At 38.8% G+C, this 57,671-nt stretch carries 53 protein-coding genes (2 of these 53 cut by a window edge); all 53 read right to left on the reverse strand.

The features are described 5' to 3' along the window. Positions 1-422, reverse strand: the 5' portion of a protein-coding gene (locus AB1401_02845) for a flippase (GenBank protein MEW6614396.1). 877 nt of this gene lie to the left of the window's left edge; only the first 422 of its 1,299 coding nucleotides appear in the window; its start codon is at positions 420-422; its stop codon lies beyond the left edge, outside the window. A 140-nt stretch (positions 423-562) separates the two neighbouring features. Beyond that, positions 563-3,748: a carbamoyl-phosphate synthase (glutamine-hydrolyzing) large subunit gene (gene carB / locus AB1401_02850; protein MEW6614397.1), complete on the reverse strand. Its 3,186-nt coding sequence runs from the start codon at positions 3,746-3,748 to the stop codon at positions 563-565. Beyond that, positions 3,741-4,808, reverse strand: a complete 1,068-nt coding sequence (gene carA / locus AB1401_02855; protein MEW6614398.1) for a glutamine-hydrolyzing carbamoyl-phosphate synthase small subunit — start codon at positions 4,806-4,808, stop codon at positions 3,741-3,743. The genes carB and carA overlap by 8 nt, the downstream gene beginning before the upstream one ends. Before the next feature lie 297 nt (positions 4,809-5,105). Beyond that, on the reverse strand, positions 5,106-7,004 hold the full coding sequence (asnB, locus tag AB1401_02860) for an asparagine synthase (glutamine-hydrolyzing) (GenBank protein MEW6614399.1): 1,899 nt from the start codon (positions 7,002-7,004) through the stop codon (positions 5,106-5,108). A gap of 9 nt (positions 7,005-7,013) precedes the next feature. Next, complete coding sequence (rfbD, locus tag AB1401_02865) at positions 7,014-7,868, reverse strand: dTDP-4-dehydrorhamnose reductase (GenBank protein ID MEW6614400.1); 855 nt, start codon at positions 7,866-7,868, stop codon at positions 7,014-7,016. Between the two features lie 12 nt (positions 7,869-7,880). Beyond that, positions 7,881-8,951 (reverse strand): glycosyltransferase family 4 protein, encoded by a 1,071-nt coding sequence (locus tag AB1401_02870; GenBank protein ID MEW6614401.1) that lies wholly within the window; start codon positions 8,949-8,951, stop codon positions 7,881-7,883. A 19-nt stretch (positions 8,952-8,970) separates the two neighbouring features. Next, the gene (locus tag AB1401_02875; protein MEW6614402.1) at positions 8,971-10,272 is read right to left on the reverse strand and encodes an FAD-dependent oxidoreductase; all 1,302 of its coding nucleotides are present in this window, start codon (positions 10,270-10,272) and stop codon (positions 8,971-8,973) included. Between the two features lie 34 nt (positions 10,273-10,306). Then, on the reverse strand, positions 10,307-11,500 hold the full coding sequence (locus tag AB1401_02880; protein ID MEW6614403.1) for a glycosyltransferase: 1,194 nt from the start codon (positions 11,498-11,500) through the stop codon (positions 10,307-10,309). 37 nt (positions 11,501-11,537) lie between these two features. Next, positions 11,538-12,845, reverse strand: coding sequence for a hypothetical protein (locus AB1401_02885; GenBank protein ID MEW6614404.1), 1,308 nt, complete (start codon positions 12,843-12,845; stop codon positions 11,538-11,540). A gap of 56 nt (positions 12,846-12,901) precedes the next feature. Beyond that, positions 12,902-13,651 carry a class I SAM-dependent methyltransferase gene (locus AB1401_02890; protein ID MEW6614405.1) on the reverse strand — a complete coding sequence of 250 codons (750 nt, stop codon included), beginning with the start codon at positions 13,649-13,651 and terminating at the stop codon, positions 12,902-12,904. After that, positions 13,648-14,751 carry a DegT/DnrJ/EryC1/StrS family aminotransferase gene (locus AB1401_02895; GenBank protein MEW6614406.1) on the reverse strand — a complete coding sequence of 368 codons (1,104 nt, stop codon included), beginning with the start codon at positions 14,749-14,751 and terminating at the stop codon, positions 13,648-13,650. Before AB1401_02895 ends, AB1401_02890 begins: the two co-directional genes overlap by 4 nt. Positions 14,752-14,754: 3 nt before the next feature. After that, on the reverse strand, positions 14,755-15,714 hold the full coding sequence (locus AB1401_02900; protein ID MEW6614407.1) for a Gfo/Idh/MocA family oxidoreductase: 960 nt from the start codon (positions 15,712-15,714) through the stop codon (positions 14,755-14,757). Positions 15,715-15,795: 81 nt separating this feature from the next. After that, a complete protein-coding gene (locus AB1401_02905; GenBank protein MEW6614408.1) occupies positions 15,796-17,253 on the reverse strand; it encodes an NDP-hexose 2,3-dehydratase family protein in 1,458 nt (485 codons plus the stop codon). A 65-nt stretch (positions 17,254-17,318) separates the two neighbouring features. Next, the gene (locus AB1401_02910; protein ID MEW6614409.1) at positions 17,319-17,729 is read right to left on the reverse strand and encodes an FdtA/QdtA family cupin domain-containing protein; all 411 of its coding nucleotides are present in this window, start codon (positions 17,727-17,729) and stop codon (positions 17,319-17,321) included. A gap of 21 nt (positions 17,730-17,750) precedes the next feature. Next, positions 17,751-18,524, reverse strand: coding sequence for a glycosyltransferase family 2 protein (locus AB1401_02915; GenBank protein MEW6614410.1), 774 nt, complete (start codon positions 18,522-18,524; stop codon positions 17,751-17,753). Continuing rightward, on the reverse strand, positions 18,517-20,310 hold the full coding sequence (locus AB1401_02920; protein MEW6614411.1) for a hypothetical protein: 1,794 nt from the start codon (positions 20,308-20,310) through the stop codon (positions 18,517-18,519). The genes AB1401_02915 and AB1401_02920 overlap by 8 nt, the downstream gene beginning before the upstream one ends. Positions 20,311-20,330: 20 nt before the next feature. Beyond that, positions 20,331-21,893, reverse strand: coding sequence for a glycosyltransferase family 39 protein (locus tag AB1401_02925; protein MEW6614412.1), 1,563 nt, complete (start codon positions 21,891-21,893; stop codon positions 20,331-20,333). After that, positions 21,874-22,695: a glycosyltransferase gene (locus AB1401_02930; GenBank protein MEW6614413.1), complete on the reverse strand. Its 822-nt coding sequence runs from the start codon at positions 22,693-22,695 to the stop codon at positions 21,874-21,876. Before AB1401_02930 ends, AB1401_02925 begins: the two co-directional genes overlap by 20 nt. 38 nt (positions 22,696-22,733) lie before the next feature. After that, positions 22,734-23,717 (reverse strand): GDP-mannose 4,6-dehydratase, encoded by a 984-nt coding sequence (locus AB1401_02935; GenBank protein MEW6614414.1) that lies wholly within the window; start codon positions 23,715-23,717, stop codon positions 22,734-22,736. 32 nt (positions 23,718-23,749) lie between these two features. After that, positions 23,750-24,412 (reverse strand): HAD-IA family hydrolase, encoded by a 663-nt coding sequence (locus AB1401_02940; protein MEW6614415.1) that lies wholly within the window; start codon positions 24,410-24,412, stop codon positions 23,750-23,752. Continuing rightward, positions 24,409-25,320 (reverse strand): NAD(P)-dependent oxidoreductase, encoded by a 912-nt coding sequence (locus AB1401_02945; protein MEW6614416.1) that lies wholly within the window; start codon positions 25,318-25,320, stop codon positions 24,409-24,411. Before AB1401_02945 ends, AB1401_02940 begins: the two co-directional genes overlap by 4 nt. Further along, positions 25,321-26,229, reverse strand: coding sequence for a phosphoglycerate dehydrogenase (locus AB1401_02950; protein ID MEW6614417.1), 909 nt, complete (start codon positions 26,227-26,229; stop codon positions 25,321-25,323). A 5-nt stretch (positions 26,230-26,234) separates the two neighbouring features. Next, positions 26,235-28,205, reverse strand: a complete 1,971-nt coding sequence (locus AB1401_02955) for a hypothetical protein (GenBank protein MEW6614418.1) — start codon at positions 28,203-28,205, stop codon at positions 26,235-26,237. A 37-nt stretch (positions 28,206-28,242) separates the two neighbouring features. Further along, the gene (locus AB1401_02960) at positions 28,243-29,235 is read right to left on the reverse strand and encodes a class I SAM-dependent methyltransferase (GenBank protein MEW6614419.1); all 993 of its coding nucleotides are present in this window, start codon (positions 29,233-29,235) and stop codon (positions 28,243-28,245) included. 18 nt (positions 29,236-29,253) lie between these two features. Continuing rightward, positions 29,254-30,015: a 3-deoxy-manno-octulosonate cytidylyltransferase gene (kdsB, locus tag AB1401_02965; GenBank protein ID MEW6614420.1), complete on the reverse strand. Its 762-nt coding sequence runs from the start codon at positions 30,013-30,015 to the stop codon at positions 29,254-29,256. Next, complete coding sequence (locus AB1401_02970; GenBank protein MEW6614421.1) at positions 30,012-30,950, reverse strand: NAD-dependent epimerase/dehydratase family protein; 939 nt, start codon at positions 30,948-30,950, stop codon at positions 30,012-30,014. Before AB1401_02970 ends, kdsB (AB1401_02965) begins: the two co-directional genes overlap by 4 nt. Further along, positions 30,947-31,726 carry a 3-deoxy-manno-octulosonate cytidylyltransferase gene (gene kdsB / locus AB1401_02975; protein MEW6614422.1) on the reverse strand — a complete coding sequence of 260 codons (780 nt, stop codon included), beginning with the start codon at positions 31,724-31,726 and terminating at the stop codon, positions 30,947-30,949. Before kdsB (AB1401_02975) ends, AB1401_02970 begins: the two co-directional genes overlap by 4 nt. Further along, entirely contained in the window at positions 31,723-32,511 is a 789-nt protein-coding gene (locus AB1401_02980) for an aldolase/citrate lyase family protein (GenBank protein ID MEW6614423.1), read from the reverse strand. The genes kdsB (AB1401_02975) and AB1401_02980 overlap by 4 nt, the downstream gene beginning before the upstream one ends. Before the next feature lie 102 nt (positions 32,512-32,613). Next, complete coding sequence (locus tag AB1401_02985; protein ID MEW6614424.1) at positions 32,614-33,747, reverse strand: glycosyltransferase; 1,134 nt, start codon at positions 33,745-33,747, stop codon at positions 32,614-32,616. Positions 33,748-33,775: 28 nt separating this feature from the next. Further along, entirely contained in the window at positions 33,776-34,270 is a 495-nt protein-coding gene (locus tag AB1401_02990) for a hypothetical protein (protein ID MEW6614425.1), read from the reverse strand. 6 nt (positions 34,271-34,276) lie between these two features. Next, positions 34,277-35,206 (reverse strand): glycosyltransferase, encoded by a 930-nt coding sequence (locus AB1401_02995; protein MEW6614426.1) that lies wholly within the window; start codon positions 35,204-35,206, stop codon positions 34,277-34,279. Between the two features lie 21 nt (positions 35,207-35,227). Next, on the reverse strand, positions 35,228-36,181 hold the full coding sequence (locus AB1401_03000; GenBank protein MEW6614427.1) for an SDR family oxidoreductase: 954 nt from the start codon (positions 36,179-36,181) through the stop codon (positions 35,228-35,230). Beyond that, positions 36,178-36,627 (reverse strand): dTDP-4-dehydrorhamnose 3,5-epimerase family protein, encoded by a 450-nt coding sequence (locus AB1401_03005; GenBank protein MEW6614428.1) that lies wholly within the window; start codon positions 36,625-36,627, stop codon positions 36,178-36,180. Before AB1401_03005 ends, AB1401_03000 begins: the two co-directional genes overlap by 4 nt. Before the next feature lie 123 nt (positions 36,628-36,750). Further along, positions 36,751-37,725, reverse strand: coding sequence for a GDP-mannose 4,6-dehydratase (locus AB1401_03010; GenBank protein ID MEW6614429.1), 975 nt, complete (start codon positions 37,723-37,725; stop codon positions 36,751-36,753). 44 nt (positions 37,726-37,769) lie between these two features. Continuing rightward, positions 37,770-38,543: a glucose-1-phosphate cytidylyltransferase gene (gene rfbF, locus AB1401_03015; protein ID MEW6614430.1), complete on the reverse strand. Its 774-nt coding sequence runs from the start codon at positions 38,541-38,543 to the stop codon at positions 37,770-37,772. Between the two features lie 122 nt (positions 38,544-38,665). Next, positions 38,666-39,511, reverse strand: a complete 846-nt coding sequence (locus tag AB1401_03020; protein ID MEW6614431.1) for an FkbM family methyltransferase — start codon at positions 39,509-39,511, stop codon at positions 38,666-38,668. A gap of 121 nt (positions 39,512-39,632) precedes the next feature. After that, entirely contained in the window at positions 39,633-41,411 is a 1,779-nt protein-coding gene (locus tag AB1401_03025) for an ABC transporter ATP-binding protein (protein ID MEW6614432.1), read from the reverse strand. 2 nt (positions 41,412-41,413) lie between these two features. Next, complete coding sequence (locus AB1401_03030) at positions 41,414-43,216, reverse strand: radical SAM protein (GenBank protein ID MEW6614433.1); 1,803 nt, start codon at positions 43,214-43,216, stop codon at positions 41,414-41,416. Then, a complete protein-coding gene (locus AB1401_03035) occupies positions 43,209-44,444 on the reverse strand; it encodes a hypothetical protein (protein ID MEW6614434.1) in 1,236 nt (411 codons plus the stop codon). Before AB1401_03035 ends, AB1401_03030 begins: the two co-directional genes overlap by 8 nt. Beyond that, complete coding sequence (locus AB1401_03040; GenBank protein ID MEW6614435.1) at positions 44,435-45,265, reverse strand: SDR family oxidoreductase; 831 nt, start codon at positions 45,263-45,265, stop codon at positions 44,435-44,437. Before AB1401_03040 ends, AB1401_03035 begins: the two co-directional genes overlap by 10 nt. A 10-nt stretch (positions 45,266-45,275) precedes the next feature. Continuing rightward, on the reverse strand, positions 45,276-46,091 hold the full coding sequence (locus tag AB1401_03045) for an AAC(3) family N-acetyltransferase (protein MEW6614436.1): 816 nt from the start codon (positions 46,089-46,091) through the stop codon (positions 45,276-45,278). A 25-nt stretch (positions 46,092-46,116) separates the two neighbouring features. After that, a complete protein-coding gene (locus AB1401_03050) occupies positions 46,117-47,508 on the reverse strand; it encodes an aspartate aminotransferase family protein (GenBank protein MEW6614437.1) in 1,392 nt (463 codons plus the stop codon). A gap of 99 nt (positions 47,509-47,607) precedes the next feature. Further along, positions 47,608-48,402 (reverse strand): acylneuraminate cytidylyltransferase family protein, encoded by a 795-nt coding sequence (locus AB1401_03055; GenBank protein ID MEW6614438.1) that lies wholly within the window; start codon positions 48,400-48,402, stop codon positions 47,608-47,610. An 18-nt stretch (positions 48,403-48,420) separates the two neighbouring features. Continuing rightward, positions 48,421-49,755: an aminotransferase class III-fold pyridoxal phosphate-dependent enzyme gene (locus AB1401_03060; protein MEW6614439.1), complete on the reverse strand. Its 1,335-nt coding sequence runs from the start codon at positions 49,753-49,755 to the stop codon at positions 48,421-48,423. An 86-nt stretch (positions 49,756-49,841) separates the two neighbouring features. Continuing rightward, positions 49,842-50,687: a TIM barrel protein gene (locus AB1401_03065; protein MEW6614440.1), complete on the reverse strand. Its 846-nt coding sequence runs from the start codon at positions 50,685-50,687 to the stop codon at positions 49,842-49,844. Further along, positions 50,684-51,538 (reverse strand): class I SAM-dependent methyltransferase, encoded by an 855-nt coding sequence (locus AB1401_03070; GenBank protein MEW6614441.1) that lies wholly within the window; start codon positions 51,536-51,538, stop codon positions 50,684-50,686. The genes AB1401_03065 and AB1401_03070 overlap by 4 nt, the downstream gene beginning before the upstream one ends. 9 nt (positions 51,539-51,547) lie before the next feature. Next, positions 51,548-52,396: an N-acetylneuraminate synthase family protein gene (locus tag AB1401_03075; GenBank protein ID MEW6614442.1), complete on the reverse strand. Its 849-nt coding sequence runs from the start codon at positions 52,394-52,396 to the stop codon at positions 51,548-51,550. Positions 52,397-52,537: 141 nt separating this feature from the next. Beyond that, on the reverse strand, positions 52,538-53,005 hold the full coding sequence (locus AB1401_03080; protein ID MEW6614443.1) for an HAD hydrolase family protein: 468 nt from the start codon (positions 53,003-53,005) through the stop codon (positions 52,538-52,540). 56 nt (positions 53,006-53,061) lie between these two features. Next, positions 53,062-53,601 carry an acyltransferase gene (locus AB1401_03085; protein ID MEW6614444.1) on the reverse strand — a complete coding sequence of 180 codons (540 nt, stop codon included), beginning with the start codon at positions 53,599-53,601 and terminating at the stop codon, positions 53,062-53,064. Positions 53,602-53,625: 24 nt separating this feature from the next. Then, positions 53,626-54,597: an NAD(P)-dependent oxidoreductase gene (locus AB1401_03090; protein MEW6614445.1), complete on the reverse strand. Its 972-nt coding sequence runs from the start codon at positions 54,595-54,597 to the stop codon at positions 53,626-53,628. 23 nt (positions 54,598-54,620) lie between these two features. Next, positions 54,621-55,346, reverse strand: a complete 726-nt coding sequence (locus tag AB1401_03095; protein MEW6614446.1) for an acylneuraminate cytidylyltransferase family protein — start codon at positions 55,344-55,346, stop codon at positions 54,621-54,623. Beyond that, complete coding sequence (locus AB1401_03100) at positions 55,343-56,320, reverse strand: NAD(P)-dependent oxidoreductase (protein ID MEW6614447.1); 978 nt, start codon at positions 56,318-56,320, stop codon at positions 55,343-55,345. Before AB1401_03100 ends, AB1401_03095 begins: the two co-directional genes overlap by 4 nt. 97 nt (positions 56,321-56,417) lie before the next feature. Further along, on the reverse strand, positions 56,418-57,671 hold the 3' portion of the coding sequence (locus AB1401_03105; protein MEW6614448.1) for a radical SAM protein. The gene runs 135 nt beyond the window's last position; the window shows 1,254 of its 1,389 coding nt (coding positions 136-1,389); its start codon lies off the right edge, out of view — the gene reads right to left on this strand; its stop codon occupies positions 56,418-56,420.

Here is a 57,671-nt window from a genome sequence, read left to right on the forward strand (position 1 = left end):
TTAACCCGGAATAGAGACCGGAAGAAATACACAAATGAATCAAGAATTACAGACAACCCAAGGATTGAAATGATCCAGAATTTTTCAATGCCAAAAGAAAATCTCCAGCCCAACAAAATAATTATTGAATAGAATACCAGGCTTACAAAAATTTTAAGTGTAACAATATTGTTGATATATTTTTCAAAGAGATTCTTTTTTGAGACTACATCCCTTATAAAAAGTTCTGAAAAACCAAAATCAGAGAGAAATATAAACACCCACACAAAAGATAGTCCATAGGAAATTTGCCCAAAACCCTGTGCGCCTAAAAACCGTGCTATCCATATCATCATAATTAACATAATGAGTTTGTAGACAACCTGTGCGGCAATGAGGCTCGAAAAGTTCTTGGTAATTCTGTATGTTATATTTTTATTCATCACTGGTTTTAGAGATATTAACGCAGAACTGTAAAGGGGAAACCTCTTTCATTTATAACTGGTTATTCAATACCTACCAATTGACCAGCTTAATTATCACTTTAATCCATATAGGGCACACTCTGATTAGAGGCTTATTGTTAGTATTCATCCCAGCTTTTTATTTCCAGACTTTCCAAATTTTTATTGGCCAGAGTTTCTGCAAAGCGATTGGCTAATTGTATGTTCGTTATAAGGCTGACCCCAAAATCAACCGCTTTCCTCCTTATTATGTAGTCGTTAGTAAGTTCTTCCTCTTGTGTATTTTTCGGTATGTTAATAACCAAGTCTATTTTACCATCTTCGATATGAGAAACTACGTTTGGACTCTTTTCTTCCAGAGGCCAGAAAAGTGTGGTGGTTTCTATACCGTGTTTTTTCAGAAAATCGGCTGTTCCTCTTGTGGCGTATAGTGTCATACCTAAATTGCTCAGTAACTTTGCGCTGGAAAGAAATTCCACCTTGTTTTGCAAAGGACCTGTGGAGAGCAAAACACTTTTTATGGGGAATTTAAAACCAACGGAGATTAATGACTTCAAAAATGCCCCCTCAAAGTCTTCGCCTATACAACCAACTTCTCCAGTTGAAGCCATTTCGACTCCGGTAACGGGATCTGCACCATGAAGCCTTGTGAAGGAAAACTGTGGGGCTTTGACTCCACAGTATTCGAGTCCAAAAAAAGAATTTGCTTTCTTTTCAACAGGATAATCCATAATAACTTTTGTAGCGGTTTCTATCAGATTCGTCTTATAAACTTTGGAAACAAATGGGAAGCTTCGTGATGCCCGCAGGTTACACTCGATAACACTGACTTTATTTCCCTTTGCAATAAATTGTATATTAAAAGGTCCTTTAATCTCAAGTTTGTTTGCTATTTTTGAAGTATAGTCCTTAATTTGTCTGATAGTTTCTAAAAAAGTCCTCTGAGGTGGCGTTACCAGGGTAGCGTCACCTGAATGAACCCCAGCATTTTCCACATGTTCTGATATCATAGACACTATTATTTCTCCATTTTTAGCTACAGCGTCTATATCAATTTCCTTTGCATCTTCAATAAATTTACTGACCACGATAGGGTGTTCTTTGGAAACGACTACCGCCCTTTTCAGTATATCGATCAGTTCTTTATCGTTTAGGGCAACACCCATTGCGGCACCACTCAAAACGTAGGAGGGACGTACCAAAACCGGGTACTCTATTTTGGAGGCAAAATTTATAGCATCTTCTCTGGATGAGAGTTCTTTCCAGACTGGTTGCTCAATATTAATTGAATCCAGCAGGCTTGAAAATTTTTCCCTGTCTTCTGCCTTATCTATGGAAAATGGATGGGTGCCAAGAATCTTTACTTCACTTTCGAAAAGCTTCATAGCCAGGCTGTTAGGAATCTGTCCACCCATAGATACTATTATACCGATGGGTTTTTCTTTTTCATAAACACCAACAATGGTTTCGAGATTCAATTCATCAAAATACAGGCGATCACATTCGTCATAATCTGTACTTACCGTTTCCGGATTATAATTGATCATAATAGTGTTAAATCCAAGCTGTTTCAATACCCTGACTGTATTTACACAGCACCAGTCAAATTCCACTGAACTTCCAATCCGATAAGCACCGGAACCCAGCACGATAACAGAATTTTTCTCAGTGAAATCAACATCATCTTCAATTCCATTATATGTAAGATACAGATAATTTGTTTTCGCTGGATATTCCGCTGCTAAGGTATCAATTTGTTTTATACATGGGATGATACCGTAGCCCCTCCGTATCAACCGAACCTGCTCCTCGCTTGATTCCAGATATTTGCTGATTTGTAAATCAGAGAATCCTGCCTGTTTAGCCATTTTAAGGATAAAACTGGGGCATTGTCTGTCCCTGAATTTCTTTAACTCATCGGCTATTTCGACTATCCTTTTGATTTTGTATAAGAACCACTTATTTATATGGGTCATTTCATAAATCTGGTCAATTGTGAATCCATCTGTAATAGCTGAAGGGATAGCAAAAATTCTCTCATCCGTTGGCTTGATTAGTTCTTCTGAAACGTCTTCAAATTTTATGTTTTCATTCCCGACCAGACCAAGGACATCAATTTCTAACATGCGGATTGCTTTTTGTAATGCTTCTTCAAAGGTACGCCCAATTGCCATCACCTCGCCAACGGATTTCATTCCTGTACCGATGTGTTTAAACACATTTTTGAACTTTTTTAAATCCCATCGTGGTATTTTTACCACAACATAATCTAATGCCGGCTCAAAACATGCGAAAGTGGTATGCGTGATCGAGTTTTTCAATTCAGCCAGGCTAAATCCTAAACTCAACTTAGCTGCAATTAAAGCTAAAGGGTATCCTGTTGCCTTTGATGCCAGAGCTGAACTTCTTGAGAGGCGGGCATTTACCTCAATTACGCGGTAATCATCTGATTTGGGATCTACTGCGAACTGTATATTGCATTCGCCAACTATTCCCAGGTGTCTTATAACTTTAATGGAAACTTCACGCAGCTTATGATATTCATAATTATTTAAAGTTTGACTCGGAGCTACAACAATACTTTCGCCGGTGTGAATACCTAAAGGATCAAAATTTTCCATATTACAGACACATATGCAATTATTATAGTAATCTCTCATTACCTCATATTCTATTTCTTTCCAGCCTTCCAGATATTCTTCAATCAGGATTTGTTTTGTATATGAGAAGGCTTTTGCAGACAGATGTTGAACTTCTTCTTCGTTATAACAGATACCAGATCCCAGCCCTCCTAAAGCATATGCCATTCTTATTACAACTGGAAAACCTATATCTCTGGTAACTTGAATCGCCTCTTCTACACTGCTCGCGGTCTTACCAACAGGGAACTTCACATTTATCTCATCCAGTTTTTTTGCAAAAATGTGTCTGTTCTCTGTGGACTCGATTGCCTCTATCGGGGTTCCAAGAACCCTGACATTGTATTTTTTAAAAATACCTTTTTCGTTGAGTTTAAGACCACAATTTAAGGAGGTCTGTCCCCCAAAGCCTAAAATGATTCCGTCTGGTTTTTCTTTTTGTATAACTTTCTCAACAAAATACTCGTTCACGGGTAAAAAGTATACCTTGTCTGCCAGACCATCAGAGGTTTGGACAGTTGCTATGTTCGGATTGATTAATATTGTATATATTCCTTCCCCTTTCATCGCTTTAATAGCTTGACTGCCTGAGTAATCAAATTCGCCTGCCTGACCTATTTGCAATGCAGAACTTCCCAGAATAAGAACCTTGTCGAACCTATCCATCAAGTATTCCTATGAACTGGTCAAAAATAAAAGAGGTATCCGTTGGTCCTGGAGATGCCTCTGGATGGAACTGTACACCATAAAAGGGCTTGGCTATATGTCGGATACCTTCATTAGTCCCGTCATTCAAATTAGAGTACCATGGAACCCATCCTTGTTGAAGTGACTCAGCACTAACGGCATAACCATGGTTTTGCGACGTAGTGTAGCAATGTTTACTGCCAACCTCAAGGCAGGGCTGATTTTGGCTTCGATGACCAAATTTTAGTTTGTAAGTATCAGCTCCTGCGGCAAGAGCTAAAATTTGATTTCCAAGACAAATACCAAGGATGGGCAAATTACGTTCTATTATTTTTCTGACATTGTAAATAGTTTGTTTGTACATCTCCGGATCACCAGGCCCATTAGAAACCAAAAGCCCATCGAATTTTTCATTGGACACATCATAATCCCATGGCACACGCAGAATAGAAACCCCTCTGTTGAGAAGAGAACGAATAATACCATTCTTGCATCCGCAATCTAAAAGAGCGATCCTCTTTTTACGCCCTGCCTCATAAAATACTGGATCTTTAATACTAACAAAGACAGCGAGGTTTTCCTTGTTAGGATTATAAAAACCGGGGTCGTTATCCATGTAAATGATTTTGCCAAGCATAGCCCCCCTGTCTCTCAATTTTTTTGTCAGAGATCTTGTGTCAACCCCATATATACCCGGAATCTCCTGGCTTTTAAGCCAGTCATCCAGACTTTGCTCTGCGCTCCGGTGGTCATTATTCAGTGAGTATTCAGAAACAATTAGCCCCTGTACCTTAGCGTTATCAGATTCATAGAAGTTCAATATCCCATCTCGTCTGCTGAAATCTGGCATCCCATAATTTCCTATCAAAGGATAGGTGAACACCAGTATCTGTCCTTTGTAGGAAGGGTCGGTCAGAGATTCAGGGTATCCGACCATCCCTGTATTAAAAACTACCTCGCCGGCAACTGACTTTTGATGCCCAAAAGGGTATCCATAATAAACCGAACCGTCCTCAAGTATGAGTTTGCTTACAGACATATTTATAATGACTTACTTAGTTCGAGAGCTTTGCAAAAGTACCCCTTTTCGCTTCAGCATACATTTTTTGACCCATCTAAGCTCGCTTCATTGAAAATTCAGAAACTCCCCACCTCTGGCGGGTCAACCATGTGAATTTTCTACATTACGCTCGCCAAGGTGGGTTCCCCAAAAAATCTATGAATTCGCTCTCAGAGGACTTTTTCAAAGCTCTCGGCAGGTTGTGTAAAGGTCTCAGTTCATCGCGAAAAATTTCAGGATGGACTACTAAGAGGTTTGTTTAGAAGTTCCCTGTAATCAGAAACTGTCTCTGTCAATAAACTCTCTATGCCAGAGTTCCAGCATAAGCAATGTCCACAGATGATAGCTGTAATCTTCTTTCCCACCGATGTGAGAATGAACCAACTCCCTGACCCTTTCAGGCTTAAAGTAACCTCTCTTCAGGCAAGTATTCGACAGGAGGTTTTCAGACAAAAAATCCTTCAGATCTTCCCTGAACCACTTGGCAATTGGTACGCCAAAGCCCATTTTCGTCCGGTGCAGGTTTTCAGAAGGAAGTTGACTGTTGAAAGCCTTTTTTAGAAGATACTTGGATTGCCGTCCATGCAGTTTGAAATTGGAAGGAAGTCGGGCTACAAATTCCATGAGGACATGATCCAGGAAAGGGGATCGCGCCTCCAGTGAGTTTGCCATACTGGTTATATCTACTTTAACCAGAAGGTCATAAGGTAAATAGGTATGGGTATCAGTATTGAGAAGGGTATCAACTGGGTCGAGATAATCATGATTGTTAAAAAACGGTGCAAGTAGATCGATGGAAGAAACTTTTCCCAGTGTATTCTTAAACTCTTCAGAATATAAACCCGTCTTGTCCCTCTCTCTAAAGACACTTATCCACCGAAAATACCGCTCAATTGGAGATAAAGATATCCCTTGAAAAAACCTTTTAATCCTTCTGAGTTTACTTTTTGGGTTAATCGAATCTGGGGAAAGTATCTCTATTGGATATGCCAGCATCTTCTTGAAGAAGTCAGGCAGGTTGTCCAGATATGATGATAATTTAAACCCAAAGTATCTATCATAGCCGGCAAAAAGTTCATCGCCTCCATCACCATTAAGGGCTACAGTGATGTGTTCTCGTGTAATCTTTGAAAGATAGTAAGTCGGGATAGCTGAAGAATCCGCATATGGTTCTCCATAGTGCCTGATCAGAGTAGGAAGGATATCCAGGGCTTTAGGTTTTACAATAAATTCATGATGGTCGGTTCCATACAGTCTTGAAACCCTTCTTGCATATCTTAGCTCATCGAAATCCTGCTCTTCAAAACCGATAGAAAAGGTTTTTACAGGGCCATTTGTAAATTCACTCATTAGGGCTACCACAGTACTTGAATCTATGCCTCCGCTTAAAAATGCCCCCAATGGTACCTCACTTATTAAACGAATCTTAACCGATTCTCTTAATAACTCCATGAGCGTCTCAATAGCGTCTTCTTCTGATATCTGTAGCTTTGGATAGTAATGTAATTGCCAGTATGGCTGAACCTGAATAGTATCTCCATCGTAAGTCAGAGAGTGTCCCGGAGGAACCTTAAAAATACCTTTAAATATTGTCAGGGGAGCGGGGATATATGTGTAGCTGAGAAAATAATTTATTGCCTCAGTATCTATTTCTCTACCGAGTCCTCTGTGTTTTAAAAGGGACTGGATTTCAGATGCGAAAAGGAGGGTTCCATTGGAAAGACGTGTGTATACCAAAGGCTTTTTACCTACTCTGTCTCTAGCCATAAAGAGTTTCTTTTCATTTTTATCCCATAAAGCAAAGGCAAACATTCCCCTGAAATGCTTAACACAGTGTGAACCAAAACTCTCATAGGCATGGACAACAACCTCAGTGTCACTACTGCTTTCGAAGTGATGTCCCATGGTCTCTAATTCTTTACGAAGTTCCAGGAAATTATAGATTTCTCCATTCAGTATTACCCAGACAGACTGGTCTTCATTGCATAGGGGCTGCTGACCGGTTTTGACATCAATAATGGAAAGTCTGCGATGACCAAAGGCAATACCTGATTCTAAATCAACAAAATACCCTTCCTCATCCGGTCCCCGATGAGAAAGAGTGTTCGTCATATCTTTTAAAGAGTGTAAGTCAACACCGCTATTAGGATTGTAGATGCCTACTATTCCGCACATTCTTGTATCTTACTTATCGTCAAAACTGAGAAGATATTCTTTTAAAGCATCCTTCCAATGGCTCATGTGGTTCCATCCTAAGAGGTCTAATTTCATGTTCCGCATGGCTTCAGAGTGAGCTCTTGGGGCAGGTAATGGAAAGTGGGCAGAATTAACGGGGGTTATTTTTATGTCAGTATTTAGAATTTTTGCCATTTCACAGGCTATCTCATACCTGCTGCAAGTACCTTTATTGGTCATATGAAATAACCCATAATAATCTGTTTTTAGCAGCTCCCTGATTCCTGTAACCAGTTCTTTCGCATAGGTTGGACTTCCAATTTTATCATAAACGATTTTTAGTTCTTTTTCTGTGTTCATCAATTTTTTAATTTTGGCTACGAACTTTTTATCCTTTTCTTTTCCCCCTATCATCCAGCCAGCACGAACGATAAAGTATTTTCGCAAAAATTTTTCCACTACCTCTTCACCCTTCAATTTTGTTATGCCATAAACATTAGCTGGGTTTGGCGGGTCAAATTCAGTAAAGGGGCCTGCCTTGCCATCGGCACCAAAAACCCCTGCAGTGCTGATATATACCATAATGATATCCTTTTCATGGCAAGCTAAGGCTACATTCTGGGTTCCCAATACATTGATTTTGAAAGCGTAATCAGGGTCCTTTTCACATAAATCCACATCGGTTTCTGCTGCCAGATGTATTACATGAGTATAATCATTTTCGGAAATCTGTTTTTTTACCGCATGATAATCACCGATATCCAGTGTATCAATATCTGTAAAGACTAACTCTTCATCAAATGTAGCTTTTATTTCATGAAAATAGCTGCCTACCATACCATTTGAGCCAGTTAATAAAATCATTCATCTACCTCCTTAAACTAATTGTGTGATAACTCGATGGAAGAGAGGGGCATTATGGTTCAGGGAAAATCTTTCTTCAACTGTTTTTCTGCCGGCATTGCCAATCTTAACCCGTAATTCTGGGTTTTCAAAAAGTCTGGATAGTTTTTCAAACCATTCTTCCTCTTTTGATGCCAAAAAACCATTCACGCCATCTTGAACAATGTCTATATTTCCACCAACCCTCGAAACAACAGCAGGTACGCCAACCGACATATATTGAATTGTCTTAAAAGGGGTTTTTGCCTTTGAACGCTCGTCATCCGGGAGTGGATATATCCCTATGTCCAGTTTCTGAAAGTCATCAACCTCCTCTTCTAACGTCCATTCTTTGTTAATTATATTTACCCCGGGTATCCTGAAGTCTTTTCCAGCACCGATTATCTTCAAGTAAAAATCATACTTTTTAGCTAGCGAGATAAAGACTTTTGTAAGTGGCTCAAGACAATATGATGTAGTATGACTCCCAATCCAGCCTACAATAGGTTTCTTATTGTGAAAGCTGAAATCCTTTAATTTAAATTTCTCGGTGTCAATAGATGTTGGAATAACCGTAACATTATTATTATAGGGATAAACAAGGTCTCTCATATATTTATTACAAACAATTATATGACTGCTTAACCCCAGAATTTGGTAAAATTTATGGGGACATTTCAAATAGTTTATGAATTTATTATTGGTTGTGAAATTTGGTAAATAAATTGCATCCTCAAAATCGTATATAATCGGTTTGTTTAGCTTTGAAAAAAACCACTCTAATATAGCCGGGCCAAATGGAAATGATTCTATATGTACAAAAACTACATCGTATTCGTTGCCTTTGATTACATCCAAACATCTTCTTAACGAAGCCAAGAAAAAATACAAACATTTTTTTGTTAGATTGCCTCTTTTGTAAAGAATCTTAAAGAAATCGGACGAAATAAATGGTTGAAGAGAATAATCAATCCCTTTTCCCTTAAGGTAAGGCAGATATTGCTCCACTCTGTATCTGTTGCTGGGGCCTTCAGTAGGATAAGGAACAATGAATAATACGTTCATGAGTTTCCTTAAGAATAGTTTAACCTTTAATTCTATTCTGCTCTTTTATATGATCTATGGCTCTCTTGCCGTCTAAAATTGAATCGTCCATCCAATAGTATTCCCAGCTGCCATATCTACCCGCTGTATAGATATTGTTATCCATCAAAAATTTCTTGATTATAGATGAATTCTTGCTCCGATTGTGGTCATATATGATGTATCCATACTTTATATCACGAGTATCTATTAACTCTATTTTATCATTACGTTTTAGGACCTTAGCTTTAATTAAGTCTTTTATCACCCTGTCCACTATTGTACCTTTATCAAGTTCTTTAAACTGTGAATATGAAATTTCAGACGTAATCGAGCTTTTCCCTTCTGGGACTGAGTTTTCAAGGAAATTCTTTGGGAAACTTATCCGAAAAAAAGAATAATCTCCCTGGGGATAATAAATCCAATGGGCATCATTTAAATTAGGATTCTTAATCCCCAAATTAACGCAAAAAATTGAATTGTATCTCAAGCCTTGTGAGGCATTGACTACCTCCCCGGGTAAATCATGTATTATTTTCACTAATTCTGGAAGTGGTGTAGTAGAGATTAACTTGTCGTACCTTTTTTTGAAGCCATCACTAAACGTGATTTCCTTTTTCTGAATGTCTACTCCAATAGCCTCTTTATTTAAAAATATCTCTGAATTAATGGAGTAAAATGCATCTGGAATAGTGCATATCCCGTTTTTTTTGGGATATCTGAACGTCCAATTTGGACCGAAACCTTTCTTCTGGTCGCTTAATGCACCTTCCAGAACCTCTTCCAACTCTGGTCTGGGAATTCTTGAATCTGGCCAATCGGCTGTCATCTCCTTTGGGGGAATAGTCCAGAATTTTTCACTATAAGGTATCAAGAAGTGCTCAGCAATCCCTTTACCAAAAGTTGCATATATCCAGTCTTCGTAATTGTCATAATTAATACTGTCTTTGTTGTACACATCGATGAATCCGAGAAGACAATCTTTAACCACTTTAATCGGTAACCCGTAAGTGTTTGCCTGAAAGGGATATCTCGTCAGTGTATTATAAGAATATATCCAGGCTCGCCTGCGCTGAACAAGTAGGGGCGCATTTAAATTCTTGATCAAAAGGTTTAAAACATAATCGTTCTTTGTATGTAGGACGTGAATGCCAAGATCAAAGGTATAACCTTTGATCTTCGGTGACCTACATGTGCCGCCGACCTCTTTCTCCTTTTCATATATTGTACCGCCACCGTGGTAAGCAGCACTTAAACCTGTCAAACCAGCTCCTAAAATAACTATATTCATATTTTCTGACAACGTTTTTCTCCTCTTGCCGATGCTTTGGGAACACCTACACCTGTAATCTCTGATAGATTTTCCAGTACTCTTCTGTCCCCATCTCAAGGGAAAAGTACCTTTGGGCTACTTTTCTACATCTTTCCTGAAGGGAATTGCCCTCTCTGAGCAGCTCTTTCAGAGCTTCAATGGCCCGAGCGTAGGACTTTTCAGTATACTCATCTATCACTACCCCCACTCGTTCCTTCTGGACAATTTGGTCACAATCACCGATTCCAGAGTTTATAACCACTGGAACTCCACAGGAGAGGCTCTCTCCAAACTTAATGGGACAGCAACCGACCCCGGAAAGAGGACGATGATAGAAAATCAAAGAAATAGTAGATTGTTTCAGTATAGTTGGAACTTCCGGGTGAACAACTGAAGTAATGAGGTAGTTATTTGATTCAATACTATAATCTGAGAGAGTCTCTGAGATAAGAGGTAAATCATTGTTGGTTATAGCCAAGAAAAATGCATTGGGTATCTCCTCTCTGAGTAAACTGTAGAAATGAACTATTTCGTCGAAACGGTAAAAGGTACCTACACTGCCCAGATAAGTAACGATGAAACGCCCCTGTGGTATATTCAAATTCGAATTATCACTCGGACATGGTTTAAAGTGTTCCATGTCCACGCAGCAGGGGATTACAGATGCATGATTATGTTTGAATTTCTCCTCAAGGGTCTTTCTTGCTTTCTTTGTCAGAACAACGATCTCGTCAGATCCACAAATAAAAATCCTCTCCATGTATTTGGTTAATCTGTAGAGCGTACCCTCCGGGAACCATGCTTTTGCGTCTGCCTTTTCATCTGCCCAGAACCCTCTCATATCAAAAATGAAACTAACTTTAGTTAATTTCTTTATAAGCAGGGCTATCAAACCTGTGATATACCCCCTGGCATGGATGATTTTAATACCATCACGCCAGGTGATAAATAGCCCTACCAACAGTCCCTGTATTATATCAAAAGATGTTGCAGCAACAATGGGTTTCTTGTGATAACGGAGTGGAATCCATTTTATACCTTTAGTTATAAGATCGCTTTGAATGGTTGCAGCATATGTTGACATCAATTTATCCTTCTTTTCAAAACTTATCAGGGTTATTGAGGCTCCCTTTGTTATCAATCCAGACAAATATGGAATAACCTGTGATTGACCTACTGGATCAAGAATTCCATCGTATGATATGTAGAGGACATTCATTGTGTTGCTATGACCTTTCTAAAAATTTAATTTTGCTTTAAACAGGAAGGTTTTTCTCATAATTTTCTGGTTTTCTGAAAATACCGATAGAGATGAAAATGAAGATGAGATAGAGTACTGCTGATTTGTGTCTAAAAAGTGTCCCGCTGTTACCTTCAACATAACCTAACATAAGCATGATAAAAACCATAAAGAAGATTAGAGGAAAAGTTTCGCTGAATTTGTTCTTCCAGCAATAAGAAATCCCTTTAAGGAAAAGGGGAAACATGAGATAGAATATTAACATTTCAGGTAGGGCTATAATTTGGGCAGCTGAACCTATTTGCCAGGGAAAAGGTGAAAACCAGGCGTAGATTGATGCTATAGGCAAAAAAAGTAACGCATCCATTGGAGTCGATATATTGAACCCAGGCATAATAGCCAAATTTCCATACGCCTTAGCCTCTCTACCTACGGCGATAAATTTTAGTATCGTTGTTTCCCCTGTCATCCTTATCATCAGAGGCTCTAGAAGATTAGAAAAATATATTACACTGATTGATGCTGCTGTAAACCCAATAGCCATAAAAAGAAGTAGGATCGTTTTTCTACAGGTGCCGCCTAGTAGAGTGATTAACGCAAGAAAGAAAGTTAAGAGAAGACTGGGGATAAAGAGAGGACTTAACTTATACAAAACATAGAGAGGAAAAATACTGAGTAAAAAATAGAACATATTAAACTTACGTATGGTTTTGAGCCATAGAAAAAATACAAAACATAACATCAAATTGATTATCGGCTCTTTAAAATTCTGAGTCGACCAGAAGATTACCGATGGAAAAAATCCTCCAAATGTGGCGCATAGTATAGCTGCTTTTTTGTCAAGTAATTGTTTGGTTATTGAGTAAAGAAAGATGATGACTAAAGCACCTAAAAAGGAATTAATGAAAAATAGACTCAAGGGGCTTCTGCCAGTCATCTGGTAAACTCTGGCAACCCAAAAATGATAGCTGGTTAAAGTCCAGCCAAGGTTACTCTCTCTTAGATAGAAGAATGGATCTACCTCAAACCCTGCGTTATGACGCTGGGCAATATACCACCCGTTTAAATCATAACCCACTCCGTCATTGTTAAGTAAATATCCTTCAACCCCGGTATTTCCGTAAGAATAGGATAAAAGGAATAACAAAGTACTGAGAAAAACTCTGATAGCAAAAGCTATAATGAAAAGAGAGAAAATAGTTTTAAAGTCATGAGGCTCCATCAAAATGGTAACAAAAAGAGCGATAACAATACCAAAAAGAAGAATGACGAAAGGTGCTACGTCCTCTCTGGGTACCCAGACAAAGCTAATTCCCCCTAACAAGAAAACTCCAATGATAAAATATAACTTGGCAGAGTATGAATTAAGATTGTAATTTCTCATGGTTTCCTGGCTAAACAGAATAGGGAACTTCCCACCGGAAGATCAAAATAGTTGATAATTCTGTTTTCAAATTGAGAAATGAAATTTAAAAAACCATTCAGCCAGAAAGGTAGAGATTTCAAATCGGACTGAGTAGACTCATGTTTTCTCAACCGATCAGTCAACCTTTTTATGGAGATGATTGGGAATAAAATCATATGACGATAGCTACATTTTACTATTTCAAAACCGGATATTTGTATTTTTTTGCACAGCTTAATCCTGGTATAACGCTCTCTTGTCCAGATTACCCTATCGTGGTGACCTCTCAGGAATTCAAAAGCCGGCAAATTTAAAATCAAGAGACCTCCTTTCTTAGTAACCCTGTACATTTCTTTTAGTGATTTTTCGTCGTCATTCACATTCATGTGATAGAGAACATCCAGAGAAATAAGTATATCTACCGACTCATTATCCAGAGGTATATGTTCTACTGAGGCTTGTAAAAAGTGAGTATTTTCTCTGTGTTGGCAATGAATTAAAGCTAAAGGAGATAAATCTGCACCAATAAGGGTCCAAAGAGGGTATATCTTTTGCAGAGCATTGAGTAGCCCACCTGTACCGGATCCCGCGTCTAAAAGAATTATTGGCGTGTTATCATAAGGATGAATACGTTTCAGTGTATCGATAACCAATCTGTGTAGAGATTTATACCACCAATGAGAATTTTCAAGTTGAGCGATAGTTTTATATTCTTCCGGATTCATAAGTTATTTAATATTTCCTGGAGGGCAGTAATAACAGTTTGTTGTTCATTATCAGTTAAAGAAGGATACATTGGTAGAGAAAAAATTTCTCTGGAGGCTGTTTCTGTATGGGGTAAATCCCCCTCTTTGTAGCCTAAAAATTGATAACCTGTCATGGTGTGAATAGGCCATTGGTAACTTATATTGACGAGAATATCCCTTGTTTGCAGTTCAGATATAATTTTATCTCTTCTCGTATGACGGCATACGTATAAATAATAAACGTGTTTATTTCCCTGCATCGTTTTTGGTAAAGAGAGACTGGCTGGCAAAAGATTATCATATTGTCGGGCAAGAATTATCCTCCGGCTAATGTAATCATCAAGATGAGCCAGTTTACGCAGAAGAATCTCAGCATGAAGTTCGTCAAGTCTTGAATTATGACCATGCTCTACCGAATAATAAGTCTTTTCCATACCATAAAAACGCAGCCTCTTCAGCTTTACGTAAAGGCTTTCATCATCTGTTATTACCATTCCCCCATCTCCGTATCCCCCTAAAACCTTGGTGGGATAAAATGAGAAAGCTGCGAGGTCAGACATTGAACCTGCCTTTTCCCCATTAAAAGCTGCTCCGTGACTCTGGGCACAGTCCTCTACAACTCTCAATTCGTGCCTATTGGCTACCCTCCTTAAATCGTCCATGTTAACACATTGACCATAGAGATGAACAGGTAATATACATTTTGTTTTTTCTGTAATTGCATTTTCAAGTAATGAAGTATCCATGAGATATGTTCCTGGGTCTATATCAACAAAACGGGGTGCTGCGCCAGTAGAGACAATGGCAGAAACAGTCGGGACTGCTGTATTTGCTACCGTGATTACCTCATCTCCTGGACCTATTCCCAATGCTTTAAGCCCTAGGAAGAGGGCGTCTGTGCCACTATTGACACCTACTCCAAATTTAACTCCGCAGTACCTTGCGAATTTTTCTTCAAATTTCCTTACACTCTCTCCAAGAATTAAGTACCCTGATTTTAATACCTTTTCAATTGCAGCATGAATTTCTTCTTTTTCTTTTTCATATTCTTTTAGATAATCCCAAACCTTTATTGTCATATTTTACCCTTTAAAAGCGATTAAACGCAATCTGTGTAATACTGATGCGTCCGACAGTAAATCTTCAACGAACTTTCTAGAGTCTCCTTTTTGAATGCCTTCTATTACTTTTTGTAAAAAAAGGGAAAAACTATCAGCCTTGGGAGTCTTAAGAGAAGTGTTTTTATTATGCTGTTTTATGTGGATTTCGTTCTCCATTTCAGCTGGAATTGTATAGACGCGATCTATATCGATTGATACATCAGTCCCTAAGATATTAAGGTGGTTGCTGTATTCTGTATTGAAACCAAAATGGCCTATCATGGCTCTACCTTCTGAATAAATTGCGAGCATACTAAAAGACGTGTCTATATCATCGTTTCCGCTTCGAGTGCATACCCGGCAAAAAAATTCTTTTGGTTCATCATTAAAAAACAACCTTCCGGTTGCGACAGCGTAGGGACCAAGATCCCAAAGAGCACCACCTCCTGATTCCCTTTTATATCTGAAATCATCATGGTTTAAGGGTGGAAAAGAAAAGGTTGCCGTTAACTTGGTTGGTTCACTATTTATGCTGGAAAAGACATTTTTAACTGCTTGAATTTGAGGATGGTATGCAAATACGGTTGCTTCTGCCAAACATAGATTGTATTTTTGTGAGAAGTCTGCTAACCTTTTTGTGTCATCAATAGAGGTGAAAGATGGTTTATCAACAATTACGTGAAATCCCCTCTTAAGTGCTTTTTCCGCCCATTCTGCATGAGCACTGTTAACTATTGAAATGTAAACTAAATTTGCCTTGCTTTTAGACAGAGCCTTGTCGTAGTTGTCGAATATTTCACCTTTAAATTTATCAGGCAAGGATATTTTTAAAGCAGATGTGCGTGAAGCGATATCTATAGAGGTTACGGAAGATAGTTTCAGTAACGCAGGTAAAACTCGTTTTTGAACAATTCTGGAATATCCAATAAATAGTAGATGCATTTTACGACCTCAACATACTATTTTAATTGAAGTTATTATCTTTTATTGTTTGATTGTGAGGCAATGATAGACTGATTTATTTCATAATAAACTTAAACAAGAAAGCAGGCCTCTGGCTTCAATATTGAAGAAGTTGTATTTTGTGAATTCCATTATTTGGCCAAGTGTCATCCACATATAATTTTCAGGAATTTCCAATAAATCAGAAGGTTCTAGCTCAAGTACCATATATTTATTTTGAAAATGGTAAAAACGTCCACCTTCCTCAGATTGAACAGCAGAATATTTTATATGCCTGGATGAAGCATTCATAAATATATCTAAAAAAGGTGGTCTGGTAGGCTGTTGGATTCTATCTTCTGCACCGGAACATGACACAGTGGGAGCCATTTCAACGATATCGAAATTCCCGGGTTCCACTTTAGCCTGAACTAAAAAATGGAGTATGCCATTTATTTTTTTGGTGATAAAGCCTACGATACCATAAGAAGTGTGTTTCAATAAAGGTTGTGTCCATCTGTAAACTTCACGGCTTCCTGCCTTTACCGAAACTGCGATAACAGAGAAAAACTTGTTTTTATCATGAACAATTTCTCTTTCAGTACGTATCCAACCAGAAACATCCTTTAAAGGAATATGTTCAATCTTTAACTCATATCTTGTTTTTAATTCTGTGAACCAGCTGATTATTTCATCTGAACTGTGGCAGACATGTTTCCTGTCAATCATTGAAATAAATAAATCCCTGGGAAATCCGTCAAGCCTTTGGTTGAATAATTCTATCTGATCATGCTCCTTTGAAGGCAGTGATTCATAATAACGTTCCAGATTTTCATCAATAAATGGGAGGCAGGATAAAACCGATCTGGCATCCATGTTTACAAGATTGTCGATGGTTAAAAGCTTCTTAAGCTGGCATAATGTTAACCAGCAAAAATCATCGTGCAATTGAATGTCTTTATTCACTTCCACAATCATATTGCGGTTTCTTTTTCGAAGAAAGCGGGAACCCTGTTCAGTCTGTAACTGGTCGATTAAAAATTTTGATTTTGTTCTGTCAAGAAAATATTCAAGATAAACTGGCTCTTTGCCTTTATGTACCTGGGTGTAGTTACTTTTAGTGGCTTGAACGGTAGGAGACAACTGGATGATGTTTACATTGCCCGGTTCCATCTTTGCCTGCATGAGAAAATATTTAACACCGTCAAACTCTTTGGTTATAATACCGAGAATCCCAATTTCGGGCTGGTTGATAATCGGTTGGTCCCATTTTTTAATATGTCCAAAATTTGTATTTACCCTGATTCCTTCAACTTTGAAAAATTTTCCGGAATTGTGAACAAGATTTCGTGATTGACTTTCAAAATACCAGTTGTCAAATTCATTGAAAGGGATCTGTTCTACTGAGAACCGATGTGATGTTTTTCTGGAGTTAAACCAGGACATAAATTCATCCATGCTCTGGAATCGATTTTCTATTGTTAAAGCAGAGCGTAAAAAACCGGATTCTTTGGAATTAAGATTTCCTACCATATCCATTTTATGTTTTCTTTTGTTTTTTTAACATCGTTATTAAATTCATTTATGAATGTCAATCAGATGAGTTATGATTGTTCCCCCACAATTCTTATGTACTCTTCCCAGTTTCTTATTGATTTTAAAATATCATAATGAGTATTAGCCAGAACCAGACAAACTGCGTCATGAGAGAAGTCATAGAGTTTTATGAAAATCATTCTTGGGATATAGAGACCGCGTGTGGCATTATCCATTTCGTATGTTTTTGATGTCACTCCGTCAGCAATATCTATTTTAAATGTTCCAGAAGGGGCAATTATGACCTGATCTGTATCGATGTGAGCATGCCCGCCTCTGCCAGCTGTAATATGGTGCATATAAAAAATGCGCTTTATAGTAAAGGGAATATCTGTTCCACTTTCTATAGATGTTAATATACCTCGGGAATCCACTTTAGAAGGTAAATCAATCCATCTGATATTTTTCAATAGGTCCATGACAGTTTTTTTAAAGGGTTGTTACGTGTTATTATGGGAAACTCCCCTGTTGACAGGTTTTTCTTCATTATAGGCAATGTTTATTGGTATGTCCCGTTTAACCACAAGTTCGTACCAGAGGCGCAGTATGCTAAGAGTAGTCTTAAATAGACGTCTGAAATTGAAGAATTGAGATTTGCCATGTATTCGATGATAATGATGAACAGGGAATTCGGCAAAACGATATCCGGCCAGTTCCAGCTTTTTAACCACTTCCAGGCAGATAACACCACTGTTGTGGTGAAGGCTTATATGATTAAAGACGTGACGACGAATCAGGCGGAAGTCGCAATCCACATCACGAATATGGAAATTAAAGAAAAGACGCATAAGTCGAAGGTAAATTATACCGATGATAACCCGGTGAAGTGGGTCACCACGATTTATTTTATATCCATTAACAATATCTACACCATCCTGCATAACATTGAAGAGCTTACGAAGCTCGTAAACATCATATTGCCCGTCACCGTCGGTGTAGAAAATCAAATCCTTGGTGGAATTAAAAAAACCAGAACGCAGAGCTGCGCCATAGCCCTGATTTATCTCGTGAAAAACTAAACGTAGTCTGGGATATTTGTCTTGTAACTCAAGCAATAAATCTCTACTGTTATCCGAACTTCCATCATCTACGACAATAATCTCATAGTCATCGGTTAGACCTTTGGCTACGGCATCGGCTGCTACCACGAGACTTCCGATAGTTCCAGAGTCATTGAAGCACGGAAAGAATATAGACAGGCTAGGATTAGGCATTCCCCCTCCGCTGTTCGTTTTTGAATATATAAATCAGGTAGTTTTCATCACCATAAACCTTATAAATAGATTGAGCCATTTGAGATTGGCAAAGCAGATTCTTTTCTAAATCCCGTTTAGTGAGTACGTAGTCGACCTTGTATTTATGAATTAAAGATACAGGGTCTTTTAATTGAAGCATGGCATATTGTCTTTTTAGCCCTTCTATATATTCCTGATTTTTTGGACGGTTTCCCCCATACAATGCGTGAACCTGCATACCTTTGAACAGCCCTCCATCCAATATTTTAAAGAACGCCTCGGCTTTATCTTCAGCAACACCAAAGAAACTTAATGCAAAAAGATACCTTTCCTCAATTTCCATATCAGATAGTAAAGAAGCGATAAAAAAAGGATCTGAGATGTAAACGTAATTTTTAGTGTACGTGGTTATCAATTCCGAATGATCAAAATCAGGAGGGTAAGTCAGGATTACAGCATCTTTAGGTGTGTTTTTATCTATCCACTTGAGAGGTGCAGCCATGGCTTGCAGTTGTCTATTACCTTCAATATTTACCCTGTAATAATTGTTTTGCTGGATAAAACCCAGAACCAGTATCAAAAAACACACCATAAGAAAGATAATTTTCCCCCCAAATCTCTCTATTCCAGGTGGATAGTTTTTTGTCAATTTGCTTAAAAAACCATGAAAGAGGACAAAGATAGCCATGATCAAGAATGTCTTGTTAGTATAGCTTTGCCAATGGTATGGTTCAATGCTTTTTCCTGTTATGACCTGTTGGTTAAGACACGCAATGCCGCCTATAGCAAACGATAACAAAAACCAGAATTTTTCATCTCTCTTGATAATTCCCAGGTATCCACCTGAAATTATCAAAACAATCGCAAATATTTCTGTCAACGGGATTATAGGAACCCTTGTATGCATTCCTCCAAGCCTCTTGAAAAATTCTAGGTAGTCTGGATGGCTGCTTAATTCCCAGACGGTAAACCAATACGGTAACGAAATTATAAAAGAAATTGCATATGCCAGTATAATGTCCTTACATCGTTCTTTCTTTTTTTTTAAAATCCATTGGATGAGAAGGTAAACAAACATTCCAGCGTAAATAAATGTCCAGTAATAAACACTGATATAAAACAATATGCCAACTGTCATCCCTGCCAGAATAGCCCAATGTTTCTTATTGGTTAGAATCATTTGAAGGATAAAACACAAAGATAATAAGAAGGGGATGAAATGAAACTGTGGACTTATTGGCCTGGTGAAGAAAAGGGGGCGGTTACTAAAGGAAGAAAGAATAACTCGTATATTGGGACTTAACCAGTAATACCCTACCATAATCGTTAGGGCAATTATTACACCCATCCTGAAAGATCCAGAAAGCCTTTCTGCCAGTTTGAAAAACAGAATGAATAGGATTGTGGGTAAAAGTAAAGTACCCCAGATGTCCAGTCCCCCGACTGATATGCCAAAAATCTTTCCTAAGTTTCCAAGGATAAACTCAGACAAACCAGGTTGAATAATAGGGTCGTTTCTGTGTTCGTATATGCCAGGGTTGGCTAGCCTCCAATCACCCTTGTAGATTCCTGCTATTCGGCTGAGATAGGTGGGTTCATCGCCTGCTCCTAGAAAACCTATTCCTTTAAAACCTGGACCCAGGTCATGCAAGAACCTGACATCAGGATATACATGCAGGAACCCAACTGTAACAGCAATCAAGATAAGGACAATTATGCGAAACATCTTCTGATTATTCACTTTTGCCAGCTTATTAATTTCCAAGTCTTATCTGGGCATCCTTTTTAGTTTCTTTTTACATAAAGAGACAAGAAAATAATATCCTGAAAATTTTTTTCCTCTTCCTTCTTATAACCTTGCTGCATAGCTAATACTTCGAATTGCTTTATCAGTGATTGATATCTAATCGAATTATAGGCAGTCCCTGTAAACCATAAATAAAAGCTTTCATTTTTATCCAGTATTTCGGATATATTTGTCAACTGGTCGGTTGAACTTATTACGGCAGGGTTTTTTAACGAACTTTTTTTTGGTAAAGAAGAAAACTGAATTAATATTCGATCTACAGGGTTAGGGATACTGATAACTACTTTTGATTTTTCGTTCTTAGTGAGGTAATTTACGACTTCCTCGTAAGGATAGGAGTTAAAGCTCCATACACGGGCTGTCAGGAATAAAAAAAAACATCCAGCTAATGTTATGAGTCCATAACGTAGCAATTTGGGAGAGAAGGAAAGCAATGCACCTGCTATCAGAACGCCGGATAATATCGAACTTTGAACAAAATAGCGGGGGTTAATTGCCAGCTTGCCGACACCTGCGATACCTAAATCACCAAGGATGGAGAGTGAAAGAATACAGATGAGAGGTACAAAAATTAAACAAGCCACAAGGAAGGTAGCATTGCTTAGCTTTTCTTTTCTACGAAGGAACTTATATCCTTTGATTAATAAATAAATGCCAATGGCAATAGCAGCTCCGGAAACTATCAGAAAGGCAATAAAAGAGAAATGGCTTGAATATCTGAGACTTCCTGTAACATCATCAAAATGGAAAACACTGAGAAAGGTTTTTAATATGGCCCCAATATGAATTTCCCCCCAGTAGAAACCCATTCTGCTTTCATGAAGGAACTGGACTTTAGTGGTGATATTGTCCCTCAGATGAGCCATCTGCCCTTGTTGAACAAAAAACCAGGGAAGGTATCCGAACCCTACCAGCATATGCCCGATTAACCATTTTAAAATAAATGGTCGTTGAACTTTCAATAAGTATATTCCACAGATAAAAACGCTCAGTATAATAAATATTGAATAATAGAAAGTATACAAACTCAGTAGCGCTAACAGTAGGTATAATAAAATATTCGATAGAGATGCCGGATTTTTTTCTTTAGATTCCTCCATAATGTTTATGAAAAATGAAACGGATAAAAGGCTGAAAATAAGTGCCAGGACGTATGGTCGTGAATACTGTGAAACGAAAATCAACTGCGGTGATATAGCGGAAAGAACATAGGATATGAGGGCAATTTGGGTTCCAAATAGTCTTAAAACCAGGTGGTATAAAAGAACACAGACTAAACTGCCACACAAAACAGAGAATAAACGTAGCCAAACGATATTGCCTGAGATTTGTCCCCAGAGATGAATAAGAAAATAAAAAAGCGGAGGGTGGGCATCAAGAAATCTATCAGCAATAATCTGCCCCCAAGCTCCGTTTACAGCCTTTAGTGAGTAGCCTTCATCCAAAATAGGCTGTTTGTTTATCCCTGGCAATCTGAAGACTAATGCTATTACTATTAGAAGGAAATACAAAGGGATGTGTTTATGGAATAGTTTTAACATAATTATTTTTTGGAGGTTGTGTATATTGGTATTCTAGAAATTTTTGTCTGACAGATTCTTTATAATTTGAACTTTTGAACAGTTCTTTCCTAATAACACGAAGATAGCCCATGATAGTCTCTATACGCTTCATTTTGCTTTTCCCTATGCGAGCACTGCATACTAGTTCCATGGGTACTTCAGTTATTTTTAGTTCCAGTCTGTTTAGTTTTATTATCATTTCAATCATGCAGGCAAATCCTTTTTCCTCAATTAAGTTGGGTCCGTAAACCGAGTAGGCTGCTTTTAGCATTTCTGCCTTGAAGGCACGGTAAAAAGAGCTGTAGGTATGAACATTTCTAATTCGAAAAAGGGTTTTAACCAGGAGGTTAGCTCCATAACTCAGAATTATTCGATCCCAGGAAGTATTTAATACTTTACCGCCGTTAGCGTAACATGATGCCAATACAACGTCGTAACCAGTATCTATCTTGTGTAGCATTTTATCCAGTATGCCCAGGTCACTGGTATTGTCTGCTTCTTTAGTAACTATAATGTCTCCAGCCTTTATTTGACTCAGGGTATATTGAAAACCTGTTCTGAATACCTGACCAACATTTTTGTTGGTTTCATGGTTTAGAATTGTAATTGGATATAACTTTTGATAATTTTCTAATAAGGAGAGAGTGCCGTCCGTGCTGCCATCGTTAACCACAATTAATCTATAGGGTAAATTCAGCTCTTCCATTTTATTTGCAGTGAGTTTAATTAAACTAAGAATATTTTTTTCCTCGTTATATGCTGGGATGATAAAGATTATCAAAAAGTTTGCCTCATTTTTAATTGTAGCAGGTTAATATGTTAATTTATGTTGTGTAATATCTTTCTTCGTTCTTTAATAGTTATTTCTATAGCCTTACGGAGTGAAACTTTTGGCTCATAACCTAATATTTTTTTTGCCTTGGTAAGGTCTGGTTTTCTTTTCATAATATCCTTGTACTTCCCAAAAATTTCCTCCATTGGTACAAATTTTAGCTTTAACTCCTTACCAGTATTTGCAATCTCATGTATAAGGTAAGCGCTATCAATAACACTAAGCTCTTCATCGTTGCCAATATTGATAATTTCACCTGTTGCTTCTTTCTCTTCCATAGCCAGGACGGTTCCATCAACGAGATCCGTAACATAGCCCATCGATCTTGTTTGGGTTCCATCTCCATGGATAATAACCTCTTCGTCTTTCAATATGGCATCGATAAAGATCGGGATATGCCCTCCGCTCCAGGTAAAACTGGAACGTGAACTGAATGAACCAAAATATCTAAGGACAACAACAGGAACGCTGTAATCCTTATAATAGGCAAATACCATCTGTTCATCGTATAGTTTTGATACAGCATAGCTCCATCTTTTTATCATGCTTGGCCCTAAAAGAAGGTCACCATCTTCCCGATGGGGTATATCTGGAGACATCCCGTAAACATCAGAGGTTGAGGCAAACATAACCTTACTACCCCACATCTTAGCAATTTCCAAGACGTTCTCCGTTCCCTTTCCATTTACCATTAGGGTTGCCATACTTGAATCAGCCTCCCCAACCTTTTTAACTGCGGCTAGATGAACGATTATATCGACATCTTTTCCCAGTATCTTCATTGTTTCAAAATCCAGAACATCTACCTGATAAAATTTAAATCCGGGACCATTTACATTGCCGCTTATGTTTTCTAGTTTGCCGAAAGACAGGTTGTCAATGCCCACTACCTCGTAACCTTTTTCCAGCAGGGCATCCAATAAATGAGAACCGACCATTCCAGCCACGCCAGTTATTAAAACTCTTTTCAAGTTATTTCCCCTTTTTAAAACTCATTTTGTAGTTATAGTTTCTCAATTATTTTATGAAGCAATGTTAAATCCTCTATTTTTAAACAACTGATGTCTGCAAACAGACTGTCTTTTGTCCCAGCCCTTGCAATAAAAGTAACTGAGTTTATTTTTGCTGCTTCATAATCACTCAAGGCGTCTCCTATATAGATAGCTTCTGAGGGAGTAATTTTTTCTTTGTTAATTATCTTTTTTACAATATCAAGCTTTTTTATAGGTGCGCCATAGATACCCTTAAAGTAATGCCCTATATTCCTCTTTCTTACTATTTCTTCTATTTCTTCCTGTGGAGTACCCGTAGCAATAAAGCATCGATACAATTCTGCATGTTCTTCTAAAAACTCTTTTGCGCCCCTTACATATGATGAGCTTACAACTTCATCTACAACGAGGTCTGAAAATTTTTTACATAATTGCTGAAACTTTAGTTCTGTTAAGGGTTGTTTTAATATGTTTTCATATATATATTTGAATTTCTCATACCTTGAAACACCACCATTTCTGGTGTGGTACTCTATGATTTTTCTGACCGCTATTTCCCCTTCAGATTCAAAGAGGATTGCAAATGCCTTGGTTTTTATATCAAAAGATTCGACAATTACCCCATCAAAATCAAAAATTATCACTTTAACCCTTAGTTTCTGCACTGTATTCATTCTTTTACCACCAGCCCATCATAAGTGGGGAGCGGATAAAGGTCTTTATATATACCCTGAAGGCATTTAATAAGCCCTTGGCCCAGATCAACATAGCTTTTGCTGATAAGTCTTTTTGCAATTTTCGGGGCAAAGGTGTAGGGTGTAATCTCATAGTGATAATTGAATGAAGGGGGGGTATATTTTATCTCTATTTTGTTGTCAAGTATCTCCTTTATCATACTTAAAAGGTCTTTCAGCTTCATCTGCTGATTGCCAGTGATTATTACATACTGATTGACAAATTCGTCTGTAAGTATTTCTATACTGCCTTTGGCTGCATCATACACATGGATGTATTCCCTTAGTTCTTCTCCATCACCTTCGCGGGTAATCTTTCCTTTAGTAAGTGCCTCAGTTAATATCTTATGAATAAAGTTTTTCTTGTCAGCTCGTGGTCCATAAAGAGAACCATATCGGAGTATGGTATAGGGTAATCCAAAGACCTCTTTATAGTTTTCTATCAGGAGTTCACAGGATTGTTTTGTGCTTCTATAGAAAGAACCAGCCTTGCTGTACACATAAAGTGAGCTGGCAAACATAAACCTCTTGATACTGTTTTTTCTGCATGCTTCCAGAATAATAGAGTTGCCTACTATGTTATACTTTACACTGTCCAGCGGTCTCTTGCTGGCTTCATCTATATCTGCAATGCCTGCAAAGTTATAAACAAAATCACACCCTGACACAGCCTCTTCAACAGCGGATTCATTAAGAATGTCTCCGACAATCATTTCCTGTTTACTACTTATAAACGGAGATGGACGAATATCAAAAACCCTCACTTCATATTCCACAGCTGTCAATGCATCTGCGACATGGCTTCCAAGAAACCCTGAACCACCAAAAATTACCGCTCTCTTTGACAATTACGCCACCTCTTTTAAACCCTTTAAAAGATTTTCCACCGCCTGTGTTTCCATCTGTATCCTTGCTTCCTTTGCATAAGATCCAATGTGTGGAGTCAGGATAACACTGTTCAGATCTTTCAAAGAACCGTTGTAAGGCTCTTTTGCAAAGACATCCAAAGCGGCACCTGATAGATCACCTGCTTTGAGGGCATTGTGTAATGCATCCTCGTCAACTATACCGCCTCTGGAGGAATTAACTAGCCATGCCCCTTTTTTCATTATTTTAAATTCCCTCTTTCCTAATAGCTTTTCGTTCCCGGAAACATGGATAGACACGATGTCTGCCCAGACAAGCAGCTCTTCCAAAGATAGTCGTTTTAATTCCATCAGTCCATCTTCAACAAAAGGGTCCGCATAGGCTATCTCACAACCAAAGGGCTTCAGAAACTCAGCCACTTTCTTTCCAACCCTTCCAAAACCAACTATGCCAATTTTTTTACAAAACAGGAGGTTTCCCATCTTTTTTTGCCAGTGTCCGTTACGAAGTTTTCTATCCATATCACAAACTTTTCGTAGCAAATTAAGCATTAACCCGATAGTTAATTCAGCAACTGCAAGTGTTGGAGCATCTGGAGTATTGAATACTTTTATCCCCAGTTTATCAGCGGCAGTAATATCTACATTCTCAACCCCCACCCCGCACCGAGAGATAACTTTTAATTCTGAGAGCTTTTGAAGGACATCCGCAGTGATTCGCTCTGTACCAGCTATAAGACCAGCACATCCCTGGCAAAGATTTGTCAACTCTTCTCCTGATAAAGTTCTTTTATGGGGATTAAGCTGGAACTCTAATTCATGTTCCATTAGAGTATCCAAAGGGGTTCTGTCGTACTCCGCAAATGAAGATGTCGAGATCAAAATTTTCATTTATTTTACTGGACTCCCAGTGCACTCAACTTGTCTCTCAGATATTCACATGGCATATCGACAAACTTGAAAAACTCGTTGACATTGTCTTTTGCCTTTATCATATCAGAGTCGTTGATCTGGTCATTTTTGTTTATTATATCTGTAATTTCATTTTCCAGTTCAGCACTTGAAGAGACATATTTAAATAATCCTGTTACTCTTGTGGCTGAAAAAGGACTGTGATCAAGCGTATTCACAATCAGGGGTATTATAACTTTACACTGATATGCCAGGGCTTCTAAATTTGCAGTTGAACCGCAGGCAACTAAGATCTTTGACTCCTCTAATAGCTTCTCAAGCAGATGGTTGGATTGTGTAAAATTAAATCGAATCTCGTCTTTATTAATAATATGGTTCAGACTTAGGGCAGGATGGGTTTTTATAATGACATTAAAATCGTAATTATTGATATTTATGCTATTGAAAAGCTGGATAAGCTTTCTTGATTCATCAGCGTGCAGGTTGGTAGCAATAACAATCTGATTCTTCTTTCTTTGCCATGAATAGTTGTTTAAAAGTACCTTGTATAAGTATTGATGCCGGAAACTACACCATACCTGAATGGTTTTGTTTCCCCATCCACACTCTCTCAGGAAATTTGCAGGAATCTCACCTGAACAGGCAATCAAATCTGGTTTGGGTATCGAACAAAGGTCGTTTCCCTCAAGCTCAACCCTGGAATTAAAATAGCCTAAGAAGTAGTAAGGTAATATTGCATGCTGAAGGGCAAGCAAATTTGCATTTGTATATTTTTTAACATTGAAACACAGTGATTTTTCCCAGGGCTGCATCTCAAAAATGTAAAATGCTAATTTAAGATGCTTCTGCCCTTTAAAAGTATTCTTGAAAGAATAAAAATGCATCAGTTCTTGAAGTAGATGTGCACCCTCAAAAGACCTGTACCATGTTTCTCTAAATATGGGCCATACATCCCAGTCTCTGTAAAAGTCATTGAATAGCAATTTGATTCTATTCTTATATAGCATTGATTTAAATTTCATTGTCAGATAATTCAGCATTATCCAGAACCAACTATGCAACTTTAAGTACTCAAGATGAAATTTCAGGTTGTATCCTTTCTTGTTTAAATCTTTACCTATCCTTAAAATTTCAGAATATTTGTAACCATCCATTTCTACCGGGATGGCGATCCATTTGATTTTCTCTTTTTTCCCATTTTCTATTGCTGATTGAATATCAGGGCAGTATTTATTAACGAATTTCCCATTCTTTAATTTTTCTCTGTCTAATAAGGGGAAATAGGTTACACCAATCGTTTCAGTTTCGATACTCTCTGAGGTAACTTCAGCGGTTAACCTCTTGTTTAAGAGATAAAACTTTAAAAATCCAAGTATCAAGGCATATATTGCAACACAATGTTTAATAATGTTTTTTATGGTAAACCTGATGGTGTTGTTTTTTCTAAGAGTTACCAGGTCTATTTTTTGCTTAATGCAGGCTTTAATAAGAGTTCTTATAACCTCATAATTTTCAAAATCAGCTATTACCAAACTGCAATCATATTTATTCGCAGTAGAAATTATTGAATAGAATAAAGTCAAATCTTTAAAAACTGATGTCTTATAGGTGCTTTTCTCTTCGACTAACGAAGACCACCAGAGCGAATAGTTTTCATCAATCATTTTAGTAAAATCTAAGATATTTTGTGATCTTTTTACTTGTTTCTTTGCTATATCACCAACGTATTTAATGTATTCATGCCTGATATTATATGCATTTTCATGAAAGATTTCTGATGAGTTTAAATTCTCATAGTCTATAGATTCTTTTTTTAAAAAGTCTGCGATGGATAAATGCCCTGATACATCTAGGGCAAATAAATAGTATTTATAGGTTTTAAATTCCTTTATTGTCCTCTCACTCTTTGAATTCCAGCCTTCATTATCAAAAATGTAGAGCGCTGTTTTCTTCATAGAGAGATGCCTTTGCACAACCTGCCAAGAGCCCACGTTATAACTTTTGGGCTAACATACACATATGAGAGCTTAAATTGTTTTCCTGAAGAAACTTCTGGAAATTTTCCTTCACACTCGTTGGTGATTTCTTAATAAGATACCGAATGAATCTGTTCTGCGAAACAAGATCGATATTGTTTTCAATGATATTAACGTCGAGTTTCCCAGGTGTGAAAGATTTTATTACCCTGTATCCAGTTCGGTCTAAAAGTATTTCCAACGATTCTACATTAAAGAAATTTATATGGTGGGGAGGGAAGATGCTGTCCGATTTGTTCCATAGATTTAACAGCTCAAAACCATTAATATTTAACGTTGTTAAAATTAAATAACCGTTATTGGCCAAAAGTCCATTGATCGCTCTTAAAAATTTTTCTGGAGAAAAAAGGTGCTCAATGACTTCAAACGAGGTTGCTGCCTTAAAATAATTTTTTGGTTCTTTTACTTTTTCTACCGCCATTTCAATAATGCTAAACCCTTTTTCCCTGCATATAGCAGCTAAATAAGTTGACGGCTCTACCCCTGTAATCTCGTTGAAAAAATTTATTTTTTGGACTTCCTCTCCAAAAATCCCGTATCCCATCCCAACATCCAGAAGGTTTTCCATCCTTTCATCTCCTGAGGCTTCCCTCAGTAAGTCGACAACCATTTTAGCCTTTGGTGAGAAGATTTCTTTTCGCCTTGCCTCCTCTGTTTCTTTAAAGAGATGTTCTGCCCAGTATTTAGTAGCTTTTGATCTCTTATAGTAATTATTAATCGCCGATTCGGGAGGCCGAGGGTTGGCAAAGAGAGTGCCGCATTTCAGACACTCAACGTAAACAAATCCGTTTTTGGTAAACTGATTTTTGAAATCCTTTGATTCTTTACATGCAGGGCAGGGGCAATAAAGACGTTTAACTGTATCGTTAAAGAATTCTTTGATGTCTTCTCTGGACAAACGCAGAAATTCCTTCTGTAAATGAAGGGGTCTGATATCGGCTTCTTTCATTATCTTCCCCTAGATCACCTAATACTTTAATAATAGAGGATCATTTTTCATGATTTTTTCTACATTTTTCACGTCTTCTGGAACATCTACGCTGTATGTCTCAAAAGGTGACTCGATTATTTTTACCCTGTATCCGTGCTCAAGCCATCGCAGCATGTCAATGGACTCTATTTCCTCTAAAGTGGTCATTTCCAAAGACGTATAAAGCTGTAAGGATTCTTTTGTAAAGGGCATGACACAGACTTCAACCAGACAATCAAACCTCTTATCTCCAAGCCATTTTGACGGAATAGTTTCTCTTGAAAAATACATGGCATAACCCTTTTTATCGCATACAACCTTTACCTCATTTCTATCCTCTGCATATTCCTGCGAGACTCTTTTCGCCAGGTTTACACATACTATAGAATTATCTTGGATAAGTGACTCAACCGCCAATCGTAACATTTCGGGATTAACCAGCGGTTCATCACCCTGCAGATTTATGATAATATCTGCATCGTTGCCGAGAATCATCGCCGCTTCAGCCACCCTCTCAGATGCCCTCCTGTGCTGGTTACCTGTCATGATAACTTTTCCGCCGAATGCTTCCACTCTCTCCTTTATTTCATGGTCAGGGGTTGCAATATATGTCCCATCAAGAAAATCAGTCATGTCAGCACGTTTATAAACATGCTCTATCATGGGCTTACCGCATATATTAACAAAGGGTTTGTCCCTGAAACGGTAAGACCCCAGACGGGCAGGAATGATACAGATGATTTTCTTTCCATCCTTCATTTTTTCATCCTTTCCAGACTGAGTGCTTGAGCAAGCATCTTTTCCAATCCTTTTTTCAATTCTACATATGGCTGAAAACCCGCCACTTTTTGAAAAAGACTGATGTCCGCACAGATGCCAAAAATATCTCCTTGTGTGTTTCCTGATACTTCAACAGGTACTTTTCTCCCATAAACCTCAAACAGGGTTTCAATCAACTGCTGGACAGTTGTTTTTATTCCTGTCCCCACATTAAATATTTTGCCGATTGTTCTTTCGTCACGCAAGCAAATTAAAAAAGCATTAACTACATCGTCTATATATATGAAATCCCGAAAACGATTCAGGCTGCCTTTCACTATAATATTGTTATTCTTAATCATCTGAGCCAGATAAATACTTACCATTCCCTGACGCAAATTTTCGAGATTCTGACCGGGCCCGTAAACATTAAACAACCGCAAAGAGGTCGGTCTGATTCCCATCTTATGATATATCCTGAGATAATGTTCACTGGCTACCTTCCCAACACCATAAAAAGAAACGGGCATTAGCTCTTCATCTTCATTAACTGGTCTGTCTTCCTTTACCCCGTACACCGACATCGTACTTGCATAGATGAATCTCTCGCACCCGGTCTTCAGTCCAAAATTGATGAGGTGCAATGTTGACTCTGTATTCGTACTGAGATCATATACCGGGTCGTCAAAACTGATTTCTCCAGAGGACTGGCCTGCAATATGTAAGATTGCGTCAAACCTGGTATCTGTCAAGTCGTCATAAATTGAGCTATCCTGGCAGTCTCCATTTATGAACACCGAACCTTTTGGAACATTTTCCAGATAGCCGGTAGTGAGATTATCGATAATGACGACTTCATGTTCCTGTTCCAGCAGGACCTTTGCAACCCACGAACCGATAAAACCCGCTCCCCCTGTCACCAGATATTTGCTCATAACTTAATCTCTGCATACCTGTGGATAAGATCATCAGTTTTCATCAAACTTTCCACCTTACACAGGTCTTCCAGTGTATCTACACTATAAGTATCACGGTCAGTCATCACCATCTTGATTTTAAACCCATGCTCTATAATTCGTAACATATCAACTGACTCTATAATTTCCAGAGGTGTTGGTTCAAGCTCATTGAACTTAATAAGAAAATCTCTCCTGAAGGGAATAATACATACCTGTTTTAACATTGGAACTTCTTTTGCCCCTTTTTTCCAGGAGGGTATGGGTTCCCTGGAAAAGTAAATTGCATAATTTTTTTTATCTATGACCACCTTGACCTCATTGGGGTCATTATGTTCTTCCTGGGATTTCTGGGGAGCCATTAGATTTACTACCTGAATATTTTCATCCTTCAACATGGGGTTAACTGCTGCGTCAATCATCTCCGGGTAAATCATCGGCTCATCACCCTGTATCATCACCACAATATCAGTCTTTCTTCCTGTTTCATTTTCTATCGTAAGCATTGCTTCAGAGGCTCTATCTGATGCCCTCTCATGAGTATCACTGGTCATAATGGCCCTTGCCCCGATAGACCCTGCATAATCCATTATATCTCTGTCACAGGTTGCAATGTAGACTTCATTTAAAATACTGCTCATTTTGCTTCTAAAATAAACGTGCCCTATCATCGGGATACCATTTATTTTGGCAAGAGGCTTACCAGGAAAACGGGATGAAGCCATCCGGGCAGGAATTATACCAATAGTGTTCATATATTCTCCTTTAATCCTCGCATAATCTTTTTCATTCCCTCTCTGCATGAAGTGCCCAAAAACAACGTATCCAAACTGAAGGCAATAAATCGGTAGCCTTCCTCTATCTTTTTTAGGACATGTTTGGCATCCGGTGGAATTATATGAAACCCTGATACCGCCCCATATTTTTTTGCCACTTCCATTATACGGTTAAGGGCTTTTCTCACCTCAGGATGATCAAATTCACCTGGTTTTCCCAACGACCCTGATAGATCATAAGGTCCAACTATAAAGGCGTTTATACCATCTACACTCAGGATTTTTTCTAGGTTATTTACTGCTTCAATGTGTTCAATCTGAACGATAACAATACTTTCTTTGTTTACCCATTCTTTGTATTCCTCAAATTCTAGGCCGTATCCTTGTGCACGGGCAAGTCCTACTCCCCTTGTTCCCACAGGTGGATACTTTACAGCATTTACTGCCTTTATTGCATCTTCCTGTGTATTTACCATAGGGACAATAACCCCGTAGGCACCCGCATCCATAACTCTTTTTATGATATTGGCGTTGTTTTCTTCAACACGAACTAAAGGAGGTACACCGCATAGTTCTATAACCTGTATGATTTGCTGTGCCTGATGTAATGTTATAGCAGAATGTTCCATATCCACGGTCAGCCAGTCAAAACCAGACCTTGCCATAATCTCTGCTATATAAGGGTTGCCTATAGTAATCCACGAGCCAATAGTTACGTTATGAGTATTCAGGCGTTCTTTGAAGCTAAGTTTCTTTTTTTCCATTTTTTTCATATTCTACTGAGGTTCTCTCCTTTGTTTCCCGATAAGATTAAATGAAGATTGATAAAACGGATATTTTCAGGGTATAGCTCATAACTTACAGATTCAGTTGACCATCATGGTTTTCTTTTTCTTTAAATTTTCGTACAACTCGATCACCTTGTTTACATATGAACTGGACTTAAAGTTCTGGATTACGTGTTGACGGGCAGCTAGCCCTAATTTTTCTGCCTCCCCCCGATTATCCAGTACCCAGGCTAAAGCATTTGCCAGTTCACCATGGTTATTGACTTCGACTAATTTGCCAGTTACACCATCGCTCAGGAGTTCTTCTATCCCACCCACCCGGGTAGCGATGCAAGGCAGACCCATAGACATAGCTTCTAGCAGAGAGATTGGCATCCCTTCGCTGATAGAAGGCAGTATGAAGACGTCTAATGAATTAAGGATATTTGCTACATCGTCTCGCCACCCTGTAAAACGAACTTTGGAACTTATATCCAACGAAATAGCGTACTTCCTTAATTCTTCTTTAAGCGGGCCATCACCCACAAATACAAGAAACAGTTCTTTTTCCTTGAATCTATATAAAAGATCTATCAAAAGCCTCTGGTTTTTTATCCTTGACAGAGAAGAAACCGTCCCCAAAACCGTTGCTTGTTCAGGAAGTTGTAACTCGTGTCTAATGGTCTTTCTCGATCGACTGACATGTAGTGTTTCATCCTCCACCATATTTTTGATCACTTTTATTTTTGTTTCTGGAACATGATAGAGTCTCTGAATGTCTTTTTTAATGGCATCACTACAACACAAAATGACATCACTGAGACGGGCTATTAATCGTCCAATTAATCTATGAAACCAATATCTTGTCTTTAAATGAAAACTGTGTTCCCCGTGTTCTTCTGTAATAATCAAAGGAATTTTTGCAAGTGTGCCCGCCAGGGTACTGTGGTAGTTGGCGAAAAAAAGAGAGGAATGAATAATATCGAAAGCCTCACTTTTCATGTAGGCAAAGAGTTTATAGGTAGTTAAAAACGAGAAAAAATGAGAAGATTGGGTTAGTTCCTTGATTCGATATCCCATAGCTTCTAACTTATCCCCGTATCTCCCCTTTTTTCTCAAACAACAAATATGTATTTTATATTCGTCTTTGGGAAGATGTTTCAAAAACATGTATCTTATTGCTTGAGCGCCACCTATATCCAGGTCGTTATGAACATATAAAATATTAATCATGCGGTTATACCGATAAACTTCCGAATTTCTAAACCTGAACCTGGAAATCTGGCGAATAGTCTTTTATCTTGATTGCTGGATTCCCCCCTATCATGGCATAACCTTCTGTATAAGATTTTGTCACTACCGAACCAGCTCCAACAATGGTATACGGGCCTAACGTGATGTTACCCAGAACAACGGAATTGGCTCCTACAAAAACATGGTCATTGAGGATAGGAAACATCTCTCCGAATTCATCCAGGTAAGCATCTGGTGATCCGAAAACAACTCCGCTCATAATTTTTACAGAGTTCCCGATAATTGTCTTTCTGCCAATGACCACACCGACTGGATGGGGAATTTTAAAATTCTGACCAATTTGGACAGTCGGTGGAATGTCTGCTCCAGTTAAAAATAGATTGAGTCTATAAAGGAAAAAAGCTACCCAACGGCATGGTCTGAATGGTTTATGCTGAAACCAGGCAGAAATCCTGAATAATAGGATGCAAAGACGGCCAGTATCCAGAATATTAGCCAACATTATTTTCTACATATTTCTGATTTTGTAATAAATTTTGGTAATAGTATGGAGTAATCTGCTGCCTAAAAAGCTCAGAACATAATTTCTCAACAAGGTAGTATCCGTTTGTTTTAAATCGTTAGTAAATACTTTATAGGTAAGTTTCCTTACTTTAGCATAGTCATGTAAGTGGAAACAGTGCATAGCTGCCAATTTGAATGCGTTTGAATAAACGGAGTTTTTTATTTGATGTATTGTTTCTGGCAAATTGGAGAGAGAATAAAAACTATCTAAAGCTGCCAATATTGCAGCTACTCTTTCCTGGGAATTTGATTTACTACCCTGGTGGATTCTGTAAAATAAGTCTCTTGAATGTGTCCAATAAAATTTATATTTAAGAGAAAGCCGAAGAAGCAATTCCCAATCTTCACAGGTTACCAGCTCTTTATGTTCATTAAATTTCCCTGTGTCTTCCAGACAACTTCTTTTTATTATTACACTGGAAAGGGCTGCAAAATTATAATGCAGTAGTTTCCTGGTTATGTTTCCTTCATAGTGTATCGGTGTATATCTCCTGCTGACAGGCTCACCATTTTCTCCTATAATTTCATAGTCACTGTACACAATCCCGGCTTCAGGGTTTTTTTTAAAAACATCCAGTTGCTTTTCAATTTTATCATGCTTCCAAAGGTCATCGGAATCAAGAAAGGCTACATATTCTCCTGTTGAATTGTCTATTCCTAAATTTCGTGATGCGGCTATGATTCCATGGTTTTTAAATATAAAATACCTTATCCTTGGGTCCTTATATGAGGATACCAATTCTTCAGTCTGATCTTCTGAGTGATTGTCCACTATTATTAATTCAAAATTTTTATGAGTTTGAGAAAAAACTGAGTCTATTGCATAACCAAGGAATTTGGCTTGATTATATGTAGGTATTATTACTGATACCAAAGGGTCATTCATTTTTTGATATTATAAAAACTCTTCGCAAACAGAGAGTGTCTTTAGAATTTCTTTATCCATTTCACTTTTCAGCGTAAAGCCTGTATACATAATTTTTTGAATACTATACGTAAATGGCATCTCTAAAACTTCTGGAGCTGTTTTTTCATTGGGCACCTCTAGTTTAATTTTTTTCCCGTACTTAACATCACAGACTTCTGCGACTTTTTGGGCTGCATTCAGAATAGATATCGCACAATTTCCACCCAGATTATATAATCCATCCCCCCATTTGTCTTTTAAAACAAAAATAAAATGATAAACAGCCCTTGCTATGTCTTCAATTGATATGAAATCTCTGTACTGCCTGCCGGATGATTTTAACCTTATTTTGCCGGTTGTTACCGCTTGCCGGCATAGATCGTTAAAAACTAAAGTCCATCTGTTAATATCTTTATCCATGGGGTAACCGTAGCCGTTTGACAACCTCAATATTAGTGTTTTAATTCCATAATAATGCTCAAAGTATCTCACGAAATCCTCTGCAGCCCTGTGCGTTATTGAATAAGGATGAAACGGTTTTGTGGGGGTTTCCTCGGTAATGATTGAGTTTGAAGGATTGCCGTATACATGAAAGGTAGAAAAGTAGATAAACTTTTTTATCCCTTTAGTTCGTGAAAGCTCTAATAGATTAAATGTCCCCTTTACATTTATCTCCCATGCGGATTGTGGGTCTTTTAGAGAGTCAATCTCATTTAATGCTGCCAGATGGATGACAACTTCCACTCCGTCCAGGCACTTATCAATGGATTCCTTTTCAAGAACGTCCATCTGTAATATTTCAAACTCTTTTGCCCATGAGGGTAATTTTCTGTCTTTATTCCTTGTTGTGAGACTAATCTTAATATCTTCTGCTTCTCTTTTAAGGTAATTTGCAATTCGCCCTCCAATGTATCCCAATCCACCGGTTATTAATATTTTCACTTATGCTTTAGCTCCCAGCTATAAGGAATATGGTTGTTGAAAGGGTCCAATCTTTCAATTTCATCAGGTCTGTGAGGAATCGTTGCAAGGTTGGCAACTATGCTTATGGTTGTTCCGATACCCTTGAAACCGTTCCAGACCAAGGGAGGTATCTTTACCAGGCAATAGTTATTCAAACCTAAGAATATTTCCTGTATTTTTCCTTTGGTTGGCGAATTTTCCCTCTCGTCATAGAGTACCAGCTTTATCATCCCATATATGACAGCATAGTTTAATGTCATCTCTTTATGAATGTGCCAGCCCTTTATTACACCCGGATACACGGTAGAAAAATATATCTCGCCAAATTTTTCAAACTCCGGATCATCAACCCTCATCATATGCATAACTGATCCCCGTTCATCCGGGATTTTTCTTAATGGTTTAATCGTTACTCCTTGAATCATGGATATTTCCTCTGGGATAGTTGAGTAGTTGAGTGATAGCTTTTGTCCTTTTTGCCATACTTCCAGGTCACGGAAATCAGATTTCATTTGTCCATTCTGTTCTTCATCTACTCAACCACTCAACTATCTACTAAAAAACTCCCTATACCATTCTATCGTTTCGCTAAGTCCTTTCTCTAAGGTATATAAAGGCTTCCATTCCAATACCTCTCTTGCCTTTTGTGCTGAAAGATATTGATGATGAATTTCGTTTTTAACCTTATTTAATACGATTGGCTCTAAATCTTCTCTGCCCATCATTTTCAATATCTTCTTTACTAATTCTAAAACAGATATTTGTATTTCATTACTGAAATTAAAGGCTTCTCCGTATATAAGCAGTGTGTCCATCTTTTCTGCTAAAAATAGATAGGCATTAACCGCATCAAGTATATAAATGTAATCCCTGATAAATGAACCATCACTTCTAATTACTGGATATTCGTTATTTATAACCGAACGAATGGTTCCGGGGACGATCCGGTTGAAGTTCAAATCCCCCCCACCATAAAAGTTCCCGCACCTGGTGATGCAGACTGGCAGTTTATAAGTGTCGTAGTAAGTAAATGCAATTAAATCAGCACAGCTCTTTGAAACGTCATACGGATGAGAACCTCTGAGGGGTGTGTCTTCGGTATAGGGCAGAATTTCCTGCTCTCCGTATGCCTTGTCACTGGAGGCTACTACAATTCTTTTGACTGTTGGATTCCTCCGGCATGCTTCTAAAAGATTCCATGTACCTTTTATATTGGTTTCAAAAGTGGATATTGGATTTCTGTTTGCAATGCTGACTATGGTTTGGGCAGATAAATGGAAGACTGTGTCTATTTCATATTCGTTGATGACTCTCTCCAGGAGTAAGTAGTCTTCAATTTCTCCTCTTAGCACATTTATTTCATTTATAAATCCGGACCAGTTCAGATTGGATTTAGGCACCCAGTCTCTTATCAAGCCTGTAACATTGGCACCCCTTTCAACCAGGAGTTTAGTTAACCATGAGCCTAAAAGTCCAGTACAGCCTGTTACAAATACATTCCTGTTCAGCCAGTAATCCCGCATAATCTCCTACTCAACTACTCAACTAATCAGCCCCTCAACCAACCCTACCATACCTTCCAGGGAGGATTACCATTTTCCCATAACTCAGTCAGGTATTTATAGTCCCTGTAGGTATCCATGCACTGCCAGAAGCCTTTATGCTGGAATATTTTTAGTTCACCATCTGAAGCCAATTTTTCTAAAGGCTCCCTTTCCAGGACACAATTATCGTCGTTTTTCAGGTAATTGAAGAACGCCCTGTTAAATACAAAAAAACCACCATTAATTGAGTTATTATTGGTTATAGGTTTCTCATTGAATGAAATTACCTGATCTTTATGAATCAGGAGCTCGCCATATCGGGAAGGTGGAGATACCCCCGTTACCGTTCCTATCTTGCCATGGCTTTTATGAAAATTCAGTAATTCTTGAACATTCAGATCTGTTACCCCATCTCCATAGGTTAACATGAAGGTATCTCCATCAATAAATCTCTCAATTCGTTTTACACGTGTGCCTGTCATGGCGTTTAGCCCTGTGTCTATTAATGTAATTTCCCATCCTGTTTCTGAATGCTTGGGATATATTTCTATGTTCTTCGAGCCAAGCTCAATTGTGAAGTCGTTTGATAGGATTTCATAGTGATAAAAATACTCTTTTATAACTTCACCTTTATAACCAAGACAAAGAATAAACTTGTTAAACCCGTAATAGGCGTATGTCTTCATGATATGCCATAGAATCGGCATACCTCCAATTTCGACCATGGGCTTTGGTCTTATCTCTGTCTCTTCTCTCAAACGGGTACCAAAACCACCACAGAGTATAGCAACTTTCATAGTACAGCCTTTCAAAAGTATCTTCTATTTAAGGACAAAACTCACGGTGCCGCTATGGAGCACAGCGGAATAGCGGTCAAATGCAGCACCTTATAAGATATTATAAGTATTAGCCCAATTTACTACGACCGTACAAAGATGTGATTGTACACATTAGAAAACTTGCTATTATCAAATTCGGGAGCATGCTGTTTTTTGAAAAACTTTAATCCTGAGTTTTCGAGTATATCTATTACTTCCTTGCAATAGTCTTTTCTATCTGTGTCTAATTCTACAAGAACTGATTTGAGTCGTTTGTCAGTAAGCGTTTTTCTAGCCCCTTTAACAATCTTATTTTCATTGCCATCAACATCAATTTTGATGCCGTTTGGAAAAGGAGGATTAAACTGTTCAACAAAATCATCTATGCTAAGCCCAATCATTGCTTGTTTCAAAGATGCTGTAAAAGTGTTACCCTCCCAGTCGAGTGTTTCACCAAAGCTATTTAGGGCTGCGCCGAGCTCGGTGTTTGCCATATAGAAAGTATCCAGCTTTGTTGTATCATTGAAAGCTATGCAGTAAGCCGATATCCTATCATCCATTTTATTGATTTCTATATTTCTGCTCAACAAATAGTAATTGCCTGGGTGAGGTTCAAATGCTAGTACGAGCATTCCTTTCGCTCCTGCATACAGAGAATACACTCCAACACTTGCACCAATATCCCAAATAATCTCTGCTTTATTGAAGGTATGTATCCATTCAATAGTTTCTGGTTCCTTTGTAAGTAAAGTTCTAGCACGCCATTCAGGTAACTTTCCTGGACAGAAAAACTTTATTTCTCCAACCTCAGTTTTTAAGGCGAAGACTGGCGCAAGATCTTCTGACAAATGGGCAAAAATCACCGTAGCTTTATCTCTCCCAACAATTTGGATTCCTCTTTTCAATAGTTTTGTTGCTTGATCAAGTGCCTTTTGTTTGATGCGCATATTTGCTCGTTTTTTATGGAGCTTCTGAGTAACTTCAAAAAAGTTACTCCTTGATAAACTGCCCCTGTGGGGCGTGGGTCGCTAACAGAGATATCCACCGGTAGCTAAGATAGGAATCCTTTTAAAAAATCTGTGTTTCATAATATTTTCTATAGATGCCATTTTTCTCTATAAGGCTTTGGTGTGTACCAATTTCTGTTATTTTGCCTTCGTTAAAAACGACAATACGGTCTGCATTTTTAACTGTTGATAGTCTATGGGCAATAGCTATTACTGTGCGGTTTCGGCTTAAATCATAGATCGCTTCCTGTATTAGTTGTTCAGTACCGCTATCCAGAGCGCTCGTTGCTTCATCCAGCACAAGGATATCACTGTCCCTCATAAAAGCACGGGCAATGGCAATGCGCTGCCTTTGGCCTCCTGAGAGTTTTACGCCCCGTTCGCCCAATTCCGTCTTTACTTTTTCTGGTAGAGCATTTATAAATTCTTCACTCCTTGACTGTTTAACTGCCAGCCAGAATTTTTCTTCGTCAGTATAACTGTCATCATCAACACCATATTTGATGTTATTTTCTACTGTGTCGTCGAAAATAAAGGTATCCTGGCTTACCACACTGACCAGCCTTCGCCAGTCTGATCGTTTTATTTCATTCAAGTCAATTCCATCAACGGTTATTCTACCTTTATCCGGATCAAAAAGTCTCAAGAGGAGACGAATAAAGGTTGATTTACCGGCACCTGATTCGCCCACGATTGCAATTGTCTCATTTGCATTTATACATAGGTTAATATCACTCAATGCATAATGGTTGCTGTTGGGATAAGAAAAGTGAACTGATTCGAAACATATTTTATCATAAAGTTTCTTTTTGCTTTTTTCTCCCCATTTCAGAACAGGCTGCACTGTGTCATCTCTGAATGCCTTTTCAATAAAATTGATGCCTGCTGTGTACTCGGCAATCCTGATTCTTGCGTCATTAATGGTTGAAATCTTGGGAACTATTCTGAGTACTATGGCCAGAAAAACTATCAGGGATGTGCTTGAGATTGAAAAACGTGATACAGCGAAATAAATGATTATGCATATACCTCCAAAACCAATAAGGCTGTCAAAAAACCTGTTTTGTTGTTGATTCATAACCATTGCATTGACATTCTTCAAAAGACTCTGTGTTAATTTCTTAAAAGCTGAAGATTCTTTTGCTTCGGCTGTGTATAACTTAATTACCTCTATTCCCTGAAAAATGCTAATCAGGTGCTTGTTTAGCAATCTTCTCACTTGCATGGTTTCTTTTCCCAGCCTTCTCATTTTTTTTATGAATATACCGGATACAAGATAACGAGCCAGGGCAGCGAGAGCTATTATGAGGGTTAGTTTCCATGATATAAGTAGTAAAAATAATGAATAGACCAGGACTGAAAGTGAATCAATAACCATGCTGATAAGAAAATTCAGAGACTGGCCTACATGTTCCACTTCCAACATCAGAGTATTAACCGTTGTTCCACTTGAAGTGGAATGAAAATAGGGTAGGGGGTAATTAATAATTCTATTAAATCCCTCGTCTCTGATGGCTTTCATAATAGGGTTATATGTTCTTGCAGAAATATTATGGGTTATGAAAAATACAAGGAAACTTAACAGTAGAACTATAAAAATAGCCCAGATAAAATTAGATACCGATGCTTCAAGACCAAAAAACTGGATTGCCCGGAATATCTGCATGAATTTTTTATCTGTGACTATAGCTTCTCCTTTCTGTATGTATTCAATGAGAGGGAAGAATAACCCCACACCTACCCCTTCAATTAAAGTATTCAAAAATATGAATACTAGCAGAATTAAAATACGATATTTATAAATCCAGAAGAACTGCCTGAAAAGCCAGAGTTTTCTCAATGCTACCTGCCCCTTCTGAGTGCGACCATTTCTGGACTCCCCAAATACGGATGATCAACATCCTCTTCAACAATCTTCCGAAGGGATCTGTATTCCCATGGGAATATCTTTTTCTTAAATGGTCTTTTGATGTGAAACAGGAGAAACTCTTTAAACAAACATAAGGATTTGATTAAACCCTCTTTTCTGGCAACCCGTACCAGACTGACAATCCACAAGAGTGAGCGGGCTTTATAAACAGCAACGGGATACCTGTCAAATAATCCCAGCTTCCCTGTACGTAGGAAAGTTTGTACAAGACACAACAGGTTTGGTGGTTGTTTGCCATTAAATATCCATTTAAAATAATGGTCAAGCCCGAAAAGTCTGATATAACTGTAATTAACACAGGATATAAGGAGCAGAGGCCATGAAAGAAGAGTCAGTCGCGGGTATCCTGTGAAGTTTATCGTAGTAGCACTGTCGGCAGCGTCCCTGTCTGATATTGTGAGCAGATATTGCTCCTCATCTTCGAGAGTCTGTCCAATTTTCCCGATACTTCGGGCATATTCATAAAGCGGTGTTCCGGGCAGGGCTTGAGCAAAATTTATACTTATCTCCCTGGGATTCTGAGACTTTTTTGATGTTATTTTTATTAAATCAGATAAGAATTTCTTTGTTTCTCTAATGGTTTCCGGTGTCTCGCCAGGCATCCCTATAACTAGCTGGACAATAGTATGCAGACCGGCATTTAGTGTCCACTGAACAGCATTGTAGTTTTCTTCCAGGGGGACCCGTTTTTCCATAATCTTCAGAATTTTTTCGCTTCCACTCTCCATGCCGTAAATTATTGTACGGCATCCAGCATCTTTCATTATTTCAATTAGTTCCGGAGTAACCGAATCAACCCTCATCCCGCCAACCTTCCACAGCAAATCGAGTGGTTTGATTAACTCACAGAACTTTTGCAACCATTGAGGAATTACACCAAAACATTCATCAGAAATAAAAAGAGTGCCAACATCAAAACGGGTAATCAACTCCTTAATCCGTTCCATAACAATTTCAGGAGGGATAATCCGAATACCTTTAACAAAACGGTGACAGTATGTACAGCGACAGATACATCCTTTGGAGCATGAGATCACCCCTATTGTTTTGTTCAGTCTGTCGATTGGAATGGACTCCGGATTATCATGATAATTATGGAAGAAATACCTGAACGGAAGGGTATTCTGGTTCAGTTTCCCTAATCTGGGGAAGTAGTGCCTTACTGAAATTGAATCCAGGATATCCCATTCAACATCAAAGATTGCTTCTTTTGGAATCTGCTCGGCATAGCCGGTTACAACAAGTTTGTCATCGTCAAGGAAAGCAAGCCCTTTAATATCATACATATCCTTTTTTGACTTATGAGGGAAGTATCTGTCAAGAATTTGAGAACAGACCTTTTCCCCTTCGCCAAGAACACAAAAATCAACGCCGGTCTTTCTTAGAATGATTTCCGCACTTGCCGCCAGGTTGCCTCCAAGAATCACTGTAATATCAGGCAAACGTCTCTTTATCTCCAGGGAGAAAAACTTACAATTCTCATATCCGGTGGAAACAGGCGAGCTTATAGCCAGAACGTCGGGATTGAAGGATAGAATATAATCAATTGCATCTTCCCTTGAGGGCCTAAGTACGTCCATATTGTAAAGAAATGTATTTTTGTAGCCTGCTCTGTGAAGAGAGGTAATAACCGCCATAGCTCCATAAGGTGGGTAATTATCCGGTATACCTCTCTGTGATAAGGTAATAAATAGAATCCTTATGTCTTTATCCATTGCTAGCAATTTTTCCTAGTAGTGTATCCGCCACAATGTCTCCAAATAGACGATCTTCGTTTGTATCCAGTTTTATATACTTTCTCTCAAAATCTTCATAACCAGCAGGATTATAGGAAAAAATCCCTTTATTTAACATCTGCTGCAAGTCGGCATCCCTGTCAATATAGTGAATTTCTGAACCCAAAGCCTTGGCATGAGCTATTATATTATTTTGGAAAAAGGTGTCGCCCTTCATTTTCCATATTGATATAAAACATACAGGCTTTTTATGAATTACCGCAAACTTCACTGCCCCAGAGTAATGGCAGATTACACCGCTTGAGTATTTTATCAACTGTTCAGTATCGTAAAGAAAAGGGCGTTCATTATAGACATTATCTTCATCTGTATGTTTAGGATGTGCTGCTATTATTATCCTTTTTCCTGTATTTCTTTCCACAAAATCGAAGAACTCATTAATAATTTTGGAGTAATCTAGTTTGCTTATTCCTCCAGTTATGTTGAGAATGGGATAATCATGGCCGCCCCAGGGTGTGTCTGCAATATGGACATAATATTCTCCATCCGGGATATATTCTGCTTTGGGTTTGCATTTATTTCTCAGGTATCTGTCATAATCAAAGGAGTGTGCATGAATAACCTGAGTTTTCGGAGGGGGGTAGCAGTAAGGAGAGGTTTCTGATCCGAGAAAATAGTATTCTGGATATCTGATGCCAAAGAAATATGCGAATCTGTAGGAAAGCCTGTACATATAATTTTTGACTTTTCCCATAAAGGAACTTGAAAAAAAGGTTGCAGGGTTTGCAATCATAGTTTTAAATATTCGTAAAAAGCGTCCGAAAATTGTTTTTCCCTCTCCCATGACAGGCGGATGTATGTTTCCATTTGTGATTATATAGTCCACATTAGCGCTCTTAAGAATTCGTAGTAACTTTATGCCAGGAAAAACCACGAGAAAGGCGATCTTCCATCCCCTTATACTATCCAGATGCTTTCTTAAATCCTTTCCGGACTCAATCCAGAACTGTTCAATTCCCATTACCGGTTCCAGTAACTTATTGTATTGCAATTCTTCCAGAGCCTCAGGATGTAAAAAATTGAATACGTTCAATATAACAATGTTAAATCCTCTTTTGCTCAGTATATCGAATCCATATTTGAGGGCATAGTCCTCATTGAATGGGTAAACCGTAATAAATATTATGTTCTTCTTGCTTACCAGCACGTCCTCCCGCCATCAATTACCAGATTAGTACCGGTCATATAGTATGATGCATCAGAGACGAGAAAAATAATTGCAGCCTTGTATTCATCTTTTTTTGCCATTCTTCCCATTGGTATCAGGTTTGTAAGCCTGGCTACGAAATCCTCGGGCTGGTTGGTATAGACCCCACCGGGTGAGATGGCATTGACCCTCACACCTGCCTTTGCCCAGTATGTGGCAAGATACCTTGTCAGTCCGATAAGACCGTGTTTAACAACAGAGTACGTAACGGGCTTTACAGGCTGAAGCTCTTCTGATAGCCCCTCTTTTTGATAAATTCGCTGGTCAGGTGCAATAATGCTCAAATCGGATGCGATATTCAGGATCACTCCACCACCACTTTTAGCCATGTGTGTACCAACTATCTGACTGCACAAAAAGGCACCTGTCAGACCGACAGAAATATCCTGATGCCACATCTCAATAGAGAAATTCTCAAAACGACTCCACTCGTGTTCACTCGCATTGTCAACCTTTGGATCGTTAGCGGCATTATTAATCAGTATGTCAACCCTGCCAAAATCTGATAGTGTTTTATTTAATCCATCTTTAATAGTATCGCCAGAGGTTATGTCTACCTCCATGGCACGGCATGGAACCTTCCACTGCTTTGAGATTTCTGACACATATTCTTCAGCATTTGTTACATCTATGTCCCATAATACAGGGATTCCCCCTGCTTCGGCAATCGCCTCGGCATGTTGAATCCCTAAGAGTCCAGCGCCTCCGGTGATCAGCGCCACCTTGTTATCAATTCTGAATTGCTTAAGCGCTTCTTCCATGTTCTCCTCTTTAAGACTCCGGGATCCGGAAATAGGATTCATCTTGTTCCAGCTTTTTGACTGCTAAGCCGACGGCATCAGCCAGCTTGAAAAAAGTGATCCGATAGTCATCAAGCTGGGTCTCCCGCATTTTGTTTTCAGACAGTAAGTCTTTGCGTAGTTTGATAAACCATTCTGACGAACCTGGATATTTCTTAAGCCTGACAAAAGCCCTTCTGCCTCCTGGCTCATCGACCAAGACCTTTAAATTTGACTGGTAAAGATAGGAACAATCTGCGATGAATTCAGCCACATGGATACCCGTGCAGGCTTCCAAGCTGACACCGAGCAACAAGATGTAGCCGCCGTCTTTAAACAGCTTATAACATGGACTTCCTACTCCCTCAGACTCATGAAGAGGATGTCCGCAGGTATAGTAATCTGCTTTTCTGCCAATAGCAGCCACGGAACTGATTGGATGATAGCTCCTTCGGACTTCCGGATAGTTTAAGAAGTACTGAGGAAGAATCCCCCTGTTCCTGACCGGTGTTTTCTTTGGATCAAAAGGATTCATTTTTTGCTTGATTTTCTTTACCCATGTCTGAGGCACAGGGGGATTTTTCCAGTCCTGAGGATCGGTCAGATCGCCGCTATGTGATGGCACCAGCAGCGTGCCACCAGGCCCGATCAATTCAAGCAGCGCATCTATGATGTCATACGGTCCATTGACCACGTAACCTAAACCGCTCAATGAACTATGCACCATTAACGACATGTTAGACTTGATACCTAGTTGGAGAAAAATCTTGACCAGATCACCCTTCGAATAGATTTTCTGCTCTGGCAAACGACCTCCTTTTAATCTCCTGTCATCACAGCAATTCCCCAATCGCCTCTTCTACTACCTCAAGTCCCTCGACTAATGCATCTTCAGCGATATTAAGGGGCGGACCGTATTTAAGGGTGCCGCAACCTGTACGTATCAAAAACACCCCCTTTTGCATCGCCTTTTCCACAATCCTGTCAGTCAGTTCTACATCCAGTTGTTCCCTGAATGGTTTGTGAGATTCAGCTCTTGGGTCGCTTATATATACGGCGTGAAGCATACCTTTTCCAAGGATCAATCTTACAATTTCAGGATATTTTTCACGCAGTCTCTTATTGGCTTCATTAAAGAATATCTCTTTTCTCTTCGACTCTTCAATCAGTTTCTCTTTTTCGAATATTTCAATAGTCTTTAATCCTGCTGTACAGGCTAATGGGTGCCCCCCGTGTGTACTGGTATATTCAGGATCGAGATCGATTAAGTCAGCCCTGCCCATGACTACCGATAGTGGCACGCTTGATGAGGTTGCTTTTCCACAGATTACCAGATCAGGTTCAATATCATAGTACTGGTAGGCAAAGAGTTTTCCTGTCCTGCCGAACCCTGCCTGAATCTCATCACACATAAGGAGTGATTCATTATCTCGTGACCACTGTCTCATTGTCTGGACATAATCCTTCGGATAAAAAACAGCCCCCCATCCCTGAAAGGACTCGATAATAAAGGCAGCTATGTTCTTTAGATTAATTCCTCTTTCTTCCAGTTGATGGAGATGTTTTTGAAACAGATCTTTTCCTGTCAGCTTTTTTGTGTCTTCTTCCCAGGGATATGGAAACGGCATATGCACCATATTGGGGTCTAGATATCCTATCCATTTCTTGTCGGCATGTTTTCCGCCAACCATCTGTGAACCCATGGTCTTCCCATGAAAGTTTCCGTCACCTCCAACAATAATATTTTTATTGGTGGATTTTGTAAGCCCGTACAATCTTGCCAGTTTAACAGCACGCTCAACTGCTTCAGTTCCTGCGCTGAACAGGGAGAATTTTTTAATATAATCAGGGGTAAACTGCGACAGCTTTTCAAGATAGTTTGCACGCTCAAAAGTGGGGTAGCTGTATGAATGTAAAAGCGGCTTATCGATTACTTCTTTAAGCCCTTTTCTGATAGTTTCATGTCCATGCCCTGTATTTGTTACAAAAATTGTAGAAGAAAAATCGATCCATCTGTTACCCCATAAATCTTCGAGGGTATGACCGTATGCACGGGTCCACATAATAGGCGGCTGGTTTACAACATTTGAAGATTCGTATTTAATGATTTTATTTAATACAGGGAGGGATTCAGGTACAGGAAGCATGGTCTTGATGCGCCTGTTCTTCGTTTCTACATGGGGTACATCTACGGGTTTCATTTTAAATCTGTATTCTTCTGTCATTTTTATATCTCTTTTCTCTTAACCCCCCAGCCCCCCCTTTTTCAAAGGGGGGGGTGAGGGGGGGTATTGTCCTTTGTGTCGCCATACGGCATGGATGTTTTATTCCCTTTTCACTTGCACCCCTTTCCAAAGAAGGGGTGAGGGGGGTGCCTTTTCGTAGTTGTTGCACAAATATTCGTGAATCTTGTATTTTTTAGTAAGCAGGTTGTACTCTATCCTTTCAAAGTCCTCTTCCCTGTCCAGTTCTCCTGTATCAGGTGCGATAAAGCCCAACATTCTACGCCCATAACATGAATTGTGTTTGATTAATGTTTCGCTTTTGATTATGTCAACGTAACCATTTCCAAAGTATGTTGGAGGAAACGCCTGCCTTGGCAGGTTGTAATACTCTGGCCGTGGATCATTAGGGCAAAGTCCTATAAGAAATTCATCTTCCATGCCAAACATTTTACATGGGGATTCCTGTATTTCATGAACAGAGACCAAGCCTGTTGCTTCAGGGTAGCTTTTAATCTTTTTTACCGCTGTATCAATGACCTCAGGTTCTCTCAGGGGTGTGGTAGGACGTATTTGAACTAAATATTCGGGGATAAACGATTCATTCTCTTTAAACCACCTGACGGCGTGTTGGAAGACCTCAATGTCCATAGAGTTATCCCTGGCGAACTCTTCAGGCCTTAAGAAGGGTACTTCGGCTCCAAATTGGCGTGCGACATCAGCAATTTCTTCAGAGTCAGTAGATACAATAGTCCTTCCGATCTCAGTCGCAAGTTTACACGCAGCTATCGAATAGGCGATTAACGGGAAACCGCCCATAAACTTAATATTCTTTTTTGGTATCCCTTTCGATCCTCCCCTCGCTTGAATTATAGCAACTACATTGGCCTTTTTCATAACTATCACTCCGGCATATTAATTAGAAACGGCATTTCTTTCTCTAAGCCCCTTGAATACAGGAGCTCCCACTTTGCAGGTCAGAAACTCTTCGATGTCCTTACCACTTGTAACCGCTTTTTTTATAACATTACATGCCTTGTCAAATGCCCAGACAAGATGCTCTAAATCTTCCTTTGAATGAGAGTAAGATAACATGAGTACCCCTGCAAAACAGAGTATTCCCTCTTTGAACATCTCCTGCTGATAAAGTGAGGCAAATTTATAATTCTGAATCCCATTTTCATCATGGGTATTTACCATTAAACGCACCGGGTAGCCGGCAAGAGAGACATATTTTTTAATTTCATATTTGTCAATCACAGCCTGAAGGTTTTTTTCCAGAAACTCACCTTTTTCCCAGAGCTTTGAAATCACATCATTTTCTTTATAAAAGTCAATATTGGCTGAGGCTGCTGCTAAGGTTAAAACCTCAGGTGCATAAGTCGTAGAAAGGAATACATGATCGAAATGTTTCATGTATTCTTCTTTCCCTGCTATCACACCTAAGGGCATTCCATTTGTAATTCCCTTTCCAAAGGCTGCCAGGTCCGGAATGACATTAAAGAATTCCTGTGCTCCTCCTATACGAAAGCGAAAGCCTGAAATCATTTCGTCAAAAATTAAGAGTGCACCATTGGCGTGGGTGAGTTCTTTTACCTTATTCAAAAAGTCATCTCTTGGTTTTTCCGCAATAACAGGCTCCATCATTACTGCCGCTATCTTATCAGGGTAGGTTTCAAAGAGTTTCTTCAGTCCATCGAGGTCATTGTATTCAAATGTCTTTGTCAATGCCTTAACACATTCAGGAACACCCGCATTGCGGTCTGTTGACCCGATATACCAGTCACCATAACCATGATATCCATAAGTGAGGATCATATCCCTTCCTGTAACATCCCTGGCGATTCTAACACTGGCTGTGCAAACATCGCCTCCATTTTTAGAAAATTTAACCATCTCTGCACATGGGATGCACTCAATAAGTTTTTCAGCTACTTCTATTTCAAGTGGATGAAGCATGCTGAACAGGATACCCTTTTCAAGTTGCTCCTTTATGGCATCATTAATCGGTTTAAAATTATGCCCCAGAGTTGTTGGCCCACATGCCATTACCATATCTATAAATTCGTTTCCATCAACATCCCAGACGTGTGAACCTTCCTGTCTTATCAAATACTTGGGTGCTGCGCCATCAGGGTAGACCCCTGGAGACCTGCTGAAAGTCTGTGTGCCTGTTGCGATAACTTTACATGCCTTTTCCCATAGTTCATTGCTCTTTTTTATTCCATTTTTTAGTCCTAAATGTTTCATTGTTCCCTCCCAAATTAAACAAATCAGGATTTAGTTGATAAAAAGGATTCGAGTCCGCCAGAGGTGGAAAGGGTTCAAGTGTTTAGCTACGAAAATCCATGACTTTTCAAAAATGGCATTATCCATTGCAGTTGTTCTTTGAAGATTTTAATTCCCTCATCATCCCGGTATGCCTGCATAATAAATGGCCCCTCGTAACCTACCTTTATTAGAACTGCAAAAAACCTTTCAAAATCAGTATCACCACTTCCAAGAATTACCGATCCACCATTCAATAGACGATCTTTAATGTGAATATCGCTAATACGACCTCCATAAGCCTTAAGTTCCTCTTCTGGGTCGTATCCCAGAGAAGCGCTGTTCCCGGTGTCGTAATTTACAGTAATTTGTGGAGAGTCAAGCTTTCCAAGCAATTCTGAAAAGGGTCCTGGTGCGAGGTCGGTTTCAAGTGCAAGATTTATTTCCAGTTTTTCAACTAGGCTCACTGCTGGTCTGACATTGCTGATAAACCGCTCGATATTTTTGTTATTGTTAGCCAGCGTGGCTTGATCCACACAGGGAATTACTATATCGCAAACCCCTAATTTTGAACTATTGATTATAAGAGTTTCCAGAACTTTCTGACTCTCTTTGAGAGCCATGTCAGATGAGCTATGAAGAGGTGCTTCCATAAAATAATCTGCACAGATGCTTTTTACAGCAACGCCTGTTTTTTCTGTAAGGGTCAGAATTTCATGTATGCCTGGTTCATTCATAACAGGATTTTCGTAAACATCATTAGAGTCGAGGATAAATTCTATAAGATCCAGTCCAAGACCAGCAGCAATAGAAAACTCATCCTTCCAGTAGCCGACAGGATGAGCCTGGTAACGACCCCTGTATTTCGGAAGGAGACGGCCCTGCATAATACCAAGCTGAGATCGTTTGCTCATAGTTGTTCCTTTGAAAAACTTGCCAGAAGTGTATCGCAATGACCTATTGAAGCCAGCTGTTTTTCATAGGCGTCATGAAGTTCACGTGAGTTAAGGAAACTCCACTCCTTATGCCCTCCGGGTTTACCTCTGGCTAACCAGTATAAATGATTAGACAATGGATACCTCTGGACTTGTTTTATATAGTTTACTGTAAGACATGTAGATTCTGCCAGTCTGAAAAGGGTTGAGACAGAAAATAAGAAAAGATGACAACTCCAGTATGTAAAATTTGAAAATGGTTTGCTCTTGTATAGTTGCAACAATGCATCATTAGCATTAGGGGTCTCTATGATTATTTGTCCTTTATCTTTTAGCTTCTCTGCCAGTCTCGTTAAAATGCTGCGCGGGTCTGGAATATGCTCCAGGACATGAAAGAGGGTGATAACATCAAAAAAATTAGAGATGTTATTGAGGTCAGGGGAAACGTTAAGGTTATTTTTTAAAAAGTGTGATTGTAAACGCCTTTCAGGTTCAACCCCTTCAACTTTTTTAGCTATGTCACGTGCTCTTAACAAAAATCCGCCGGTTCCACAGCCAAAATCAAGAATAGATTTGTTCTCTATTAAAGGTTTGAAAAAATCGAAACGCCTTTCATCATCCCATTTAGCTTCTCGTATCAATGTCTCAATGTCTATATCTCCCTCGTGCATCCCGGATGATTCGTAGAATTCTTCTTTGATGTGTGAAAAGGATGACAAAAAAACCAGTCCACAGTAGGTACATTTGATAATTTCAAGGTTAGGATTGTCTCTAACTCTTCCGGTTCTTTTCTTAAAGTTTTTCCCCTGGCAAAGATAGCAGGTATGCATGTTAGTTTTTTATTTAGTATTTTTTTGCGGGATATGAGCCCTTAATTTATTTATAATAGGTATTTCACTTTCAGGGATAAAAATATTACCATTTCCCATGGCCTCCGGGATTTTACGTATCGCCCCTACCAGCATTCGCAGCCCTGCAGGTTCAATAGAAGCAGCCTGGTCTGAACCATACATGGCACGATCAAGAGTTATGTGTCTCTCTAGAGAGGTTATACCAAGGGTTGCTGCAGCATAAGAGATTGCCAGTCCTACTTCATGACCGCTGTACCCAACATTGCACTTAAACCGTTCCCTTAGTGTTTTGATACAGTTAAGGTTTGCATCTTTGTCTTTCATGGGATAGGTAGACCTACAGTACATAAGTTCAAAAGGACATTTATGTTTGCGGAAAATCTCTACAGCATGAGAGATTTCTTCTAATGTGCTCATGCCTGTAGAAACAAAGGAGTGTTTTCCTTCGGAGGCTATCTCCTCGATCAATTCGTCATAGACAAGCATAGCAGATGCAACTTTGTTATACTTCAGGTTAAACTGTCTTAAAAATTTCTGGCTTTCAATATCCCATGCTGAGGCAAACCATTCAATTCCAAGCTCTTTACAATAACGGTCTATTTCTTTGTATTCTTCCAGACCAAATTCTAATCCTTCTTTCTGGTCCCTCTGGGTTGTGCCCCAGGGACTTTCTCTCGGAGAATCAAGCATCTCTCTGGAATAAACCATATGAATTGTCCGTTTTTGAAATTTTACAGCATCACAGCCGGCATCTTTAGCCACTTTAATTAGCTCTTTTGCTATATTAATATCGCCGTTGTGATTTATACCTATTTCAGCAATAATAAAGATGGACATTACAGGCTCCTTTTTTGGTTAGTATTCTTCTCCCATTTGATTGGTGAAAAGGATTCGAGGATTCCTCACTCGAATCCCTGACTCCTTGACCCTTTGAACCCTCTTAATCCATTAACTAATTTGGAGATGATCCAAACATCATTATCCTTCCAGCATGTCTGCAAGTTCTCGGACAACACCATATCCTCCGCGTGTTTTTAATGCTAAAGCAACCTTCAAAATTAATGGATGTGCATCAACAGGGCATACCGGCATCCCTACTGCCTTCATTACGCTTAAATCGTTAACGTCATTACCTACATAGAGAACCCTGGACAATTGACAGCTGTTTTGGTCACAGAACGATTTCAGAGCCTTCAGTTTATCTTCGCAATTATACAGGACTTGAAGACCAATCTTTTTTGCACGAGCCTCAACTACAGGGTTTGACTCTGTTGAAATAATTATCTGAGGTATACCAAGTTTCCTTATCATTTTTATGCCCAAGCCATCTGATCTGTTGCAGTAAACTGCCTCACGGCCATCCTGAAAAACAAGCACTCTATTATCAGTCATGACACCATCAAAATCATATACAATAAGATCAATCTTTTTTAATGGTAATTTCATTTCTTTTTTATCGTGTTAATCAATGATTTCCTTTATAAGGTCGTATAATGTACAATCTATTTTAAGTTTTTAATCAATCTGGCTGGATTACCAGCTACCACAGTAAATGGTTCAACATCCCTGGTAACAATAGCACATGCACCGACAACCGAATTCTGGCCAATCGTTACGCCGGGAAGAATGATAACATTGGCGCCTATCCATGCCCCGCGGCAAATCCGCACTGGCTCTACAGGATAATGCCCCTGGTGCTTAATTGGAATATCAGTCATATCATACCGATGATTTGAGACATAAATATGAACGCCGGTTCCAATAGCAACATCATCTTCTATGGTGATAGTTTCGCTTTCATTTTCCAGGGAGGTTCCCGACAATACTGTCCCTGGATGGATTGTCACATTTTTGCCTATAGAGATTTTCGAGGGAGAATGACTATATGCAAATGGTCTAAACTGTGAGCCCTCTCCGAACGACTTAAATTTCTTCTCGCATATCCATCTCGCAGTTTTTGGAAAATATAGAAAAAAATGCGTAAGCGGAATATCGGGTCCCAACCTGTCACATGTCCAGAACCACCATAGTCTTTTAAACATGGAGATTCCCTCCTGAACTCGTCCTTATTCCGTACCCCTAAGTGTTTCACAAACAAGTTGAATGGTTCTTGTCTGTGTCTTTATCCATGCATCCACAGTTGCTCCTGCATAATGCGGAGTAATGATTAGGTTATCATGCTCTCTGGCATATTTGATCAATGGCGACTCATTGAATCTGACTTTAAAGTCAGATTGATATTCGTCAGCTAAAACGTCCAGTGCCGCTCCGCCCAGATGTCCTGATTCAAGTCCTTCCAGTAATGCGGATTCATCAATTAATGCTCCCCTTGCTGTATTCACTATAAAAGAACCAGGCTTCATTGCCTGAATAAAAGTCTTGTCAATAATCTTTTCAGTCGCTGAAGTATGATGGGCATGCACGGATACAATGTCAGAACATTGTGCCAGCTCAAATAAGGTTGAGCACTGTTTATAAGAAGGATCTCTTGATGAGGGGCTGTAGTAGTATACTTTCATGCCGAAGGTTCTTCCGTAAGATGCGACAATTGAACCAAGCCGTCCAAGTCCAACAATTCCGAGAGTCATCTGTGATAGCATATGGGGTGTTCTGTGCCCAAATTGGCGTCCATTCCATTGATATGCACGTACAGCTTTATGCGCTGATGGGATTCTCCTGACAAGGGCAATCAGCAATCCCCATGTTAATTCAGCTGTAGAGGTTATTGTTTCAAGAAATTCCTTCTGTCCGGAAAGCGAAACAATATTTATACCCTTTGAAACGGCATATTCAACATCAATATGTGGAACGCTCAGGGTAGAGCTCGCAATTATCTTCAGAGATGGACAGCGGTCTATCTTCATCCTGTCAAATTGAAACCCCAGAGGTGCCACTGTAACTTCGATAGCATGAAGTGCCTCATCAGTATCATGATCGGGATCAGGCAAAGTAATAACCTCAAAATTATCATGCATAAGCTCTAATACAGAACCCTGATAATTAAGAATTTCGTAATATAAAAGTCTGGATTTTTTCAATTTTGAACTTTTTGAAAGAGGACTTATATAATAACCAACTTATTTTTAATCATCAACTCCGCTATTTCAATGTCTTCATGTCCATCAAGGTCATAGGCGTTATACAATGGTATAACAACAGGAATACTCGGTCGCCCGAAAATAGTTTTTTCCTCAATCAACGGTTTGGTGCGTGTCACAATCAAATTGCCATATGTATAATAAACTGGCTTTGTTTGTTTACTGTAGCCTTTTTTTCTTTCCTCCTCGTACACAAAAGCAATGTCTTTCCCGTCATCATACATAATCCTCTGATTATGAGCATGAAACTGATGCGGTACTTTGACAACTGTCTGAGAACTTTTTGCATCCGGATTAATGAGCAAGGCATTGACTGCAGCATCAATCTGTTCAGGAGTAATAAATATCGAGGTAGGCTGGAATAAGGCTAAAATCTCTGCAAGAGCCCCTTCCGTCTTTTCAATGGTTTCAACCGCATGAATCATTACATCAACCGACGCAACAAGGTCACCGCTTAAATACTCTGGTCGATCAATAACATCAATGCCGAGCGTTCTACATGTTTCGGCAATCTTCTGATGGTCGGTTGAACATATGAGTCTGCTGATAGTTTTTGCCTTTTTTGCCGCATTAATCGTGTATTCAATAAGTGGCTTACCACAAACAGGCACCAGGTTTTTAAGAGGGATGCTTTTAGAACCTCCCCGTGCTGTGATTATTCCCCATGCCACACCTTTCAGTATGTTCACATTACACCTGTATTTTTCAGTTCCTGAATTATCAAGTCAACTACATGTTTCTCTGTCTTTTCCCATGCATCAACAGTGCAGCCTCCCATTTTGGGAGTAATTATAAGATTGTCATGGGTTTTAGCATATTGAACGAGTGGATGTTTGCTGAGGTTTTCTTTAAAGTCAGGCAGATGCTCACCTTTTAGTATATCAAGACCTGCGCCTGCCAGATATCCTGAAGTTAAGCCTTCAAGCAGTGCACCTTCATCCAATACCTCTCCCCTTGCTGTATTTATTATGAATGAACCGCGAGGCATAGCATGTATAAAATCTTTGTTTATCAAATTCTCAGTTTTTTCTGTTAAATTAAGGTGAATTGAAACAATATTGCTCGATTGAGCTAACTCTATAAGGCTATTACATCTTATGTATCTTTCATCAGTTACATAAGGATCATAATAAAAAACTTTCATTTTAAAAGCCTGACCATATCGAGCAACCAAAGAGCCTAATCTCCCAAGTCCAACAACACCTAAGGTCATAACAGAAAGCATTTTAGGCGTTTGCCTGCCAAAATTGTATCCATCCCATTTTCCTTCACACACAGAATTATACGCGGGAATGATATGACGTGTCACTGCTACGATTAATCCCCATGCAAGTTCTGCTGTTGGAGTTATTGTAAAGAGAAAAGCCCGCTGATCTTTTAGAGAACAGATGTTTATTTCTTTTTGTTTAACATAATCAACATCTATATGAAGCAATCCTGTTGTAGGGGATCCGATAACCCTAAGATTTCTGCATTTATCAATTTTTTCCCTTCCAAAAACAAATCCCATAGGTGCAAAAATAATTGTGGCTTCCCTGAGTATATCCTCAGTATCATGATTTGGATCAGGTAATTTTACTATGTCGAAATGCCTGTTGATGTAGTCTAATGTACCTTTTTGAAAATCCTGAACTTCATAGTACAATAATAATGGTTTTTTCATTTTAAGGTCAGAAGTGATTAAGATTCGAATCTATAAATGCTCAAAGCGGAATTGACGTCGTATGTGCTTATCGTTCATCGAATAAAGAGGGAAATCATTATTGTTGGCGGAAACCTCTGAAAGTAGCATCGTTTGATAGATAAAGCTTTTTTGCCTGTTCAATTGTGACAGACGCTTTTTTTTGAAAATAATCTTTTATGAGGGTGGTATTGGCTTCTAATAAACAACAATGAAATTCATCGTCACTCATATCTGTAAAATTTACAGATAATAAATCTGAATTGGTATGTTTATTTTCATAAAAATCTTCACAATCGTTAAGAAGCCCCTTTTCTATAGCATGGTAATAAAGTGGTGATCCAGGGTATGGTGTTACCGGCCTTATAGTACGCATTTGAGCCCCATCACCGTATTTCAGTAAAAACTCCACCCCCTTTTTTAATATGTCTCTGTTGTCTCCAATATTACCGAATATAATATTAAGACCAGGACTTATTCCTGCATTCAGAGTAGCTTCAACACCCTTAATAATTTGCCCGGTTGTAAGACCTTTTTTCATGTTTTTTAATACCTGGTCATCCATAGATTCAATGCCGTAATTAATAAATGTACACCCCGCCTCTTTCATCAACCTCAACACCTCAGGCTTGGCATAGTTTAATCTCCCGTTACAATCCCATTTTATATCTAATTTTATACTAATAAACTTTTCACATAAGCTTACCACTCTTTCCATAGATGACATCAGCAGTTCATCTGAAAATATAATATATGTGATACCATAGTTCTTCTTTAGAAGCATGATTTCCTCTATGATGTTCTCCTCACTCCTTGGTCTGTACCCTTTGTCCATTCGATAACAGAAGGTGCATTCGAATATACATCCTCTGCCTGATAAAACAGGCATTACCAGGTCAGTATTTGATACATGAGGTGGTCTTAAAAGCCTGTAATAATCTACAGGAAATAAACTGAAGGCAGGTAATGGTATGCTGTCAACATCTTTTATTAACAGACGTCTCTCATTGACAATTACCCTATCTTTTTCACGAAAGGCTATTCCTTTAATGCCATTTAATGATTTGTGCTGTTTTATTGCTTCTAGAAGTTCAATAATTGTTATCTCGCCTTCCCCGATAACTGCTGCATCTGCAGAGGTTTTTTTAAGAAAATACTCTGGTTCAGGAGAAGGGCCGTGTCCCCCGATTATATAAAATGGCCTATTTTTTGATCTGTTTATTGCTTCAGATATTTTAAGCAATTTTCTATACTGATAGTACCCTGCTATTACACCCACTCCAACAATGTCAAACTTGTTATTATCCAAAAACTCAGTCAGGTGTTCATCAGG

The organism is Thermodesulfobacteriota bacterium (genome assembly GCA_040757775.1).
In the GTDB taxonomy this organism is placed as follows: Bacteria; Desulfobacterota; UBA8473; order UBA8473; family UBA8473; genus UBA8473.

Bases quoted from the DNA above. Each gene is read 5' to 3' on its own strand.
- carB (MEW6614397.1), bottom strand. From the start codon at position 3,748: ATGGATAGGTTCGACAAGGTTCTTATTCTGGGAAGTTCTGCATTGCAA.
- carA (MEW6614398.1), bottom strand. From the start codon at position 4,808: ATGTCTGTAAGCAAACTCATACTTGAGGACGGTTCGGTTTATTATGGA.
- asnB (MEW6614399.1), bottom strand. From the start codon at position 7,004: ATGTGCGGAATAGTAGGCATCTACAATCCTAATAGCGGTGTTGACTTA.
- rfbD (MEW6614400.1), bottom strand. From the start codon at position 7,868: ATGATTTTATTAACTGGCTCAAATGGTATGGTAGGCAGCTATTTTCAT.
- AB1401_02870 (MEW6614401.1), bottom strand. From the start codon at position 8,951: ATGAACGTATTATTCATTGTTCCTTATCCTACTGAAGGCCCCAGCAAC.
- AB1401_02880 (MEW6614403.1), bottom strand. From the start codon at position 11,500: ATGAATGTCCTCTACATATCATACGATGGAATTCTTGATCCAGTAGGT.
- AB1401_02890 (MEW6614405.1), bottom strand. From the start codon at position 13,651: ATGAATCCGGAAGAATATAAAACTATCGCTCAACTTGAAAATTCTCAT.
- AB1401_02895 (MEW6614406.1), bottom strand. From the start codon at position 14,751: ATGACAATAAAGGTTTGGGATTATCTAAAAGAATATGAAAAAGAAAAA.
- AB1401_02900 (MEW6614407.1), bottom strand. From the start codon at position 15,714: ATGCATCTACTATTTATTGGATATTCCAGAATTGTTCAAAAACGAGTT.
- AB1401_02905 (MEW6614408.1), bottom strand. From the start codon at position 17,253: ATGGATATGGTAGGAAATCTTAATTCCAAAGAATCCGGTTTTTTACGC.
- AB1401_02910 (MEW6614409.1), bottom strand. From the start codon at position 17,729: ATGGACCTATTGAAAAATATCAGATGGATTGATTTACCTTCTAAAGTG.
- AB1401_02915 (MEW6614410.1), bottom strand. From the start codon at position 18,524: ATGCCTAATCCTAGCCTGTCTATATTCTTTCCGTGCTTCAATGACTCT.
- AB1401_02925 (MEW6614412.1), bottom strand. From the start codon at position 21,893: ATGTTAAAACTATTCCATAAACACATCCCTTTGTATTTCCTTCTAATA.
- AB1401_02940 (MEW6614415.1), bottom strand. From the start codon at position 24,412: ATGAATACAGTGCAGAAACTAAGGGTTAAAGTGATAATTTTTGATTTT.
- AB1401_02950 (MEW6614417.1), bottom strand. From the start codon at position 26,229: ATGAAAATTTTGATCTCGACATCTTCATTTGCGGAGTACGACAGAACC.
- AB1401_02955 (MEW6614418.1), bottom strand. From the start codon at position 28,205: ATGAAGAAAACAGCGCTCTACATTTTTGATAATGAAGGCTGGAATTCA.
- AB1401_02960 (MEW6614419.1), bottom strand. From the start codon at position 29,235: ATGAAAGAAGCCGATATCAGACCCCTTCATTTACAGAAGGAATTTCTG.
- kdsB (MEW6614420.1), bottom strand. From the start codon at position 30,015: ATGAAGGATGGAAAGAAAATCATCTGTATCATTCCTGCCCGTCTGGGG.
- AB1401_02970 (MEW6614421.1), bottom strand. From the start codon at position 30,950: ATGAGCAAATATCTGGTGACAGGGGGAGCGGGTTTTATCGGTTCGTGG.
- kdsB (MEW6614422.1), bottom strand. From the start codon at position 31,726: ATGAACACTATTGGTATAATTCCTGCCCGGATGGCTTCATCCCGTTTT.
- AB1401_02980 (MEW6614423.1), bottom strand. From the start codon at position 32,511: ATGGAAAAAAAGAAACTTAGCTTCAAAGAACGCCTGAATACTCATAAC.
- AB1401_02985 (MEW6614424.1), bottom strand. From the start codon at position 33,747: ATGATTAATATTTTATATGTTCATAACGACCTGGATATAGGTGGCGCT.
- AB1401_02990 (MEW6614425.1), bottom strand. From the start codon at position 34,270: ATGTTGGCTAATATTCTGGATACTGGCCGTCTTTGCATCCTATTATTC.
- AB1401_03005 (MEW6614428.1), bottom strand. From the start codon at position 36,627: ATGATTCAAGGAGTAACGATTAAACCATTAAGAAAAATCCCGGATGAA.
- AB1401_03010 (MEW6614429.1), bottom strand. From the start codon at position 37,725: ATGCGGGATTACTGGCTGAACAGGAATGTATTTGTAACAGGCTGTACT.
- rfbF (MEW6614430.1), bottom strand. From the start codon at position 38,543: ATGAAAGTTGCTATACTCTGTGGTGGTTTTGGTACCCGTTTGAGAGAA.
- AB1401_03020 (MEW6614431.1), bottom strand. From the start codon at position 39,511: ATGCGCATCAAACAAAAGGCACTTGATCAAGCAACAAAACTATTGAAA.
- AB1401_03030 (MEW6614433.1), bottom strand. From the start codon at position 43,216: ATGGATAAAGACATAAGGATTCTATTTATTACCTTATCACAGAGAGGT.
- AB1401_03040 (MEW6614435.1), bottom strand. From the start codon at position 45,265: ATGGAAGAAGCGCTTAAGCAATTCAGAATTGATAACAAGGTGGCGCTG.
- AB1401_03050 (MEW6614437.1), bottom strand. From the start codon at position 47,508: ATGACAGAAGAATACAGATTTAAAATGAAACCCGTAGATGTACCCCAT.
- AB1401_03055 (MEW6614438.1), bottom strand. From the start codon at position 48,402: ATGAAAAAGGCCAATGTAGTTGCTATAATTCAAGCGAGGGGAGGATCG.
- AB1401_03060 (MEW6614439.1), bottom strand. From the start codon at position 49,755: ATGAAACATTTAGGACTAAAAAATGGAATAAAAAAGAGCAATGAACTA.
- AB1401_03065 (MEW6614440.1), bottom strand. From the start codon at position 50,687: ATGAGCAAACGATCTCAGCTTGGTATTATGCAGGGCCGTCTCCTTCCG.
- AB1401_03070 (MEW6614441.1), bottom strand. From the start codon at position 51,538: ATGCATACCTGCTATCTTTGCCAGGGGAAAAACTTTAAGAAAAGAACC.
- AB1401_03075 (MEW6614442.1), bottom strand. From the start codon at position 52,396: ATGTCCATCTTTATTATTGCTGAAATAGGTATAAATCACAACGGCGAT.
- AB1401_03080 (MEW6614443.1), bottom strand. From the start codon at position 53,005: ATGAAATTACCATTAAAAAAGATTGATCTTATTGTATATGATTTTGAT.
- AB1401_03085 (MEW6614444.1), bottom strand. From the start codon at position 53,601: ATGTTTAAAAGACTATGGTGGTTCTGGACATGTGACAGGTTGGGACCC.
- AB1401_03100 (MEW6614447.1), bottom strand. From the start codon at position 56,320: ATGAAAAAACCATTATTATTGTACTATGAAGTTCAGGATTTTCAAAAA.